Origin of the sequence: Xanthomonas sp. NCPPB 2866 (assembly GCF_041475745.2) — a bacterium.
GTDB classification, from domain to species: domain Bacteria; phylum Pseudomonadota; class Gammaproteobacteria; order Xanthomonadales; family Xanthomonadaceae; genus Xanthomonas; species Xanthomonas arboricola.
On sequence record NZ_CM192975.1, the window covers coordinates 4,691,007 to 4,748,677 of the forward strand.

At 66.7% G+C, this 57,671-nt stretch carries 43 protein-coding genes and 1 other RNA gene (2 of these 44 cut by a window edge); 18 read left to right on the forward strand and 26 right to left on the reverse strand.

Annotated elements, in window-relative coordinates; all coding sequences use genetic code 11:
- The 6 genes from ACCQ04_RS19905 to ACCQ04_RS19930 form a co-directional block, all read right to left on the reverse strand.
- Positions 1–366: the beginning of an SMP-30/gluconolactonase/LRE family protein gene (locus ACCQ04_RS19905; protein WP_226428040.1), read on the reverse strand. It extends 672 nt beyond the left edge of the window; 366 of the gene's 1,038 nt are visible here — the first part of the coding sequence; its start codon is at positions 364–366; the stop codon falls past the left edge of the window.
- 76 nt (positions 367–442) lie between these two features.
- A complete protein-coding gene (locus ACCQ04_RS19910; RefSeq protein ID WP_226428039.1) occupies positions 443–1,627 on the reverse strand; it encodes an endo-1,4-beta-xylanase in 1,185 nt (394 codons plus the stop codon).
- 50 nt (positions 1,628–1,677) lie between these two features.
- Positions 1,678–4,377 carry a beta-galactosidase GalB gene (gene galB, locus ACCQ04_RS19915; protein ID WP_226428038.1) on the reverse strand — a complete coding sequence of 900 codons (2,700 nt, stop codon included), beginning with the start codon at positions 4,375–4,377 and terminating at the stop codon, positions 1,678–1,680.
- A 163-nt stretch (positions 4,378–4,540) separates the two neighbouring features.
- On the reverse strand, positions 4,541–5,962 hold the full coding sequence (gene uxaC, locus ACCQ04_RS19920) for a glucuronate isomerase (protein ID WP_226428037.1): 1,422 nt from the start codon (positions 5,960–5,962) through the stop codon (positions 4,541–4,543).
- A 43-nt stretch (positions 5,963–6,005) separates the two neighbouring features.
- Positions 6,006–6,992 (reverse strand): endo-1,4-beta-xylanase, encoded by a 987-nt coding sequence (locus ACCQ04_RS19925; RefSeq protein WP_226428036.1) that lies wholly within the window; start codon positions 6,990–6,992, stop codon positions 6,006–6,008.
- Between the two features lie 10 nt (positions 6,993–7,002).
- Positions 7,003–8,511 carry an MFS transporter gene (locus ACCQ04_RS19930; protein ID WP_372358616.1) on the reverse strand — a complete coding sequence of 503 codons (1,509 nt, stop codon included), beginning with the start codon at positions 8,509–8,511 and terminating at the stop codon, positions 7,003–7,005.
- A 282-nt stretch (positions 8,512–8,793) separates the two neighbouring features.
- Here ACCQ04_RS19930 and ACCQ04_RS19935 point away from each other — a divergent pair, with 282 nt between their 5' ends.
- The 4 genes from ACCQ04_RS19935 to ACCQ04_RS19950 all read left to right on the forward strand — a co-directional run bounded on the left by ACCQ04_RS19935 (position 8,794) and on the right by ACCQ04_RS19950 (position 15,272).
- Positions 8,794–11,736 carry a TonB-dependent receptor gene (locus ACCQ04_RS19935; RefSeq protein ID WP_372358617.1) on the forward strand — a complete coding sequence of 981 codons (2,943 nt, stop codon included), beginning with the start codon at positions 8,794–8,796 and terminating at the stop codon, positions 11,734–11,736.
- Between the two features lie 99 nt (positions 11,737–11,835).
- Complete coding sequence (locus ACCQ04_RS19940) at positions 11,836–13,323, forward strand: MFS transporter (protein ID WP_184435117.1); 1,488 nt, start codon at positions 11,836–11,838, stop codon at positions 13,321–13,323.
- A gap of 36 nt (positions 13,324–13,359) precedes the next feature.
- Positions 13,360–14,394: a glycoside hydrolase family 43 protein gene (locus tag ACCQ04_RS19945; protein ID WP_226428034.1), complete on the forward strand. Its 1,035-nt coding sequence runs from the start codon at positions 13,360–13,362 to the stop codon at positions 14,392–14,394.
- A 344-nt stretch (positions 14,395–14,738) separates the two neighbouring features.
- A complete protein-coding gene (locus tag ACCQ04_RS19950; RefSeq protein WP_226428033.1) occupies positions 14,739–15,272 on the forward strand; it encodes a lipocalin family protein in 534 nt (177 codons plus the stop codon).
- A gap of 107 nt (positions 15,273–15,379) precedes the next feature.
- On the opposite strand, the gene ACCQ04_RS19955 is transcribed toward ACCQ04_RS19950, so the two are convergent.
- On the reverse strand, positions 15,380–15,733 hold the full coding sequence (locus tag ACCQ04_RS19955) for a ribonuclease E inhibitor RraB (RefSeq protein WP_039520877.1): 354 nt from the start codon (positions 15,731–15,733) through the stop codon (positions 15,380–15,382).
- Between the two features lie 189 nt (positions 15,734–15,922).
- Positions 15,923–16,495: a hypothetical protein gene (locus ACCQ04_RS19960; protein WP_039527696.1), complete on the reverse strand. Its 573-nt coding sequence runs from the start codon at positions 16,493–16,495 to the stop codon at positions 15,923–15,925.
- Between the two features lie 156 nt (positions 16,496–16,651).
- Between ACCQ04_RS19960 and ACCQ04_RS19965 the strand changes: the two genes are divergently transcribed.
- On the forward strand, positions 16,652–16,855 hold the full coding sequence (locus tag ACCQ04_RS19965; protein ID WP_023905744.1) for a YdcH family protein: 204 nt from the start codon (positions 16,652–16,654) through the stop codon (positions 16,853–16,855).
- A 416-nt stretch (positions 16,856–17,271) separates the two neighbouring features.
- Here the strand turns inward: ACCQ04_RS19965 and ACCQ04_RS19970 are convergent, their stop codons facing one another.
- The 3 genes from ACCQ04_RS19970 to ACCQ04_RS19980 form a co-directional block, all read right to left on the reverse strand.
- The gene (locus ACCQ04_RS19970) at positions 17,272–18,252 is read right to left on the reverse strand and encodes a zinc-binding dehydrogenase (RefSeq protein ID WP_226428032.1); all 981 of its coding nucleotides are present in this window, start codon (positions 18,250–18,252) and stop codon (positions 17,272–17,274) included.
- 325 nt (positions 18,253–18,577) lie between these two features.
- Positions 18,578–21,244: a glycerol-3-phosphate 1-O-acyltransferase PlsB gene (gene plsB, locus ACCQ04_RS19975; RefSeq protein WP_104647869.1), complete on the reverse strand. Its 2,667-nt coding sequence runs from the start codon at positions 21,242–21,244 to the stop codon at positions 18,578–18,580.
- A complete protein-coding gene (locus tag ACCQ04_RS19980; RefSeq protein WP_065033356.1) occupies positions 21,244–22,218 on the reverse strand; it encodes a hypothetical protein in 975 nt (324 codons plus the stop codon). The genes plsB and ACCQ04_RS19980 overlap by 1 nt, the downstream gene beginning before the upstream one ends.
- Positions 22,219–22,624: 406 nt before the next feature.
- On the opposite strand from ACCQ04_RS19980, the gene ACCQ04_RS19985 reads away from it, so the two are divergent.
- The 4 genes from ACCQ04_RS19985 (at position 22,625) to ACCQ04_RS20000 (ending at position 31,953) form a co-directional block, all read left to right on the forward strand.
- The gene (locus ACCQ04_RS19985) at positions 22,625–23,677 is read left to right on the forward strand and encodes a LacI family DNA-binding transcriptional regulator (protein ID WP_016904027.1); all 1,053 of its coding nucleotides are present in this window, start codon (positions 22,625–22,627) and stop codon (positions 23,675–23,677) included.
- Positions 23,678–23,812: 135 nt separating this feature from the next.
- Positions 23,813–26,842, forward strand: a complete 3,030-nt coding sequence (locus ACCQ04_RS19990) for a TonB-dependent receptor (RefSeq protein WP_102256377.1) — start codon at positions 23,813–23,815, stop codon at positions 26,840–26,842.
- 307 nt (positions 26,843–27,149) lie between these two features.
- A complete protein-coding gene (locus ACCQ04_RS19995; protein WP_039527680.1) occupies positions 27,150–30,182 on the forward strand; it encodes a TonB-dependent receptor domain-containing protein in 3,033 nt (1,010 codons plus the stop codon).
- 250 nt (positions 30,183–30,432) lie between these two features.
- On the forward strand, positions 30,433–31,953 hold the full coding sequence (locus ACCQ04_RS20000; RefSeq protein ID WP_104627652.1) for a tryptophan halogenase family protein: 1,521 nt from the start codon (positions 30,433–30,435) through the stop codon (positions 31,951–31,953).
- Between the two features lie 205 nt (positions 31,954–32,158).
- Here ACCQ04_RS20000 and ACCQ04_RS20005 read toward each other — a convergent pair whose 3' ends face one another.
- The 4 genes from ACCQ04_RS20005 to ACCQ04_RS20020 all read right to left on the reverse strand — a co-directional run bounded on the left by ACCQ04_RS20005 (position 32,159) and on the right by ACCQ04_RS20020 (position 35,427).
- Complete coding sequence (locus tag ACCQ04_RS20005) at positions 32,159–32,854, reverse strand: hypothetical protein (protein WP_184381416.1); 696 nt, start codon at positions 32,852–32,854, stop codon at positions 32,159–32,161.
- A gap of 5 nt (positions 32,855–32,859) precedes the next feature.
- Complete coding sequence (locus ACCQ04_RS20010; protein ID WP_226428031.1) at positions 32,860–33,456, reverse strand: hypothetical protein; 597 nt, start codon at positions 33,454–33,456, stop codon at positions 32,860–32,862.
- A gap of 277 nt (positions 33,457–33,733) precedes the next feature.
- On the reverse strand, positions 33,734–34,465 hold the full coding sequence (gene pyrF, locus ACCQ04_RS20015; protein ID WP_372358618.1) for an orotidine-5'-phosphate decarboxylase: 732 nt from the start codon (positions 34,463–34,465) through the stop codon (positions 33,734–33,736).
- Positions 34,462–35,427, reverse strand: a complete 966-nt coding sequence (locus ACCQ04_RS20020) for a 5'-nucleotidase, lipoprotein e(P4) family (RefSeq protein ID WP_167764294.1) — start codon at positions 35,425–35,427, stop codon at positions 34,462–34,464. Before ACCQ04_RS20020 ends, pyrF begins: the two co-directional genes overlap by 4 nt.
- A gap of 16 nt (positions 35,428–35,443) precedes the next feature.
- On the opposite strand from ACCQ04_RS20020, the gene ACCQ04_RS20025 reads away from it, so the two are divergent.
- Together ACCQ04_RS20025 and ACCQ04_RS20030 are read left to right on the forward strand one after the other, a co-directional pair.
- A complete protein-coding gene (locus tag ACCQ04_RS20025) occupies positions 35,444–35,650 on the forward strand; it encodes a hypothetical protein (RefSeq protein ID WP_226428029.1) in 207 nt (68 codons plus the stop codon).
- Between the two features lie 58 nt (positions 35,651–35,708).
- Positions 35,709–36,365, forward strand: coding sequence for a YceH family protein (locus tag ACCQ04_RS20030; RefSeq protein WP_226428028.1), 657 nt, complete (start codon positions 35,709–35,711; stop codon positions 36,363–36,365).
- 159 nt (positions 36,366–36,524) lie between these two features.
- Here the strand turns inward: ACCQ04_RS20030 and ACCQ04_RS20035 are convergent, their stop codons facing one another.
- From ACCQ04_RS20035 to ACCQ04_RS20055, 5 genes are read right to left on the reverse strand one after another with little or no spacing between them, the layout of a single operon-like run.
- The gene (locus ACCQ04_RS20035) at positions 36,525–37,376 is read right to left on the reverse strand and encodes an STM4011 family radical SAM protein (protein ID WP_024937646.1); all 852 of its coding nucleotides are present in this window, start codon (positions 37,374–37,376) and stop codon (positions 36,525–36,527) included.
- Between the two features lie 7 nt (positions 37,377–37,383).
- On the reverse strand, positions 37,384–38,745 hold the full coding sequence (locus ACCQ04_RS20040) for an STM4012 family radical SAM protein (protein ID WP_024937647.1): 1,362 nt from the start codon (positions 38,743–38,745) through the stop codon (positions 37,384–37,386).
- The gene (locus tag ACCQ04_RS20045; RefSeq protein ID WP_226428027.1) at positions 38,742–39,560 is read right to left on the reverse strand and encodes an STM4013/SEN3800 family hydrolase; all 819 of its coding nucleotides are present in this window, start codon (positions 39,558–39,560) and stop codon (positions 38,742–38,744) included. Before ACCQ04_RS20045 ends, ACCQ04_RS20040 begins: the two co-directional genes overlap by 4 nt.
- On the reverse strand, positions 39,553–40,674 hold the full coding sequence (locus ACCQ04_RS20050; RefSeq protein ID WP_154833456.1) for an STM4014 family protein: 1,122 nt from the start codon (positions 40,672–40,674) through the stop codon (positions 39,553–39,555). The genes ACCQ04_RS20045 and ACCQ04_RS20050 overlap by 8 nt, the downstream gene beginning before the upstream one ends.
- A gap of 19 nt (positions 40,675–40,693) precedes the next feature.
- Positions 40,694–41,605: an STM4015 family protein gene (locus ACCQ04_RS20055; protein WP_102256370.1), complete on the reverse strand. Its 912-nt coding sequence runs from the start codon at positions 41,603–41,605 to the stop codon at positions 40,694–40,696.
- A gap of 151 nt (positions 41,606–41,756) precedes the next feature.
- Here ACCQ04_RS20055 and ACCQ04_RS20060 point away from each other — a divergent pair, with 151 nt between their 5' ends.
- From ACCQ04_RS20060 to ACCQ04_RS20075, 4 genes are read left to right on the forward strand one after another with little or no spacing between them, the layout of a single operon-like run.
- A complete protein-coding gene (locus ACCQ04_RS20060; RefSeq protein ID WP_226428026.1) occupies positions 41,757–42,875 on the forward strand; it encodes an AAA family ATPase in 1,119 nt (372 codons plus the stop codon).
- The gene (locus ACCQ04_RS20065; RefSeq protein ID WP_046345136.1) at positions 42,872–43,285 is read left to right on the forward strand and encodes a bpX5 domain-containing protein; all 414 of its coding nucleotides are present in this window, start codon (positions 42,872–42,874) and stop codon (positions 43,283–43,285) included. Before ACCQ04_RS20060 ends, ACCQ04_RS20065 begins: the two co-directional genes overlap by 4 nt.
- Positions 43,282–45,132 carry a hypothetical protein gene (locus ACCQ04_RS20070; RefSeq protein ID WP_024937653.1) on the forward strand — a complete coding sequence of 617 codons (1,851 nt, stop codon included), beginning with the start codon at positions 43,282–43,284 and terminating at the stop codon, positions 45,130–45,132. The genes ACCQ04_RS20065 and ACCQ04_RS20070 overlap by 4 nt, the downstream gene beginning before the upstream one ends.
- The gene (locus ACCQ04_RS20075; protein WP_226428025.1) at positions 45,125–47,824 is read left to right on the forward strand and encodes a bpX6 domain-containing protein; all 2,700 of its coding nucleotides are present in this window, start codon (positions 45,125–45,127) and stop codon (positions 47,822–47,824) included. The genes ACCQ04_RS20070 and ACCQ04_RS20075 overlap by 8 nt, the downstream gene beginning before the upstream one ends.
- Positions 47,825–47,914: 90 nt before the next feature.
- Here the strand turns inward: ACCQ04_RS20075 and ACCQ04_RS20080 are convergent, their stop codons facing one another.
- Positions 47,915–48,949, reverse strand: a complete 1,035-nt coding sequence (locus tag ACCQ04_RS20080; RefSeq protein WP_226428024.1) for a DUF4272 domain-containing protein — start codon at positions 48,947–48,949, stop codon at positions 47,915–47,917.
- A 70-nt stretch (positions 48,950–49,019) separates the two neighbouring features.
- Between ACCQ04_RS20080 and ACCQ04_RS20085 the strand changes: the two genes are divergently transcribed.
- A non-coding RNA gene (locus ACCQ04_RS20085) (sX9 sRNA) lies at positions 49,020–49,095 on the forward strand.
- Between the two features lie 4 nt (positions 49,096–49,099).
- Here ACCQ04_RS20085 and ACCQ04_RS20090 read toward each other — a convergent pair.
- Together ACCQ04_RS20090 and rep are read right to left on the reverse strand one after the other, a co-directional pair.
- Positions 49,100–49,690 carry a GNAT family N-acetyltransferase gene (locus ACCQ04_RS20090; protein WP_039527662.1) on the reverse strand — a complete coding sequence of 197 codons (591 nt, stop codon included), beginning with the start codon at positions 49,688–49,690 and terminating at the stop codon, positions 49,100–49,102.
- 63 nt (positions 49,691–49,753) lie between these two features.
- A complete protein-coding gene (gene rep, locus ACCQ04_RS20095) occupies positions 49,754–51,730 on the reverse strand; it encodes a DNA helicase Rep (protein ID WP_104601520.1) in 1,977 nt (658 codons plus the stop codon).
- A 113-nt stretch (positions 51,731–51,843) separates the two neighbouring features.
- Between rep and ACCQ04_RS20100 the strand changes: the two genes are divergently transcribed.
- A complete protein-coding gene (locus tag ACCQ04_RS20100) occupies positions 51,844–52,509 on the forward strand; it encodes a thymidine kinase (RefSeq protein ID WP_226428023.1) in 666 nt (221 codons plus the stop codon).
- A gap of 206 nt (positions 52,510–52,715) precedes the next feature.
- Positions 52,716–53,960: a GAF domain-containing sensor histidine kinase gene (locus ACCQ04_RS20105; RefSeq protein WP_226428022.1), complete on the forward strand. Its 1,245-nt coding sequence runs from the start codon at positions 52,716–52,718 to the stop codon at positions 53,958–53,960.
- Between the two features lie 148 nt (positions 53,961–54,108).
- Here the strand turns inward: ACCQ04_RS20105 and ACCQ04_RS20110 are convergent, their stop codons facing one another.
- The 3 genes from ACCQ04_RS20110 to mutM all read right to left on the reverse strand — a co-directional run.
- The gene (locus ACCQ04_RS20110; protein ID WP_226428021.1) at positions 54,109–55,710 is read right to left on the reverse strand and encodes an OpgD/OpgG family glucan biosynthesis protein; all 1,602 of its coding nucleotides are present in this window, start codon (positions 55,708–55,710) and stop codon (positions 54,109–54,111) included.
- 68 nt (positions 55,711–55,778) lie between these two features.
- Positions 55,779–56,882 (reverse strand): DUF4380 domain-containing protein, encoded by a 1,104-nt coding sequence (locus ACCQ04_RS20115; protein ID WP_226428020.1) that lies wholly within the window; start codon positions 56,880–56,882, stop codon positions 55,779–55,781.
- Positions 56,883–57,065: 183 nt separating this feature from the next.
- Positions 57,066–57,671, reverse strand: partial view of a bifunctional DNA-formamidopyrimidine glycosylase/DNA-(apurinic or apyrimidinic site) lyase gene (gene mutM / locus ACCQ04_RS20120; protein WP_226428019.1) — the 3' portion only. Its footprint extends 210 nt past the window's final position; only the last 606 of its 816 coding nucleotides appear in the window; the start codon falls outside the window, past its right edge — the gene reads right to left on this strand; it ends in the stop codon at positions 57,066–57,068.

Here is a 57,671-nt window from a genome sequence, read left to right on the forward strand (position 1 = left end):
TTCGGCATACAGCCCATTGGCGCCGGCTTCGCGCAGCGTGGCCTGCTCCGGGCCGCTGTAACCGGATGGCGACAGCAGGACCGACAGGCCTGCGTCCTCGGACCAGCGATAGAGCTTGTTTTCCGGCACATCGGTGAACAGCAGATAGTCACCGTTGCGGACCCAGGCCGGGCCCTCGGACCAGGTGAAGCCTTCGCTGAGCTTCTCGATGCGCGCATCGCCAGCGACCACGTCGCTGAAGCTGCGATCGAAGCTCTGCAGATGCCCGATCGCGGCAAAGCGCGGTGGCGGCACCTCCTTCCTGGTGCAGGCGGCGAGGATTGCCAGCAGCGGAACGGCCAACAGCAGATAGGGCGGCAAGCGCATCGGTCAGTCCAGTAACGAAGTCGGGCCATGATGCCACCATGCGCGTGCAGGCCTGCTGCGCACGCCGGCGGCCGTGCTAGCGCTCGCCAGCGTGCGCGGGTACCGCCAGCACCGCATCCAGTGCCGGTTTGGGCTGGTAGTTTCGATCGAACAGCAGCGGATAGTTGGTACGGCCGGGCACGGGGTAATCGTTCTTCCAGGACATGCCATCGCTGACGCCCCACACGCTGACGCGTGCGAGCTTGTCGCGCTTGCGCCAGAACAGCGCGAACAACTCGGCGTAGCGATCGCGCAGCTGCGCCTGCACCTGCGGTGGCAAGCCCTCGCGATACGGGTCGAGAAAGCGCTTGAATTCCGGCAGCTGGAACTGCTTGTGCGCAAGCCCGGTCCCGATGACCTGGCCTTCCCTGGTCAGTGGCAACACGTCGATGTCCAGCTCGGTGATCATGACCTTGATGCCGAGCGCGGCGTAGGCATCGATGGCGTCTTCGATATCGCGCAGGCTGGGATAGTTGAGCCCCCAGTGTCCCTGCATGCCGACGCCATCGATGCGGATGCCCGATTGCTGCAGCATCCTGACCATGCGCACGATGCCATCGCGCTTGCTCGGCCGCCATGCGTTGAAATCGTTGTAGTAGAGCTCCGCATCCGGCGCATACCGTTGGGCAAAGGTGAAGGCGTTGCGCACCACGGTGTCGCCATCGCCGACGCGCTGCACCCAGTTGGTATCGCGGTAACGTCCGTCTTCATCGATGATCTCATTGACCACGTCCCAGGCCTGCACCTTGCCGACGTAGCGCCCCGCCACGCGCTCGATGTGCGCGCGCATGCGCTCCAGCTGCGCGTCGGCGCTGTTGGGCTTGCCTTGTGCATCGACGAAGAACCACTCCGGCGTCTGGTTGTGCCAGACCAGGGTATGGCCGACCACGAACATGGCGTGATCGCGCCCATAGGCGACGAAGGCGTCGGCCGCGCCGAAGTCGAACACGCCCGGGCGCGGGGCGACCACTTCGGCCTTCATCACGTTCTCGGCAGTGATGGCATTGAAGTGGCAGGCGACCAGCGCGGCAGAGGCAGCGTCCTTGCCGGAGACGATGTCGGCATTGACGGCGGTGCCGATCAGAAAGCCGTCGGCGTAGGCGTGCTCGAGCGAGGTGCTGCGGGTGTCGCAGTCAGCCAAGGCCGGCACTGCCATCACAGCGCCGATCAGGGCCAGAACAAAACGCAAGCATGCTGCTGGGCGCTCGTGGGTCTGCTGCATCGCCGGATTCCTGTGCAGGTACCGCAGGTAGTGCGTCATCGGGAACTCCATCACTCCACCACCACCTGCGCACTGGCGGCCTGCAAACTGTCGGAGTCCACATGCAGCGTGATGGTGCCACGCGCGCCGGGCTTGGCACGCACGATCGCCAGGCACAGCCCGTTGAACGCATTGCGCTGCGGCGCGGCGAAGGATTCCAGGTTGGTGGGATCGCCGTTGTCGGTGGCGACCAGCTCGCCCGGGCCTTCGATGCGGAAACGCAGGCGGTCGCCGGCGGTCGGCGCAGGGCGTCCATCGCGATCGAGCAGGCGCACGGTGACGAAACTCAGATCCTGCCCGTCGCCACGGATGCTGCCGCGGTCGGGCGTCACCTGCATGCGCGCGGCGCCGCCGGCGGTTTGCACGCGGTCGTCGGCCCAGGGTTTGCCTTCCTTGTACGCCTGCACGCGCAGCTCGCCGGGTTGGTAGACCACCGCGTCCCAGCGCAGCCGGTACTGCAGCGGGCCCTTGCGCTTGCGCCCCTGCGAGACGCCATTGACGAACAGCTCGGCCTCGTCGCCGGAGGTGAACACATGCACCGGCGTGACCTGACCCTCGCGGCCGGGCCAGGTCCAGTGCGGCATCAGATGCGCCATCGGCACATCGGAGCGCCAACGCGATTGATAGAGCCAGTAGCGATCCTTGGGAAAACCGGCCAGATCGAAGATGCCGGAGTACGAACTGCGCGAGCTGTAGTACGGCGTGGGCTCACCCAGATAATCGAAGCCGGTCCAGACGAATTCGCCGGCGACATACCGATGCTGGTCCTGTGCCGCGAACACCTTGTCGGCGCTGGAGCCGAAGTCCACCGCATGCAGCTCGTAGGCGCTGACCTGGTGCGCGACCGAATCCCCGCCGCGCCCATCGCGCACCGGCGCGCTAATGTCTGGCGTCACCGGAAACAGATACACACCGCGGCTGCTCAACGCCGAGGCGGTCTCGCTGCTGAGAATGGGCTTGTGCGGGAACCTGCCATGGAACGCGGGATATTGCGGTTGTTTGCGGATGCGCTCGGTGCCTGCGAATTCCGGTGCGTCGCGGATGCCTTCGCCCTGGTAGTTAAGGCTGATGACATCCAGCGCAGCGGGCAACGGCATCTCGGGCGAGGCGTAGTTCATCGCCACCGTGGCAGGGCGCGTGGGGTCTTCCTCATGCACGATGGCGTGCAGTGTGCGTGCGATCGCCGCGCCCTGCTCGCCGGTGTACTGCTCACCGACTTCGTTACCGACGCTCCACAAGATCACCGAGGGATGATTGCGGTCGCGCCGCAGCATCGCGCGCAGGTCCGGCTCGTGCCACTGCGGGAACACCAGGTGGAAATCCAGCGGAGTCTTCTTCATCTCCCAGCTGTCGAACACCTCGTCCACCACCAGCAGGCCCATGCGATCGGTCAGCTCCAGCAGCTCCGGTGCGGGCGGATTGTGACTCATGCGGATGGCATTGGCGCCCATCTGCTGCAGCAACTGCAGTTGCCGCTCGGCGGCGCGCAGGTTGAATGCCGCACCCAGCGCACCGAGGTCGTGATGATTGTTCACGCCGCGAATCGGCACATGTTCGCCATTGACCAGCAAGCCCTTGTCGGCATCGAACACGATACTGCGGATGCCGAACGGTGTTTCGTAGCGATCCACCACGTGCCCGTCATGACTGACCTCGGTCACTGCGACATAGCGGTGCGGGCGCTGGGTCGGCGGCGGGCCCCACAGACGCGGGTGGTCGATCTGCGTACTGCCCTGCACACGGGCGCTGCCACCGGCGGCAACCGCAACCTGCACGGCGGCAATACGCGCGACCGGCTCGCCGCTGCGTGTGCCGCGTGCATCGTCGAGCACATAGATCGCGGTGCTGACCTGCGCCTGCACCGCGCTGCGCGCGGCGTTGTCCAGCGTGATCGCCAGCTGCACCTGCGCGGTGTCGGCCGAGACCTGCGGCGTGGTCAGCTGCGTGCCCCAGTGCGCCACATGCAGCGGCGCAGCTTTGGTTAGCCACACATTGCGATACAGCCCGCCGCCCGGATACCAGCGCGCCGACTCCGGCGGGTTATCCAGACGAATCGCCAGCTGGTTGCGCGCACCAAACACCACATAGGGGCTCAGGTCCACGCGCCAGGAGCTGTAGCCATACGGCCAGCCGCCGACCAACTTGCCGTTGAGCCAGACCGTGGCATAGGCCATGGCGCCATCGAGATCCAGAAACAGCGCGCGGCCGCGATCGCTGGCGGGGATGTCCAGGCGCTTGCGATACCAACCCACGCCCCAGCTCGGCAGGCGCCCCATGCCACCGTAGGGACCATCGGCCAGGAACGGCCCGGCGATGGCCCAGTCGTGCGGCAGATCCACGCGCTCCCAGCCGCTGTCGTCGAACTGCGGCTGCACGAAAGCGACACTGCTGCCGGGGTGGCCGGGCGGGCGTTTGTGCCGCTTCGCGGGATCTGCAATCAAGGCATTGGCCGTGGGCAGGATCCATGGCTTGAGCACGCGGGTTGCGGTGGCATCGAGGCGCTGCGCCTGCTCGGGCTGCGCGTCGGCCACCTTACCGTCTTCGCTACGTAGCACGTGCGGGCGGATGTCGTAGTCCAGGATCTGCCGATTGCCTGGAGGATCGCCGCGATGGAAGCGCCATTGCGCGTTGAGCGAGACACGCTCGCGCGGCAACTGGGTCGATGCCGGTGGTGCTGCCAGCGCGGGCACTACCACGCAGATGCAAAGCATCGCGACGCGCGCAAGGCGTGCGCAATCCCTGAGCGCGCGCATCACCCTCGCCTGCATGCCCGTGTGCGTCATATCGCGCCTCGCATCGACCATGCATGCATGCATGGCCGATCCGCACCGCCTGCACGCGTGCAGGCATCGCCACGTGCTGCCTCGCTCAGCCTCACAGCTTGTAGGCTTGCTTGGGCAGGCGATACGCCAGATCGATCGCAACCTCGACCGCCTCGTCCTCGTCCAGCCTGTGCTCGGCGACCAGTTTGGCGAGAAAGGCACTATCCACGCGCCGCGCCACATCGTGCCGCGCCGGAATCGACAGGAACGCGCGGGTATCGTCGTTGAAGCCCACGGTGTTGTAGAAGCCGGCGCTGGCCAGGGTCTGCTCGCGGAAGCGCCACATGCCTTCCGGCGCGTCATGGAACCACCAGGCCGGCCCCAGCAACAACGACGGGTAATGGCCGGCCAGTGGCGCCAGCTCGCGGCTGTAGCTGGTTTCGTCCAATGTAAACACGATCAGGCGCAGGCGCGGGTCGTTGCCGAACCGGTCCAGCAAGGGTTTGAGCGCGTGCACGTAGTCGGTGCGCATCGGAATATCGGCGCCCTTGTCGCGCCCGAAGGTCTGGAACAACTGCCGGTTGTGATTGCGGAAGCAGCCCGGGTGCAGCTGCATCACCAGGCCATCGTCCAGGCTCATCGCCGCCATCTCGGTCAGCACCTGCGCGCGGAACAGCTCGGCCTGCGCCGGTGTGGCGGCACCACGCACCACGGTGTCGAACAGACGTTGCGCCTCGGCCGGCGACAGATCGGCGGTGGCCGCGCTGGGGTGGCCATGGTCGGTCGAGGTGGCGCCATGCGCGGCAAAGAACGCGCGGCGCTGCCGGTGCGCGCGCAGATAGCCTTGCCAGCTCAGCACATCCTCGCCGGTGAGCGCGCCGAACTGCTGCAGCGCACCGGCAAACTGCTCGTGTTCGGGGTCGACCACGGGGTCCGGGCGGTACGCGGTGAGCACGCGCCCCTTCCAGCCGCTGGCGCGAATGGCCGCGTGGTGCTGCAGCGTGTCCAGCGGCGACTCGGTGGTGGCAATCACCTCGATGTTGAAGCGCTCGAACAGGGCACGCGGGCGGAATGCCGGCGTCTGCAGCGCCGCGGTGATGTGGTCGTAGTAATGATCGGCAGTGCCGGCATCCAGCCGGATGCGCAGATCGAACACCTCATGGAAGACATGATTGAGCCACAACGCAGAGGGCGTGCCGCGCAGCAACGTGTAGTGCGCGGCGAACACGCGCCACGCTGCGCGCGGGTCCACCGCCGCGCGCGACCCATCCGCACGCGGAATGCCCAAGGCATCCAGTGCGATGCCCTGGCTGTAGAGCATGCGGAACACATAGTGGTCCGGCACCAGCAACAACGCGGTGGCATTGGCGAATGGCGCGTCGGTAGCGAACCACGCCGGATCGGTATGGCCGTGCGGGCTGATGATCGGCAGTGCGGCGATCTGCGCGTACAGGCGGCGCGCGATCGCACGCGTGCCGGGGTCGGCGGGCAACAGGCGGTCGGCGTGCAGGGTCAGTGGAATGGAGGTAGGCATCAGTCGGTCGCCGAACGGGCAGGAAAAAGGCAGGGCACCGGGATCACCGCGCCGCACCGTGGCTGGCAACGTAATCGCGCAGCCAGGTCAGCGCCGGCCGCTCGGTGCCATCGGCGCGAATCAAATAGGCCGCTTCCTTGTCGCGCCACAGCCCGGGGCGAAAGCCCCACAGCGTGATGCCGCGTACGCCCGGATGCTCCCAGAACACCGGGAATACACGTTGGTAGGCGGCCAATTGCTGCGCATCGGTGGGCCCGTCCAGGTCGAACTCGGTGATGTAGATCGGCAAGCCGGTCGCGGCCAGTGCATCGAGATTGTCGCGATGCACCGACATCGCCACATTTGGGGTGGTTTCGAAGGCATGCTCCTGCACGCCGATCGCATCGACCAGTTGCTCGCGCTGCAGCAACTGCACGATCTGCAGGTACTTCTGCGTGGCCTGGGGACTGTTGGTGATGCTGTAGTCGTTGATCATCAGCCGCGCACGCGGAAAGTGCTGGCGTGCCAGCCGGAACGACTGCAACACCCATTCCCAGCCGCTGGCGCCGTTGCCGCCGAGCGCCTGCAGATAGTTGCCGCCACCGGTGTCGTTTTTACTCGGCGGGTCGTTGAGCGGCTCGTTGACCACTTCCAGCAGGTCGATCTCCGGATAGCGCTGCGCCACCGCAGCAAACCACTGCTCGATCTCGCGGCGCTGCTCGGCCGGCCGCAACGACTTGATCCACTCCGGCTGCTGATTGCCCCACACCATCACATGCATCTGGAACGGCATGCCGTTGGCCTTGGCCAGCCGGTAAGCAGTATCCAGCCCGCTCCAGTCCATCTGGTCGCGCACCGCCTCCACGCTGCCCCACTTGCCGCTGTTTTCCGGCGTGAGCTTGTTCCAGTACTGCGCAAATCCCGGCGCCTGTTGCGGACTGTAGGCGCTGCCCAGGAACTTGGGCGCGCCGGAAGCCAGCGGTGCGGCCTGCGCAAGCGTTGCGACGTTCACCGCCAACAACAACCCGATTGCCAGTGTGCGTAATTGCATGATGATCCCCTCAGGAAGATGCGTTGGCTGTCGGTGCGGCATCTGCCGGCAGCTGCGCCGGCGCCAAGCGTGGCACCAGCATGTGTACCACCGCTAGCGCCAGCAGATACGCCGAGCCTGCCATCAGGAACACCGGCACATAACTGCCGGTGGCCTGCAGCAGGAACCCGATGAAGGTGGCGATCAGCATGCCACCGACCGCGCCGGCAAAGCCGCCGATGCCGACCACGGTGGCGACCGCGTGGCGTGGAAACATGTCCGATGGCAGCGTGAACAGATTGGCCGACCACCCCTGGTGCGCAGCGGTGGCCAGGCCGATCAGGCCCACGGCCAGCCACAGGTTATCGGCGCGTGCAGCGAACACGATCGGCACCACCGAGATCGCGCAGATCAGCATTGCGCTCTTGCGCGCACGGTTGACGCTCCAGCCGCGCGCGATGAAGCGCCCGGCGACCCAGCCGCCGGCAATGCTGCCGATGTCGGCCAGCACGAAGATCACGATCAACGGCGCGCCCAGTTGCAACAGACTCAATCCGTATTCGGCATGCAGGAACTTGGGCAGCCAGAACAGGAAGAACCACCAGATCGGGTCGGTGATGAACTTGCCCAGCACGAACGCCCAGGCCTGCCGGTGCCGCAGCACCTGCAACCACGACAGCCGCCGTTGCACTGGCTCGTGCGCATCGCTGCGGATATGCGCCAGCTCTGCCGCCGACAGGCCGGGTTGCTGCTCGGGCGGGTGATAGCTGAGCCACCACACCAGCAGCCAGGTGGCGCTGAGCACGCCGGTGAACAGGAATGCCGCCTGCCAGCCCCAGGCGGTGGCGATCAGCGGCACCAGCAACGGCGCGACGATCGCACCGATGTTGGAGCCGGAATTGAAGATGCCGGTGGCCAGTGCGCGCTCGCGACGCGGGAACCACTCGGCCACCGTCTTCAGCGCAGCGGGGAAGTTGCCGGACTCGCCCAGCCCCAGGAAGAAGCGCGCAATCGCAAAGCCCACCACGCTGGTGGCCAGCGCATGCCCCATCGCCGCCAGGCTCCAGATGCCGATCGCCAGCGCGTAACCTACGCGCGTGCCGAAGCGGTCGATCACCGCACCGCTGCACAACAGGCCCAGCGCGTAGGCGGCCTGGAACGCGGTGACGATATAGCCATACTGGATCTCGTTCCAGCCGATCTGCGTCTGCAGAAACGGCGCCAGCACGCCGAGCACCTGGCGGTCGACATAGTTGATGGTGGTGGCGGCAAGCAGCAGTGCGCAGACGCGCCAACGCATGCGGCCCAGGCGCGCCAGCGTGCCGGCAGGTGCAGCCGCTTGCGGCAACTCGCTCATGCGCGCGGGCGCCATAGCGCTGCTGGACCCAGCCTGCGATAGGCAGTCGCGCAACGGCCACTGCAATGCGCTGCCACATGTCGCGTGTGGCCCGGCCTCTGGTTGCCGCGTTCTTCGGTTCGATTCATCGAGCACTGCACCTGCACGAAGGTGGCCTTGCGCCACGGGTGATAGCGCTACCATTACCACGCTGCCGGGCAAAAACCATCGCGCAGTGCAACACGCCAGTGCGCCATATGCAGCCGGCACCAATCCGATCAGCGCCACTGTCGCAGCCGCCACGATGCCTTCCGTCGCCTATGCTGCCCTGCAGCGTGATGTTCTGAATTTGGTAGCGCTAACATCGGCCACCGCTGATCGCCCGTCTCCCCCATCGCACCATCGCCGCGCCGCTACCGGCAGCGGCACTCCCTGCGCAGGGGCGATGCGTGGGACATCTGCTCACCTGTTAGGGAAGGGATTACGGTGAAGAAGAGCTACGCACAAACCGCGTTGTCCTGCGCGTTGGGGTCCATCCTGCTGGGCATGACCAGTACCACCGCCTGGGCGCAGTCCAGCGACGCCGACAGCGCTGCCGCCACCGCACAACCGCCCACGGCCGCCGCTGCCAGCGGCGATGCGGTGACCCAGCTCGACACCGTCACCGTCTCCGGCTACCGGCGCAGCATCCAGTTTTCCACCGATGCAAAGCGCGACTCGGTGGGCTTTGCCGACACCGTGTTTGCCGAGGACATCGGCAAGTTCCCGGACATGAACATCGCCGAGTCGCTCAACCGCATCCCCGGCGTGCAGCTCTCGCGCGACGTCAATGGCGAGGGCCTCAACATCGCCATCCGCGGCCTGGGCACCAGCTTCACCAAGACCACGCTCAACGGCGCCAGCATCGCCACCGCCTCGATCGGCCTGAACGCGCAGAACCAGAACCGCGAAGTCGATCTGAACCTGTTTCCCACCGAGTTCTTCACCCAGCTCACCGTCAGCAAGACGCCCACCGCCAGCATGCTCGAAGGCGGCGTCTCCGGCGTGGTGGACATGCGCAGCGCGCGTCCGTTCGATCGCCCCGGCGTGCACTTCACCTATCAGGCCCAGGCGGACTGGAACAGCACCAGCGAAAAGACCACCCCGCGCGGCGCCTTCATGGGCAGCTGGACCAACGAGCAAGGCACCTTCGGCGCGTTGCTGGGCGTGGCCTCGGTCCGCGGCAAGCTGGGCGTGCGCGGCTTCGAAAGCGTGGGCTGGACCAACCCCGGCCTCACCTACACCCAGTGCGGCCTCACCCCGCCTGCCGGCACCCCGGCCACCAATCAACCGGCCGCGTGCAACGTCAACGGCGGCGGCAACTGGCGCATCCCCGACCGCGTGCCGGCCACCGCCGGCAGCGGCCTGACCACCGGCGAGACCATCGATGCGGCCTGGCTGCTGGCGCGCAACCCGGGCCTGAGCATCGACCAGATCAGCGACGCGCTGATTCCGCGGTTGGGCCGCAGCGTCTACATGAATGGCGATCGCGACCGCGATGCCTCGGTGATGTCACTGGAATGGCGCCCGTCCGACAGCATGCATTTCTACCTGGACACGCTGTATTCGGAAGCCAAGCGCACCACCGAGCGGATCAGTATGAATCTGATCGGCCGCAACGGCAACATGATCCCGCTGGGCATGCAGCTGGACCAGAACAACGTGGTCACCAGCGCCACGTTTGCCAATGCGCAGTACTTCCTGGAAGCGCGCCCGTACCGGGAAGAGGTCAAGTTCTGGAGCGTCAATCCGGGTGCCGAGCTGTTGTTCGGCGAGAACCAGGACATCAAGCTCAACGTGCAGGCCAACGCCACGCGCAGCTGGCTGGAGCGCGAGTCGCCCAGCATCCTGGTCACCTCGCCGTTCACCACCGTCGATTACCGCAACGAAGGCGGCGACCGCCCCTCGATCAGCAGCCCGCTCGATCTCAACGACCCCAATCTGGGCTGGGGCTGGAACGGTGGCCGGGTCAATATCCAGAACGAAAAACGCGTGACCGAAACCCGGGGCGCACGCGCCGACCTGCAGTTCGGCGAAGACAAGCGCAACATCAAGATCGGCGCCGCCTACGACCAGGCCGAGCGCACCATCCGCGGCTTCGACAACAGCATCGCCTGGGAGCAGGTGGTCTGCCGCGGTGGCGGCGGCAATGTCTGCAATGGCGGCCCCGGCTCGGCAATCCCGAATGCGGCGCTGGCCGGCTATCTGCGCCCCGGCCCGGATGGCTTCATCACCGCCGATTTCAACCGCTTCCTGGGCGACACCAATTACTACGCGCTGCGCGATTCCGCGCCGGAGACCAACTCCGCCAATACCGGCGCCTCGGCCGGCGGCATCCGCGAAAAGAACCTGGGCTTCTACATCGAAACCAACGCGGGAACCGAAGTGTGGAACCGCACGCTGCGCTTCAATGCCGGCGTGCGCTACGTGACCACCGACCAGACCATCACCGGCCCGGTCACCATCAACGGCATCCGCCGCGTCCAGGTGCTGGATTCGGACTACAAGGAGACCCTGCCCTCGTTCAACGCCGCCTGGGACGTGGCCGACAACGTGGTGCTGCGCCTGTCCAGCTCGCGCACGCTCACCCGCCCCGACCCCAGCGCGATGCTGCCCAACACCAACTTCAGCGACCCCTCCGCGCAGACCGCAACCCAGGGCAATCCGAACCTGGCGCCGTACCTGTCCACCAACGTGGATTTCGGTGGCGAGTGGTACACCGGCGGCGAAGGCTATGTGGGCCTGACGTTGTTCAACAAGCGCATCAGCGGCTTCACCGTCAACGGCGTGCGGCGCATTCCCTTCAACGACCTGGGCGTGCCCTACGACAGCCTGCTGCCGATTCAGCAGGCCGGCCTGGACCAGCGCGGCGGCCCGAATGCGGCCACCGTGGATGTCCAGACCCAGGTCAACGCCGACGGCGTGCTCAACATCCGCGGCACCGAGGCGATCTGGGTGCAGCCGCTGGACCGGCTGGTCGACGGCCTGGGCTTCAGCGTGAACTACACCCATGTCACCCAATCCTCCGAAGGCGAAGGCATTCCGGCAGTGGCGGTCGGCGTGGCGCCCAACCTGTGGAACGGCACCGTGTACTGGGAAAAGGACGCCGCCTCGGTGCGCCTGTCCTACACCTGGAACGACGACATGGTGATCTCCGGCGCCAACCAGAACGGCATTCCCTACGCGCGCCTCAACGCCGATGCGCGCGGGCAGCTGGATCTGTCTGCCAGCTACACGCTGGAATCGCTGCCGTCCAAGCCGCAGATCACCCTCAACGTCACCAACCTCACCGACGAGCCGCTGCGCACCACCTACGCCTGGCCCAACGCCACCTACGATCTGTACGAGCCCGGGCGCACGGTCATGCTCGGCATCCGCGGTACCTTTTGAGTGCTGTGTTTGCCGGTCGCGATCACCTCCCATCGCGACCGGCAGCCTGGCGCGCGCCGCGGCGTTTTCCGCAGCACTCCCTGAGCCCCGCCCCACCTCATGAACGATCGCTCACAACAGCTCTCCTTGCGCGAAAAGATCGGCTACAGCCTGGGCGACCTGGCGGCCAACCTGATCTTCCAGACGCTGGTCACCTTCCTGGCGTTCTTCTATACCGATGTGTTCCGCATCCCGGCGAGTGTGGCCGCCACCCTGATCTTCGTGGTGGGCATGCTCGGCGCGTTCGTGTTCACGCCCATCATCGGCATCCTGGCCGACCGCACCCGCACGCGCTGGGGCAAGTTCCGCCCGTGGATCCTGTGGACGGCATTGCCGTTCGGTGCCTTGTCGCTGGCCGCGTTCAACACACCCGCACTCGGCGAGCAGGGCAAGATCGCCTACGCCTTCGCCACCTACACGCTGCTGATGCTGGTGTACGTGGCCAACAACCTGCCGTACTCGGCATTGAGCGGCGTGCTCACCGGCAGCATGGAGCAGCGCAATAGTTTGTCGGCGTACCGCTTCCTGGCGGTGACGTTTGCACAGTTCATCATCCAGGTGTTGTTGCTGCCGCTGGTCTTGATCCTGGGCAATGGCGACAAGGCGCAGGGCTTTCGCAACACCATGGCGCTGTTCGCCGCCGTCGGCACGCTGTGCTTTCTGATCACCTTCTTCACCACCCGCGAGCGCGTGCTGCCGATCAGCGAACAACGCAGCAGCGTGCGCCAGGACCTCACCGATCTGGTCCGCAACAAACCCTGGCTGGTAATGCTGTCGCTGACCATCCTGGTCTTCATCAATCTCGCCATGAAGGGCGGGATGTACATCTACTACTTCAAGTACACCCTCGACGCGAACGCATTGACGCTGTTCCTCGACAACGCCGGCTTCAACCGCTTCATCGCTGCAATCAACAGCATGCTTACCGGCGCCGGCCTGAGCGCGCTGCAATGGCCGCAGGACGCACCCACCTCGGCCTTCAGCGTGTTCAGCGCCGGTGGCATCCTGGCGATGATCGTGGGCATCGGCTTTTCCAAGCGGCTGGCCGATCGCTACGGCAAGCGCAACGTGTTCGGCGGCGCGCTGCTGATCTCCACGCTGTTCCTGCTGGCGTTCTACGTGTATCCACCGACTGCGATCGCCTGGGTGTTCGCCTCCTACGTGCTGCACGGCTTCTTCTACGGCATCACCATCCCGCTGCTGTGGGCGATGATCGCCGACGTGGCCGACTACTCGGAATGGAAGAACCACCGCCGCGCCACCGCGATCATCTTCTCAGCGATGCTGTGCGGCCTGAAGATCGGCCTGAGCGTCGGCGGCGCGCTGGTCGCCGGCATCCTGGCGTTCTATGGCTACGATGCCGCCCTGCCGCTGCAAAGCGATGCGGTGACAAACGGCATTCGCCTGGCCATCAGCGTGTATGCGTCCATCCCGTTCCTGCTCGGCACCGCGTTGCTGGCGCTGTACGAGATCGACAAGCCGCTGGAAACCCGCATCGAACACGAGCTGGGCCTGCGCCGACGCAGCGCCGCGCTCGCCACCAGTTGACACCCTCTCCCTCCCACCTCATGCACAGGTACGCGCATGTCCGATGAACTGCACACCGCTGCACTGCAGGCGCTGGCGCGCACCGCCATTTCCGCACCGCTGGTCACCCACATCTATACCGCCGACCCTTCCGCACACGTGTTCGACGGCGCCTTGTACATCTACCCCTCGCACGACATCGATGCTGGCGTTGCCTTCAGCGACGATGGCTCGCACTTCGACATGGCCGACTACCACGTCTTCCGCATGGCCCATCCCGGTGCACCGGTGGAAGACCTCGGGCAAGTGCTGCACGTGCGCGACGTGCCGTGGGCACAGCGCCAGATGTGGGCACCGGATGCCGCGCAGCGCGACGGCAAGACCTATCTGTATTTTCCCGCCAAGCGGGCCGACGGCATCTTCCAGATCGGCGTGGCGGTCGGCGATCACCCGCAAGGCCCATTCGTCGCAGAACCTGAGCCCATCGCCGGCACCTACTCGATCGACCCGGCGGTATTTGCCGACCACAACGGCGCGCATTACCTGTACTTCGGCGGGATCTGGGGCGGCCAGCTGCAGCAGTACCGCGACAACGTCTATGCGCCGGACCATCAGGAACCGGGCGACGACGCGCCCGCACTCGGCCCGCGCGTCGCCCGCCTGCGCGAGGACATGACGCAACTGGCCGAACCCACCCGCGAGATCATCATCCTCGACGAACACGGCACACCATTACGTGCCGGCGACCATGCCCGCCGCTTCTTCGAAGGCCCCTGGGTCCACCACCATGCCGGCCGCTATTACTTGTCCTACTCCACCGGCGACACCCACCGCATCTGCTACGCCACCAGCGATACCCCGTACGGGCCATTCGCCTACCAGGGCGTGCTGCTCGCACCGGTGGTCGGCTGGACCACGCATCACTCCATCTGCCTGTTCGATGGACAGTGGTATCTGTTCTATCACGATGCTGTCTTGTCGGGCGGGCAGACGCATCTGCGCAGCATCAAGATGGCACCGCTGGAGCACGACGCGGATGGAAGGATCGCGACGATTCATCCATATGGGGAAGACGCGGTATCGCCCTGGTGAATGCCGTCGGGCTACCGCCTGCCGGGACTATCAGCGCGTCATGGCTCGACCGCCGGCGCTGAACGACACGTCCTGCCACCGCTGCGCTTTCAAAGCGCGTCTTTATCCTCGTTGTGGCTGATCGTCGACCCGGCGCTCACCACTCCGTGATCGCGCGTTTCCTGGCATGCGCAAGGCGTCTGCCTGGCGCTTCAACACCGCCATGACATGTCGAGCGTTACGGTCGTGCCGCTGGCACACCACGCCAGCGTGCACTCAGTCCGGAACTGCATCGCATGGGCTTGCATCCGGACGCACAGTAACGCTGTAGGCCTATCTACGGGTTTTTTCTGGTGGAGGTTGCCATGCGAGGTGGTTCAATGCTGTTGTTGCTGACGCTAGCGGTCTACGGGAGTGCCAGTGGGAGCGAGTCGCGTGCCGCCCTGCCCCGCGCAGACAGCGTCGACGTGCCACGCTTCATGGGCGACTGGTACGTCATCGCGCACATTCCCACCCGGCCCGAGCGCAAGGCCTACGATGCCGTGGAGCGCTATGCGCTGCGGCCGGACGGCCGCATCCAGACCACCTTCACCTATCGCAAGGGCAGCTTCCAGGCACCGCTCAAGTCCATGCATCCGATCGGCCAGGTGGCGAAGGAAGGCAATGGTGCGTTGTGGAGCATGCAATTCTTCTGGCCGTTCAAGGCCGAGTACGTAATCGCCTGGCGGGATGCGGAGTATGCGCAGACCATCGTGGCGCGCAGCAAGCGCGATTACGTCTGGTACATGGCGCGCACCCCGCAGGTGTCTGAGGCCGACTATCAGCAGGCCGTCCAACGCATCGCCGCCATGGGCTATGACGTGTCAAAGCTGCGCCGCGTACCGCAGTCGCAGCGGTAACGCGGTAACGCGGTAACGCGGTAACGCGGTAACGCGGTAACGCGGTGATGATGCAACCAGCTTAGCGATGCAGTGACTGCATCGACGGCTCTCGCACACGGGCTGCGTCAGGCGTCCTTGTCATCCACGGAAAACTCCCAGCCGTCATTCAGGCCACCCAGGGGCTTGGCCTCCACGGCCAGCTCCTCCTCGAATGCCGAAATCGCCTTGTGCGACGGCACCATGGTCGGATACACCGTCACGTCCATCGGAAACGCGGTGTTTTCCGGATAGTGGCAGCAACGCACCTTTTGCTCGAAGCGCAGCAGCATCACCGAGAACTCCAAGGCCGACTCCTTCGTGGGGAAGACCACGGAGAACGCAATCTCGCGCGGCTTCGACAGGTCCACGCCTTGCTGGGCAATGTGCCAGAGGGTGTCGCCATTATCGTCGTTGGGATACAGGTCCGGATGTCGTTGCATGTGAGCTTCGGTCTTTGACGGCCGGTGGCCAGGGAAGAGCGCTGGCACTGATTGTGCGCTCTGATCGCGTGTCGCCAGGATCCAGACCTCGGCTGCTGGAGCCTACCGTCTCCCGGTGTTCGAGGTGCCTGCTCAGGCAATGAACCTGCTACGCAGATGGCCGCACGATGTGCGACCACCTCGGGCAATTCACGGCAGCCAAACCAGATTCATCAGCTGTGGATCCGCGGTGACCTTGACCAGCTTGCCGCTGGGGCCGAACTGCACCTGGTACTCGGAGAAGCTGTCGCGCCAGTAGCGCCACAGCGAGGCGTCCAGATTCGGGTTTTCGCTGCTGATCGGGTAGCCGACGGCCATCAGCACCTGTTCGCGGGTCATGCCGCCGGTGAGCTTGCCGTCATTGATGGCCTGGCGGATCTTGGGCGGGAAGGTGGCCAGCTTGAGCTTGGGGTCGGCGGTGACGACATAGCGGGCGGCGAAGGCGGTGTTGTCCAGGTCGCGGCTGTAATCGTTGCCGATGGACTGCTTTTCGCCGGCGATCTTGAGGTTGACGCGGTTGCGACCGAAGCCGGTGACGCTGACCGGGGTGCCTACGGGAAGCATGCGCTTGCCGTCTTCGGCGTAGTTGCTGTCGCTGATCCAGCTGCCGTCGGTGCGCAGGTTGCAGCACAAAAAGCCGTCGTACTTGGCGACGTCGGCGGCGCTGGCCAGGTTGGCGGCGGTGAGCAGGCTCAGGGCCAGCAGGGAAGAACGCAAACGCATCGTAAAGACTCCTTTCTCGACGGCCATGGCCGCGCGGCAATGATGGGATCAGGCGCGCCGCCGTTTCCCCAACGGCGCGCAGGCATTGTCGCAGCCCCGGGCGGCTTGGCAAGCACGGGTGACGCGGCCGGCCCGTGGTTGTGTATGCTCGGAGCCGTGGAAACTCTCTCACCCGCCGAGATCGCCGAGCAGATCGCCGAGTTGCGACGCGCCCACCGCGCGTTGGACGAGGAGATCCAGCGCGTGCCCGCCAACATGGACGACGAGCTGCAGATGAAGCGCCTGAAGAAGCGCAAGCTGCATCTCAAGGACTGCATCACGCGGCTGGAAATGGAGCTGGTGCCTGACGAGCCGGCGTGAGGTTGGTGCGTGCGGCCGCCTGGGTCTGCTTTGCGGCAGTGGATATCAAGGTCGCGGTGACAGGAAGTTGAGTCAGTTGATGACGCAGGCAGGGTTTTGTCGGCATGGCGCCGGCTTGAGCTGAGGCGTGTCGCGTTTGTCGCTTGGGCCACACCCTCACCCCAACCCCGCTGCGCGCCCCAGCCCACGTCTTGCGACGCGGGCGCTCAAAGGCACGCGCGCCAGTGGCGCGCAAGCGGTGCGGCTTCGCCCCGAGGGGAGAGGGGCTTGATATGCCGGTCTTGGAGAATTGTCGATCTCTTCGGCCGATCTGGGCAACGGATCCGGGCGCTTATTCGCGTCAGCGGACGTGCAAGCGCCTCACCGCTTTTGCGCGTCAGGCGCCGACTGTCGTAAGACGACCCGAGCCGCCATCCTCAGCCTGCGCGCAGCAGGATCTTGCCACGGCGGCCCGGTTCGGCGCTTGCCGCGGCCGCCGTGGCTGCATCTTCCAGATCGAATACCGCTTCCACCGGCAGAGCCAGGCTGCCATCGACGGCGGCCTTGAGCAGTTCGCCGATCATGCGGCGCTTGTCCTCGGGCTTGGTGGCGGCCATGACCTTGCTGCCCCAGAAGCCGCGCACGCTGGCCTGCTTGAAGATCACATCGCCGCTGGAGATCTGCAGCGGCTCGCCGGTCATCGAGCCGAATGAGATCAGCTCGCCGCCTTCGGCAAGCAGCCCCATCAGGTCGCCGGCCGCGCTGCCGGCGACAGAATCGATTGCGCGCACGATCGGCGCCTCGCCGACCAGCGCGCGCACGCTGTCCTGCCAGCCCTCCCGGGCGGTGGAGACCGCGTTGCCAATGCCCAGGGCCTGCAGCTCGTCCACGCCGGCGTCGCGGCGCACCAGATTGACCACGTTGATGCCGCGCGCGGCGGCGAGCATGGCGACGGTCTTGCCGACCGCACCATTGGCGGTGTTCTGCACAATCCAGTCACCCTTTTCGACATGCAGGAACTCGATCAGCATCAGCGCGCTCAGCGGCATGGCGATCAACTGGCAACCGCGGTCGTCGTCCAGCGCGTCGGGCAGCGGCACCACGCCGGACGCGTCGGCCAGGAAAAACTCCGCCCAGCTCTCGTGCACGCCGGCGGCGACCACGCGCTGGCCGGTCTGCAGGCCCTGTACGCCTTCGCCGAGGGCGTCGATCACGCCGGCCGCCTCGCTGCCGCCGATTGCGGGAAGCTCCGGCTTGTAGCCGTAATTGCCACGCACCGTCCACAGGTCGTGGTTGTGGATGGGCGAGCGACGCATGGCGATGCGCACCTGGCCCTTGCCGGGCTGCGGGGTGGGCCGTTGCCCGAGTTCGAGCACCTTGGCCGGGTCGCCGAATTGGGTGTGGATGGCTGCGCGCATGGAAGTCTCCTGCCGGGCACGCCAGTGATCCAACGCACCCGATCGTGATGAAAGGTGGCGCGATGCTATCGGCATTGCTGCAAGAGGCGGATGAAACGAACGGAACTGTTGTGTGAAGTTGCGCGCGTTGGTGGAGCACGCCTGGTGTGACTCTGGCCTACTACAGCGCCGGGGGTCGCGTGCTGACCGACCCGCATCCGCCCTTCGGGCACCTTCTCCCGGTGGGAGAAGGGGAGGCGTCGTGCGCATCTGCTCTTCCTTGTGGGTGCGCTGCCATTGCCCGCATCACCTGCCGCAAGGAGACGCTGGCGTTTGTACTGACGCCTTACTCGGCCGGCGGCAGCACCACGTCCGGCTTGACCGCCTCGGGGCTGACCCGCTCGATGGTATGGCGCAATTCGCGGCCAAGGATGAACTTGGCGTCCTTGGCCCAGGCATCCAGGCGCTCGTCGAACAGCAGCTTGCTGTTCTCGTCCGGCCACACCAGGCGCAGCTCGCGCAGTTTCTGGATGAAGCTGCGGAACAGGGTCTTGTCGAAGAACTCCGGGGCGGCCGGGGCGTACAACAGGCTCAGGCGCTGCGCGGCCTGCTGGCACAGGCTTTCCAGTTCGCCGGCACCGAGCACGCCGGGGCCGTTCTTCACCAGCACCGAGATGGCGATGTAATAGCGCTCGAAGGCCTGCTGCAGCGAATGGCCGATCGCACGCAGGCGGAACACCTCGTCGGTCTGCCCGGTATTGCGGGTGAGGATGCCGCCATCGTCGTCGGTGACGTTGAGCAGCAGGCCTTCGCGCACGAACATGTCGATGGTCTGCTCGATGCGTTCGGCAAATCGGTCCTCGCTCCACGGCAGGAACAACTCCGCCTGCAGGAACGGGTACACGGTGCGCCCCAGGCGCAACAGACCGGCACGGCTCATGCGGCGGTTGTTCTGGAAACAGCACGCCACCCACGACGAGGCGGTGAACAGGTGCAGCACGTTGTTGCGGAAGTAGCTCAGCAACACCGCAGTGTCGCCGCTGACGCTCAGCACATCGCCCAGCGGATGCGACACGCGCGTGAGCACGTTGATCTCTTCGGCGTGGGTGATGATGCGCGCCGGGGTGTGCGGGGTGACGGTGACACGGTCCGAATACGGCATCTCCGCCAGCAGCTTCTTGCACAGCTCGATCTGCGCGATCAGGTCGGCCTCGCCCATCGCGTGCTTGGGCGTGGACAGCAGCGCCAGCGCCAGCAGGTTGATCGGATTGACGTCGGCGGCGCAGTTGATGCGGGTCTGGATCTGGGTGGACAGCGTGTCCACCGCCGGTGCCAGCCAGGTGGGCTTTTCGTCGTCGGGCAGCGGTTGGCCGTCCCAGTCGGGCGCGTGTTTGGCCAGCACGTCGTTGAGCGCGATCGGCTCGCCGAAGTTCACCACCACCTGGCCGTAGTTTTGCTTGAGCACCTTGGGGATGGACCACAGCAGGCCCCAGATGGATTCCTTCTCCTTGGGCCGACCGGTGAGCTCGTCCAGGTAGCTGTTGCCTTCCATCAGCTTCTCGTAGCCGATGTAGACCGGCTGGAACAGCACCGGCTTGCGCGGCTGGCGCAGGTAGGCGCGCAGCGTCATCGCGATCATGCCGCCCTTGGGCTGCAGCAGACGCCCGGTGCGCGAGCGCCCGCCTTCGACGAAGTATTCGATCGAATAACCGCCGGCCACCAGCTGGGCGACGTACTCGCTAAGCACCGCCGAATACAGCGCATTGCCCTTGATCGAGCGGCGGATGAAGAACGCGCCGCCCTTGCGCAGCAGCGTGCCGACCACCGGCAGGTTGAGGTTGATGCCGGCCACGATGTGCGGCGGCACGATGCCGCGTTCGTACAGCAGGTAGCTCAGCAGCAGGTAATCCATGTGGCTGCGGTGGCTGGGCACGTAGACCACCTCGTGCCCGGGCGCGGCCTGCTTGAGCTTGTCCAGGTGATGCACCAGCACGCCGGCGTAGATGCGGTTCCACACGTGGGTCAGCAGGAAGCTGGCCGAGCGCACCACCGGGCTGGAATAGTCGGCGGCGATCTCCCAGGCGTAGGCATGCGCCTTGCGCCAGGCATCGACCGGCTTGGAGTTGTCGCGCTTGGCCTGGGTGGCGATGGCTTCGCGTACCGAATCGGCGGCCAGCACCTGGTCCACCAGCAGGCGGCGGGTGGACAGGTCCGGCCCGATCACCGCCTCGCGGATGCGCCGGAAGTGGGTGCGCAGCACGCGCTGCAGCTTGCGCAGGGTGCGCTCGGGCGGCAGGCCCTCGGCCATGGTCTGGCGCAGCGAGATCGGCGGAGCGAAGCGCACGATGGTGGTGCGGCCGTTGAGCAGCACCGCCAGCAGGCGCCGGAAGCGGCCGACCAGCGCCCAGTTTTCCGAGAACAGCACCGCAAACCAGCCGCTCTGCTTGTCCGGCGCGCGGCCGACGAAGATCGACACCGGCACCAGATGCACGTCCAGGTCGGCGCGCACGCGATGCGCCTGCAGCAGCTTGGCCAGCGAATCCGAATGGGTCTTGCCGCCGCGCTGCTCGGGGATCAGCGAATTGCTGCTGCTGCGCCGCGACAGCGCCAGGTAGGCGCGCTTGCGCTGCAGCGGGTCGCCCGGCAGCGGCACCAGTGGCGAGGGCAGCCCGGCCTCGCGGCAGGCCTTGTCCAGGATCAGCGCGCTGGACAGGCCGTAGTCCTCCAGCACGTAGACCACCGGCGTGCCGTCGTCGTAGCGGCTCGGCTGATCCGGTTCGATGGTCAGGCTCAGCCAGGGGTCGGCCAGGCGGCCGAGCAGGCGCGCCCACCACGGGCGCTTGGCGCTGCGGGCAGCGGCGACGGCGGGCGCGATCGACGGCGCAGCGTCCGGCGGAACCGGAACGGCGGTCGGCAAGGCGGCGGCCGTGGCACCGAGATCGGCAGCAGCGCTGGGCGGGGCGGGCTGGCCGTCCGGGAACGGCAGGGGATTCTGTTCTGGCATCACGGTCATTATCGCCCAGCCGGGCGTTGCCCGGTGGCGGCGGGCGTGGCGGGCGCGGCCGCCGGGGTGTCAGGCGTTGCAGCGGCGTCGGGTGCGGGCGCCGCCGGCGCAGCGCCGAGCAGCGCCTGCACCTCGTCCTGGGTCTGCTGCTGGTACCAGTGGCCGTCGCGCTTGATCAGGCCGATGCTCAGGTCGATGTCGTGCGCGGCCAGCGGATAGCGCAGCCGCACCTGGGCGCGGTCGCCGTCCTGCCTGATCAAGCCGGTGCGCAGCGCATCCAGGCTGCTGTCCAGCGACAGGCCGTAACGCTCCAGCACCTGCTTGGCCGCGGCCCAGAACGGCCCGAGCCGGCGCAGGCTCTCTTCCATCCCCAAGCGCTGCAGATCGGCGTCCGAGCCGATGCCGGTGGCGCGGGCGGCGGTCACCAGGTCGGCGATGCTGGCCTTGGCGCGCGCGCGATCGGCCAGCGGCGCGGTGGCCGCCCAGGCGCTCAGGGCATCGACCAGCTGCACGTAATGGGCGCGCTGCTCGGGCTGGTAGTCGCTGCGGCTGCGCAGGTATTGCACGCCGAACTGGCCCAGCGACTGCGCGGCCTGGCGGATGCCCTGCGACTGGCCGGCCAGCTGTGCATCGAAGGCCTGCTGCAGCTGGCGCTCGGCGCCGGGCGCCGACAAAGTGCCGAGCAGGCTGCCGACCTCGTTGGGCAGCGGCAGCTCGGTCAGCGGCCAACGGCTGGCACCGCTGCGCCAGGCCGCCTCCAGCTGGGTGTATTGCGCAGGTGTGACCCGGATCCGCGCATAGGCGACCAGGTCGTTGCGCCGCAAGGGCAGGGTCATCGACTGCATCGCTGCGGCTGGCTCGGCGCTGGCGCCCGGCAAGGCGGCGGTCTTGTCGGCGCGCTGGCAGCTGCCCAGGCACAGCGCTGCCAGCAGCACCCACGCGATGGACTGGAACCGGCCGGCGCGGACGGTAGATGGCGACATGCGCACGCTGTTCCCCTGATCGATCGGCGCATCTTGCTGTCTGAACGCACTGGCGGCAAGGCGCGCGACAACCGTGCGCCCGGGTACGGTACGGAAACGTTAGATTTTCGTAGTTCCATGCATGTTGTCGCCTAGTGTCCGACATTGACTGCCGTTGTCCTTCCCGGACAAACTTGTCCAGGGGATGCCGCCAAGCCCTTGTGCCACCTGCGTTTGGCTCAATGGTGCAGCGCATCATGTAAGCGCTTGCAGTTCCTGCTAGCGTGCGCGCCATCTCGCTCTGAGGTCGCCATCGGTTGGGGCCGATGTCATTCATGTGCATGTGTGACACGAACGTTCTGCGCCAGCGGACCGTGCGACCCTTCCCGGCGTGCGGTGGCAACCGCGTTGTCCTGGAGGTTTTGCCATGAGTCGGCCACGCTCCGAAGGCGGTAGCGTCACCATCAAGGACGTCGCGCGCGAAGCGCAGGTGTCGGTGGCAACGGTCTCGCGCACCATGAATGGGCACCAGCATGTGGCCGAGTCGGTGCGCGAGCGCGTGCTGCAGGTGGCCCGCGCGCTGCATTACATCCCGCACCACGCCGCGCGCAGCCTCAGCAGCCGGCGCACCCACACCATCGGGGTGGTGTTGCCGGACCTGCATGGCGAGTTCTTTTCCGAACTGATCCGCGGCATCGACCAGGTGGCGCGCGAGCAGGGCTACCACCTGCTGGTGTCCAGCTCGCACGGCGACCCGCAGGCGCAGCGCAAGGCGCTGGAACGCCTGCCCGGGCGCGTGGACGGGGTGGTGGTGATGTCGCCCTCGCTGGGCGACTCCGGCGTGCACGAGGACGCCCTGCCCGGCGGCCTGCCGGCAGTGCTGCTCAACTGCGCCGGCACGGCCAGCCAGCGCCCGGTGCTCAACGTGGACAACTACGGCGGCGCGCGGACGATGACCCGGCACCTGCGCGACAGCGGCCACCGCCGCATCGCCTTCATCGCCGGGCCGGCCGACAACTTCGATGCGCATGAGCGTCTGCGCGGCTACCGCGACGAGCTGGCGCTGGATGCCGACGTGCAGCCGTGGGTGCTGCCGGGCAACTTCGACGAAGAGTCCGGCTACCGCGCCGGCCAGACGCTGGCACAGGGCGCGCGCCCGGATGCGGTGTTCGCGGCCAACGACATGATGGCGCTGGGCTGCCTGTTCGCGCTCGGCCATGCCGGGCTGAAGGTGCCGCAGGACATCGCGCTGGCCGGCTTCGACGACGTGCCGATGGCGCGCTACGTGCTGCCGGCGCTGACCACCATGCGGGTGGATATCGCCGGGCTGGGCGCGCGGGCATTGCAGTTGCTGCTGGGCCAGCAACTGGTCGATGCGCCCGCCCCGCCCGCCGATGCCGCCCCCCCGGCGTTTTCCGAGATGGTTCCCGAACTGATCGTGCGCGCGTCCAGCGCGCCGCGGGCGGCGCCTCCCACCTGAAACGCGCCACCACGCTTTGCCGAACGTGTGTTGCTTGCAGTCCTTTGCCGTTGTTGCCAGCTGTCCCGCTTGACGCAGTACCGACGCGCCAGCCACTCCGCTGGTTCGCGCTTTACCCCTGGGAGGGGGAAAGTCATGAAGAATTACCGCACCGTCTCCACCCTGCCAGCGCGCAGCCTGTTGTGCTGCGCCCTTGCCGCCTCGTTGCTGGCCAGCACCCCGGCCATGGCCCAGTCCAGCAATGCGACCTTGCGCGGCCAGGTTGCGGCAGCACAGGCCGGCACCACCGTGACCGCGACCAATGTCGCCAGCGGTGCCGTCCGACGCGTGCCCACCGGCGCCGACGGCAGCTACGCGCTGGTCGGCCTGCCCCCGGGCACCTACAAGGTGGATGCCGGCCCCGGCAGCGAGCAGACCGTGACCCTGTCGGTGGCCTCGTCGGTCACCTTGAACCTGGGCGGCAGCGCAGCCGCGGCGCCTGCCGGCGATGCCACCACGCTGGATGCGGTGCAGGTCACCGCCACCACGCTGCAGGAGGTCAAGACCTCCGAAGTGGGCACCAACGTGTCGCTGAAGCAGATCAGCACCGTGCCGCAGCTGACGCGCAACTTCCTGGAGTTCGCCGACACCGTGCCGGGCATGCAGTTCGAGACCAACTCCAACGGCAACAGCCAGATCCGCGGCGGCGCGCAGGGCAGCTCGGCGGTGAACGTCTACATCGACGGCGTCGGCCAGAAGAGCTACCTGTTCGGTGGCGTGTCCGGGCAGGAGCAGAGCGCGGGCAACCCGTTCCCGCAGCTGGCCATCGGCGAGTACAAGGTCATCACCTCCAACTACAAGGCCGAGTTCGACCAGGTCGGTTCGGCGGCGATCGTGGCCTCGACCAAGTCCGGCGGCAATGAGTTCCACGGCGAGATCTTCGGGCGCACCAGCAATACCGATTTCCGCGCGCGTCAGCCCGACGAACGCGCCGGCGCGCCCAACTCCGATGGCAGCAAGCGCAAGACCCACCAGGACGAATACGGCTTTGCGCTGAGCGGGCCGATCGTGCAGGACAAGGCGCATTTCTTCTTCAGCTACGAAGGCAAGGGCTTCGAGGTCTCGGCCGATCCGGTGGCCGTGCCCGATCGCTTCAGCGCGCTCAGCGACGACCTGCCCGCCGGCGTGCAGAGCCGGCTCGGCTCGGTCACCCGCCCGTTCAACGAAGACCTGTACTTCGGCAAGGTCGACTGGGACATCGGCGAGAACGACCGCCTCGAGCTCACCGGCAAGTACCGCGACGAGGAAAGCCGCGACAGCGTCGGCGGCCAGACCACCGCGATCGCCTCCAAGATCAACCTCAACACCGAAAAGCGCTTCGACCTGCGCTGGCAGCATTACGGCGAGCGCTACGTCAACGAAGCGCGCGTGTCCTATGAGGACGTGCTGTTCAATCCCACCGCCTATACCGTGGGCAGCCAGAGCGTGTACACGCGCGGCATCGCCGAAGACGACGTGCTGCTCAACGACGGCGCCACCAGCGGCCTGGCGATCCAGCGCAAGGGCCAGAAAGGCCCCAGCTTCCAGAACGACCTGACCTTCAACAACCTGGAGTGGCACGGCAACCACGTCATCAAGATGGGCGTGAAGTACAAGGAAGTGGAGCTGACCCAGAGCGAGAACTCTGCGGCCAACCCGTCGTTCTACTACGCGGTGGGCGATGGCGCGGGCACCTCGGCCATTCCCTACCAGGTGCGCTTCAACCTGCCGTTCGCCGGTGCCGCACCGTCGGTGACCACCACCAGCAAGCAGCTGGGCCTGTACATCCAGGACGATTGGGACGTCAACGACAAGCTGCAGTTGAATATCGGCGTGCGCTGGGATGGCGAAAAGATTCCCTCGTACCTGGACAACGTGACCCCGCCGGAAGTGGTGGCGGCCTTGAACGGCCCCGGCACCGATCCTGCCGTGAGCGCCACCTATGCCGAGCAGCTGGCCAAGGGCGGGGTGGACATCAACGACTACATCAGCAACGGCCGCAATCGCAAACAGGACAACAACAATTTCGCACCGCGCCTGGGCTTTTCCTACGACTTCCGTGGCGACGAGTCGCTGGTGCTGTTCGGCGGTGCCGGCCGCAGCTACGACCGCAACCTGTTCGACGTGATGGGCCTGGAGCAGATCAAATCCGCGCTGGCGCAGTACACGATCCGCTTTGCCGGGCCCACCAACTGCGTCCCGGCGCCGGGTACCTGCACCGCCTTCGATCCGACCTATGTGAGCAATCCCGACAGCCTGGCCAACCTGGTCGATGCGCGCGTGCGCAACGGCGAAATCGACCTGCTCAACAACGATCTGAAGACGCCGTATGCCGACCAGTATTCGCTGGGCCTGCGCACCCAGTTGGGCGACTGGAACACCTCGGCCACGCTGTCGTACATCCACAGCAAGGACGGTTTCATCTTCACCCTGGGCAACCGCTATGCCAACGGCGATTTCTTCCAGAACGGCAACCAGGCGTTCGGCCAGACACCCCGTGGCTTCGGCAACCTGATCATCGGCAACAACGGCGTGGAGACCAAGACCGGCCAGTTGCTGCTGTCGGCAGACAAGCCCTATACGCAGGAGAGCGGCTGGGGCCTGACCGCGGCCTACACCTTCTCGCGTGCGCGCGGCAATCGCGGCAACGACGATCGCTACGGATTCGATGCGGCCACCATTGCCGACTATCCGTTCCTGGATCTCAATGCAGTGCCGCGCCACCGCCTGGTGCTTACCGGCATCTACGACCTGTTCTGGGGCATCAGCGGCTCGGCCAAGCTGACCCTGGCCACGGTGCCGCCGCGCAACGAGGCGATCTCCTACGACCAGTACGGCGGCCCGAGTTCGGACAATATCCGCGTGGTCTCGGTGGATGCGCCCGGCGGCAAGTTCATCGCCGGCGGCGACATCTTCGGCACCCGCCAGCTGGACCTGTCGTTGTCCAAGGACATGCACATCACCGATGCGGTGACGGTGCAGGTGCGCGGTGATCTGATCAATGCGCTGAACTTCCGCAACTACGATCAGTACAGCATCGACTGGGGCAGTGCCGGCGTGTACGACCCGCGCGTGAGCATCAACCAGTACGGCGCGATGTCCACTCCGCCACGGACCTTGTTCATGAGCGCACGCATCATCTGGTAACGGCTGCGTTGGCGGCTCCGGCGTCACGGCGCCGGTACCGCACCCGCTGCCTAAGCTGCATCGGCCCCACGGCAATGGGGAGGGGCCGGCCGCAGGCTTGTTGCATCGTCCCGATTGAGGTGTGTTGCTGCGGCGCGACGCGCGATGCCGCAGACGGCACGCTCCGGTTGGCGACCGTTTTTGCTGTGTTTGCCGTCCCTGCTGTTTGTTTGTTGCCCGCTGTACCCGTTCCATCCACACCAAGCACCAACCTCGACGCGCCAGTCACTTCACTGGTTCGCGCTTTACCCCTGGGAGGGGGAAAGTCATGAAGACTCACCGCACCGTCTCCACCCTGCCGGCACGTAGCCTGTTGTGCTGCGCCCTGGCTGCCTCGTTGTTCGCCACCACCCCGGCCATGGCCCAGTCCAGCAACGCCACGTTGCGCGGACAGGTCGCTTCCGCACAGAGCGGCAGCGAGGTCGTCGTCACCAACCTCGCCACCGGCTCGGTGCGACGCGCACCGGTCAATGCCAACGGCAACTACACCATCGTCGGTCTGCAGCCGGGCACATACAAGGTCGAATCCAACGGCGCCAGCCGCACGGTGACCCTGTCGGTGGCCTCCAGCGCCACCGTCGATCTCGGCACGGAGGCGGCCGCGGCGCCCGCCGGCGACGCGACCACACTGGACACGGTGACGGTCAGCGCGCCGATGATTCGCGACGTCAAGACCTCCGAGGTGGGTAACACGGTGTCGCTGCGCCAGATCCAGCAGCTGCCGCAGGCCACGCGCAACTTCCTGGAATTCGCCGACACCGTGCCGGGCATGGTGTTCACCATCGACCAGGACGGCAACACCAAGCTGCGCGGCGGTGCGTCTAACGCCAGCTCCAGCAATCTCTACATCGACGGCGTGAGCCAGAAGAGCTACGTTTCCGGCGGCGGCATCGCCGGCCAGGACGAGACCCAGGGCAACCCGTTCCCGCAGCTGGCGATCGGCGAATACAAGGTCATCACCTCCAACTACAAGGCCGAATACGGCCAGATCAGCGGCGCGGCGATCACTGCGGCGACCAAGTCCGGCACCAACGAGTTCCATGGCGAAGCGTTCTACCGCTTCACCAATCAGGACCTGCGTAAGCAACGCCCGGACGAAGCCGATGGCAAGGTCGATTCGCAGACCAAGGAATATGGTTTTGCGATCGGCGGCCCGCTGATCCAGGACCGCATGCACTTCTTCTTCGCCTACGAAGGCAAGGACAACGTCGCGCCCAAGAGCGTGCAGCCCAGTGCCGAAGCGGCGCCATTCATCGGCCTGCTGCCGTCGAACCTGCGCGACCAGTACGGCGCGTCCAACATGCCGTTCACCGAAGATCTGTATTTCGGCAAGATCGACTTCGAACCGACCGACAACGATCGCATCGAACTGGCCACGCAGTATCGCGACGAAACCCAGGTCAGCAACGTGGGCGGCCAGAACGCGCCCGACCGCGCGGTGGACAAGATCAACAAGGACAAGCGCACCAGCCTGCGTTGGCAGCACAGTGCCGACAGCTGGTTCAACGAAGCCATCCTCACCACCGAAGATTCGCGCAATGTGCCGACGCCGCGCGGTGTGGGCAACGGTTCCATCTACACCTACATCGATCGCACCCAGGCCGATCCGCGCCAGTGGGTGTTCCTCAACACCGGCGCCGCCAGTGGCGAAGACTTCAAGTTGCGTAGCCAGAAGGGTTGGTCGTTCCAGAACGACCTGACCTTCAACGCACTGCAGTGGCATGGCGAGCACACCATCAAGACCGGTGTGACCTACCGCGACATCAAGCTGACCTCGCGCGAATCGAGCTCGCTCAATCCGCAGTTCAGCTATGAAGTCGGCCAGAACGGCGTGGCGCCAGTGCCCTTCCAGGTGCGCTACATCCGTGCGTTCGACAACCCCGGCCAGCTGCCGGTGGTCGAGTCGCCGTCCAAGCAGTACGGCATCTATCTGCAGGACGACTGGGCCGCCACCGACAAGCTGATGATCAACATCGGCGTGCGCTACGACTACGAAGACACCCCGGCCTACACCGACTTCGTAACCTCGCAGCCGTTCGTGGATGCGCTGTATTCCGACGACCCGGAAAACCCCGGTCAGCCGTGGGCCAACCGCCTGCTGCCCAGCGGCGTCAACGTGGCCGATTACATCAGCACCGGCAACAACCGCAAGAACTTCAAGGACGCTTGGGCACCGCGTCTGGGCTTCTCCTACGACCTGTTCGGCGATGAGGCGGCAGTGATCCACGGCGGCGCGGGCCGTTCCTACGACCGCAACCTGTTCGAACAGCTCGCACTGGAATCGGTCAAGGCCGCGCTGTCGCCGGTGGTGGTGTACTTCAGCGATGCCGCCAGCGGCCAGGGCTGCTTCCGCGACGACCGCGCCTGTGCGCCTTGGAATCCGGCGTTTCTCACCGGCATCGATCAGCTCAACACGATCCCCGGCACCAGCGACAGCTCCGAGCTTTTCATGTTCAAGAACAAGCTCAAGACCCCGTACAGCGACCAGTACAGCATCGGCATCAGCAACCAGGTCGGCGATTGGCTGACCGATGTCACCTTCCAGCGGATCCTGTCCTACGACGGGCTGGTGATGAGCCTGGTCAACCGCTATCCGAACGGCGCGTACTTCGATGCCAATGGCGGCGTGCCGTGGGGCGAGCCGGTGCCGGGCTATCGCAACACCATCATCGGCAACAACGGTCTGGAGCAGCGCAGCAGCCAGGTGTTGCTGTCGGCCGAAAAGCCCTACACCAAGGAATCGGGTTGGGGCTTGAACCTGGCGTACACGCATACCAGCGCGCGCCAGAACCGCAACATCGACGAGCCGTTTGCATTCGACAAGGCCACCATCCGCGACTATCCGTTCGTGAAGTCCGATGCGGTCTCGGCGCACCGCTTCGTGGCCTCCGGCTCGCTGGATGGTCCGTGGGGTGTCACCTTCGGTGCCAAGCTGGTGCTGGCCACGCCTGAGCCGATCAACACGATTGCCTGCTACGGCTTCACCGATCCCGATGGCGGCACCTGCCAGCAGATCGGCGTCACTCCGCCGGGCAACGGCAAGTTCCTGCTGGGCGGCAAGATCTGGGGCTACCGCACCGTGGATCTGCAGGCCACCAAGGACTTCACCGTGGCTGGCGACTTCAAGCTGACCGCACGGGTGAACGTGCTCAACGTGTTCGATTTCAAGAACTTCACCCAGTACCAGTACAACAGCTTCGGCAGCAATGGTCGGCTGGAGCCGGACATCACCGTGGTCAATGACGGCGAGATCAGCTACGTGCCACGCAGCGTGATTTTCGAAGTGGGTGCAAAGTTCTGATCCACTGCAACGTGCACGCGCATGCGCCTGCATGCGCGTGAGTCGAACGGGGCCGCGTGGCCCCGTTCGCCTGTCAGCTTTCAGAGTGGCGAACAAAACATAGCGGGCAGTCGTCTGTTGGATGCATCACACACTTGCGACGTAACGGTGTGCACGTGGTGCATGCTGCCCCGTGTATCGATTGCAACCGCCTGGCAATGATCACAGACTTTTTGTTGGCGGCTTCTATTCTTCTCAGGACCGGACTTTCATGATCCCCGCTCCCCTCCGCAACATCGTCATCGTCGGCGGTGGCACCGCTGGCTGGATGGCCGCCGCGGCATTCGCGCGCGTGCTTGGCCCCGGCTTCAAGGTGCAGCTGATCGAGTCCGAACAGCTCGGCACCGTCGGCGTCGGCGAGGCCACCGTGCCGCACATCAAGGCCTTCAATAACCTGCTCGGCATCGACGAAGCCGAGTTCGTCCGCCAGACCCAGGGCAGCTTCAAGCTTGGCATCGAGTTCGTCGACTGGCAGCGGCCCGGCACGTCGTACATCCATGGCTTCGGCACCCAGATTGGGCACCCGCTCGGGCTGCTGCCGTTCCACCAGTACTGGATCAAGCAGCACGCGCGCGGCAAGGCGCAGCCGCTGGGTGCCTACACGCTCAACACCGTGGCCGCGGTGCGCGGCAAGTTCATGACCTCGGCCGGCGATGTGCCGGCCAATTCGCCGCTGGCCAATATCGCCTACGCGTATCACTTCGATGCCACGCAGTACGCGCGCTTCTTGCGCACTTACGCCGAACAGCGCGGCGTCACCCGTATCGAAGGCCTGGTCGAGCAGGTGCAGCTGCATGCGGACAGCGGCCACGTGCAATCGCTGCAGCTGGCCTCCGGGCAGGTCGTCAGCGGCGACCTGTTCATCGACTGCTCCGGCTTCCGTGGGCTGTTGATCGAAGAAGCGCTGCACACCGGCTACCACGACTTCACCCATTGGCTGCCCTGCGACCGCGCCCTGGCGGTGCCGAGCGAAAACGTCGGCCCGCCCACGCCGTATACGCGCTCCACCGCGCGCGCGGCCGGCTGGCAGTGGCGCATCCCGCTGCAGCACCGCACCGGCAACGGCTATGTGTACTCCAGCGCGCACATCAGCGACGACGAAGCCGCCGCGACGCTGCTCGCCAACCTGGAGGGCAAGCCGCTGGCCGACCCGCGCCCGCTGCGCTTCACCACCGGGCGGCGCAAGCAGTTCTGGAACCGCAATGTGGTGGCGCTGGGCCTGGCCAGCGGCTTCCTGGAACCGCTGGAATCGACCAGCATCCATCTGATCCAGGCCGGCATTTCCCGGCTGCTGGAGCTGTTTCCACGCGAGGGCATCAGCCCGGTGCTGGTGCAGCGCTACAACGACCGGCTGGCGTTCGAGTTCGACCGCATCCGCGATTTCCTGGTGCTGCATTACCACGCCACCGAGCGCGACGACAGCGCGTTCTGGCGCCACTGCCGCACCATGCCGATCACCCCGGAGCTGCAGACCACGCTGGACCTGTTCCGCGACAGCGGGCGCTTCTACCGCAATGCCGAGGAGATGTTCGCCGAGATCAGCTGGGTGCAGGTGATGGTCGGCCAGGGCATCCTGCCGCGGGGCTACCACCCGCTGGTGGACCAGGTGCCCGATCACGACGCCGAACGCTTCCTGGCCAGCGTGGCGCAGACCATCGGCCACTGCGTGGACGTCATGCCGACCCACCAGCAGTTCATCGATCGCTACTGCAAGGCAGCGGCGCCGCGTTGAGCGACGGCACCGCCGACGCAGTCGCTGCAAGCACCGATCGGCAGGCAAAAAAAAGGACCGGGCACAAGGCCCGATCCCTTCGAAAACCGGGACAAGCCCGGTGGACAATGAGTGGCACAGCTTCCGACTGACATCGGACGAGGGGCATCGTACGCAGGCTTTAACGTTAAAGCAACACTTTAATAATATCTACGTAACTCATTGATTAGTCAGAAGCAGCGACCGCTGCGGTCTCGTGAAACAAGGTCGGGAAGTTGCGTGCGAACTCTTCGCTGCACTGAGCAACGTAGTCAGCACCCACCTGCTTCACCTTGGCGTAGTCTGCCGCTTGCCAGTCGGCCAGTGACAACTCAATGGGTGCCGGATTGCAGCGTTGTGTGACCGTTGCCTGGCGCTGGCCGTCGCGGTCCGGAGCACGCGCTTCCATATCCAATGAAAGGTGCAATTGGTAGGGCGTCTGCGAATCCGACAACGAAGTGTAGATCAATGCCCATGTGGCGGGACGGATCACAAACTGCGCGGGCGGCGTGGCCGCAGGATGCGCCAGCGCATAACTGCGCAGTTGTTCTTCCAGCGCGTGCGGGAGTTCCTTGATTGAAGGATCTACCAGATCCTCATTCGGGTCACCGAGCAGATCCTCCTTCTTAAATGCCGTAATGTTTCCGCCGGTGCTCATCGCCCCGAAGATTCCCTGCATGACTTTCAGGCTGGTTGCCTTTGCGGTGTGCGAGCGATGCACGACACGCAACCCGGTGGTCTTGCGATAGGTATCTTTCGACGCGACCACGGTCAATGGTGGCTGGATCGGCTCGGCGACGATCGCCTTGGGTTTTGGAGCCGTTGCGCAGGCGCTGAGCAGTGCGGCGCCCAGGCCAATGGAGATTAAACGGACATGTGCCATGGCAATCATTCCTTTGAGGTGGCGGGGCAGCTGGGTAACGCGGCGGCAATGGCGCGGCGTTCGGTCGTACCGTCGTTACGCTTTGTCAGGGCATACACATCGAGCCGGCAGCGGCCCGCACCGAAATCCACGTGCGCCTCGTAATCGATACCCGATTCCGGCACGAAACTCCGCGTGGTTGCGCAAGTCGGCCCGTGACCGATCGGGGCATTGCAGACCATTCGATAGCCTGGCGGCGCTTTGGGACACGTCTGACTGGCTACAGCACCGGCACTGAAACCCACCACCATGGGTTCACCTGCCCGCACAGCCAATTCCAAGGGATGTTTGGGTGTATCGCTCAAGCGCGGCATGCCCAGATCCTGCCCACCGAACACCAGCGAGCGAGCAGCTCTGCCAAATCCCGGCACGTTGGCACGGTCGCACGTGGTCCCAGGGTAGATGACGGTATTACCGTCATCGCCGACGATGCGCAGACGCGTTCGTTGACCGTCGGTGGGTTCGTTGTAGCGGAACAACTCAGGCACGTTGGCGACGAGAGAACAGGCGCCAAGGCCAATACAAAGCACCACCGCAGTTAGCGGCCGAAAAAGATCACGCATGACACTGCTATCCGAAACCGGTGTCCCATATCGGCAGCGACCGGCAGCGCGAGACGCTGCGGTAGTACCGTCCTTGGGCGATATGGCGCAAACATCGCGCACATGCGCATCCTTGCAGACGATGGTCACCGTCTAGGTCGCCTGCCGATAAAGAATTACGTTTTCACGTAATCCTCACCAGCAGGCAATACCCCACCCCAGGTGGGTGATTTCCCTACCTGAGTTGACTGGCTATCGCATTTCGCATCTTGCGAGGTCGCAAGAAACCGCAGCCGCCTTACTCGTGACGTTGCCCCAATGCAGTACGAATCTCGGCCTGGATCGCATTCGCCGCAGCGGCCGGATCGGCAGCCAGGCGGATCGGCCGGCCAACCACGATGGCATCGGCGCCGTCGTGGAAGGCCTGCGCCACACCCACGGTGCGTCGCTGGTCGTCGCCGACCGGGCCGCCGGGGCGGATGCCGGGGCAGACGATCGAAAACCCTGCGCCGGTGGCGCTGCGGATCCGGCCGGCCTCCTGGCCGGAGGCGATCACCCCGTCGATGCCGGCGGCCTGCGCGGCCAGCGCGCGCTCCACCACCACCTCCACCGGTTCGCGGTCGATGCCCATCGCCGCCAGGTCCGGCCGGCCCATCGAGGTCAGCACGGTCACCGCCAGCAGGCGCATGTCGCCGTGGTTGGCCTCGGCGGCGGCCTGCAGCATGCCGGCGTGCCAGCCGTGCACGGTGCAATAGCTCACCGGCCACTGCGCCAGGCGGCGGATGGTGCCGGCCACGGTGGCCGGGATGTCGAAGAACTTCAGGTCCACGAACACGCGCTTGTCGCGCCTGGCCAGGGCGTCGAGCACCTGGAAGTACTCGCCAGAGGCCAGCAGCTCCATGCCGATCTTGTAGAAGCACACCGACTCGCCCAGGCGGTCGACCCAGGCGATCGCCTCGTCGTGGCCGGGCACATCCAGCGCAAAGATCAACCGCTCATGCGCGGCCAGCGGCAACGGGGCGCGGCTCATCGGGCCACCTCCAGCGCGGCGCGCTTGGCATCGTGGCGCTGCTGCCAGGGCTGGGCGTAATCGTTGTTGAACTGCGCCGGCTCCCAGCCGCCGTAGCTGGGGTTGGGCAGCATCCACCAGCGCTCGCCGAACCAGTCGTGGTACTGCTGCAGCAGCGCCCCACGCGCCTGGCCGGTGTTGGCGGTGACCTGCACGAAGTCGCCCAACTGGTCGCCGAACTGCATCAGCACGCGGTACTTCTGGCCGGCCAACTGGCGCCGGCAGTTCTTCTCGCTGCCGTTCTGCTCGCAGCCCTGGACCACCGTGCCAAGGCCCAGAAACACGCTGTCATCGGCCACCGGCAGCCCGACGCTGCGCAGGTTGGCAAGCGTGGCGTCCTTCAGGTGCACGGCGCGGTTGGAGATGTAGACCAGGGTGATGCCGCGAGCGTTGGCGGCCTTGGCGAAATCCACCACGCCCGGGATCGGCTTGGCCTTCTTCTCGGCCACCCACTGGTCCCAACTCAGCTCGTCATATTCCTTGCCGTCGCGCAGCAGGCGCGCCTGGTACGGCGAGTTGTCCAGCACCGTCTCGTCCACGTCCAGCACCACCGCCGGCTTCAGCCCGGTGGCGGCATTGCCGCGTTCCTCGGGCACCAGCGCATCCCAGTTGGGCTGCTTCAGCGCAGCGTCCAACTTGTCGGCAGCGGCGCGGTAGGTCTGCTCGGCCACGGCGCGGTATTCCTCCGAGCGCTGCATCCACAACACTGCGTTGAGGTTGTCGTCGCCGGCCGGCGCGGTGGCGGCTGCGGGCGGCGTGGCGGTCTTGGCTGCGGCGGCGCCGGCGGCCGCATTGGCGGACACGGCCGCGTCCTGCGCGCGCTGCGCGAGCTCCTTATCGCCGGGTTTGCAGGCGCTCAGGGCCAGCGCGGTGCAGGCGAGCAGGGACAACGGGGCGTAAAGCGAGGGGCGCATGGCATCCACCAGGACAGGAGCGGCAATGAAGACCGCGATTTTAGCGGGTTCGCGCCGCCCCGCCCGCTCCGGCCGACAGCAGTGCTGCGGGCAGCGGCACGTGCGCACGCACGGCGACGTGGTCACCGTGGGATTTGCTGGCGTTGCACGCGTGCCTCATGCGCCTGCGACGACTGACGGCCGCTTCGATCCCGTTGCCGCTCTGGCTGCCCTGCACGGGATCGCGGTCTGAAGAACGCCGATGCAGGATCGGCATATGCTTGTGAGCTGATTGCCCCGGAGTCGCCCCCATGACAGATGCATCTTCCCCGCCCGTCCTCGATACCGCCCAGGCCCGCGTGCTTGGCTGCCTGATCGAAAAAGAGGCGACCACGCCGGATGCGTATCCGCTCACGGTCAATGCCGCGCAGGTGGCCGCCAACCAGAAGACCGCACGCGAGCCGGTGCTGAACCTGCAGACCGGCGTGGTGCATCACGCCCTGCGTCAACTCGAAACCCTGGGGCTGGTCCGCCAGCAGTTCTCCTCGCGCGCCGAGCGTTACGAACACCGGCTGGGCAGCGTGCTGGACCTGACCCGCCAGCAGGTGGCCCTGATCGGCCTGTTGCTGCTGCGCGGCCCGCAAACCCTGGGCGAACTGTTCGCGCGCAGCGAGCGGTTGGCGCGCTTCAACGATGCCGACGACGTGCGCCATCACCTGGACCGTCTCATCCAGCGCAGCCTGGCGGTGCAACTGCCGCGCGCAAGCGGCCAGCGCGAGGACCGCTACATGCATCTGCTCAGCGGCGAGCTGGATCTGGACGCACTGCAGGCCGCAGCTGCCACGCGCGAGAGCACGCCGCGCGGCGCCGACAGCGCTGCCCTGGAAGCGCGCGTGCAGAGCCTGGAAGAGCAGCTGCAGGAACTGCGCGAGCAGGTGACCGCGCTGCTTACCCGCCTGGGCGAGTAAGCGCAGGAAGCGAAGCGCTCGCCCCGCCGCCAGTCGCACGCGGCCAATGCCTGGTGCGGCACGGCCCGCGCGTGCACTGCGGTAACTGCGCGCCGTCCCTGCCAACTGCCCGCCACGGTGCGAGCCGCTCCGGGCAGGTCACCGCTCGGCACTGACGGATCACACCGTCGCCGGCACCCGTTCCAGCACGCCGCCCGCATAGTCGGCCTGGAACGGCAGGTCCGGCCGATGCACATAGCCGATGAAGCAATCGCACCGCGTATTGGGGCAGCTGCGGGCACGCAGCTGCGCGGCGAAACTGCCGTCGTAGAGATTGCCCAGCGGCGTAGCGACGAAGTGGCAGCGCCGCACGGTGCCATCGCCATCCACCGACAGCACCGACTCGCCGGTCAGGCAGGGCGCGCCGAAGCTGGGCGGCGGGGCGAGGTTATAGCCGAAATGCGGATCGATCCGGCTCAAACGCTGCACTTGCTCGGGCGTGTAGTAGTTCGGCGGGCGCGGATCGAAGGCGTTGAGCCACATCGGCGTGGCGGCAGGCAGTGCAGCACGTAGCGCCTCGATCTCGTCCATGTGCGCGTGCGAGGCGACCATGCCCACGCTGTGGCGCACGCCGCGTTCGCGCAATGCCTGGCAGCGCCGCAGGAAGGCCGCGCGCGTCACCTGGCTGGGATGGTAGGTGCACCACAGCGCCAGGCGGTCGAGATTGGCCGCGTCCAGCCAGCGCATGCCCGTGCACAGGTTGGTCTGGATCGCCACGCGGCGCAGCTGCGGCAACTGGCTCAGCTGCACCATCGCGTCGCGGTAATGCCGCCGCACCAGACCCTCGCCCCAGGGCGTGAACAGGATCGACAACGGCCGCGTCTGTGCCTGCGCCCAGCCGACGAACCGCGCCAGATCCTGCGCATCGCGGCGCAGCGCGGCGGGGCTGTCGTAGGTCTTGGCGAACGGGCAGTAATCGCAGGCGTAATTGCAGCTGCTCAGCCGTCCCCGATAGAGCAATGACAGATGCATCGGCCGCTTACCCGACCTGGTACTGCTGCATGCGCTCGACAATCGGCGCAGAGGTCAGCCACGGGCCGATGGTGTCGGCCCGCTCCATGCCTGCGGCGGTGAGCGACAACAGTGCTCCGTGCTGCTGCGCCAGCCCCAGCGCCAGCAACTCCTGCAGCTGCGGCAAGGCCTGCAGGCAATCCAGGCCGAAGCGCTGACGGAAGTCGTCGCGGTCCAGCCCCGGGAACACCAGCAACGACTGGATCGCATGCCGCCGCATGGCATCGTCGGCATCCAGCGCGATGCCGTAGTCGGCGCAGGCGAAGCTGGCCGGATCGCGCGCCAGGTAGTGATCGAGAATCTCCGCCACCGAGCGCCGGCTGACACCGTATTCGCTGGAGTAATGCAGGCCGGCGGTATACGAGCGCGCGCCGCAGCCGATGCCCACCATGCCATCGCTCTGGCAGCAGTACACCGGCGCGTCGCCATCGCGCGCATGCGGGGCGCGGAACATGCGCATAGAGACCTGCGTGTAGCCGGCCGCCAGCAGATGATCGCGTCCGGCCCGGTACAGCACCAGGCGCTCGTCCAGCGGCTCTGGGTGCAGCATGAAGCTGCGTCGCCCGCCGCTCTTGGCCTCGATCCGGCCCAGGCCGGTCATCGGCCGCACGTACAGCGGATACAGATACAGCTCTTCGGGCGCATGCCGCAGTGCGCTGTCGATGGAGGCCAGGAAGCTGTCCACGGTCTGCCCGGCGATGCCGTAGATCAGATCCAGATTCAGCGTCGGGATGTCCTGGGCGCGAATGGTGGCGATCGCCCGCTCCACCGTGTCGCGCTGCTGCGGCCGCACCAGTGCGCTCACTTCGGCGGCGCTGAAACTCTGGATGCCCATGCTGACCCGATCGATGCCGGCCTGCCGGCAGACCCGCAGCCGCTCGGCATCCACGGTTTCCGGCGAGACCTCGATGCCGGCCGGAATGGTGTCCAGCGCAATCGTCGCGTGCTGCGCCACCATGTCGAACACGCGCTGCAATTGCGGAGGAGTCAGATAACTCGGCGTGCCGCCGCCCATCGCAAAGCGCACGAAGCGGTGCGTGCCCAAGGCCTGCACGGTGGCGCGCAATTGCTGCTCCATCTGCAGCAGATAGGCCTCCACCTGCGCCGCTGCCGGGCGTGCCAGCGCGAACAGGTTGCAGAACCCGCAGCGGTACGAGCAGAACGGGATATGCAGGTACAGAAACAGCGCCTGCCGGGGTTCGTCGGCCCAGACCTGCGACAACGGCACGGCCGGCTGCAGCGGCCGGTAACTGGTCTTGTGCGGATACGAGTACGAATAGGCCTGATAGGGCGGCTGGCGCAGCAACTCGGCCAACGAAGGCAGGCTCATGGGGTCACCAGGAAATGGGCATAAGGCACGGTCATCACCACCTCGTGGGCCAGGCGATGGCCATGGTAGCCATCCTCGCCGTAGGCCGTGCCGTGATCGGAACAGACGATGGCAAACGCACCACCACGCGCACGCAGTGCGGCAAACAACGGCGCCAGCGCCGCATCCACATAGCGCAGCGCGGCGCAGTGGCTGTCGAAGTCGTCGCGTACCGCGCCGGGGAGATAATGGCAATTGGGTTGATGCAGGGCCGAGACGTTGATGAAAAGAAAACAGCGGGTATCGCGCAGGGCGGGATCGCCCAGGCGTGCGCAGGCCAGGGCGACCTGGCGCTCGGTCGAATCGGCGGCAGCGACGCCAAACGCCGGCGACCAGTGGCTCTCGTCGAACAGGCCGGGCAACTGCGCACCGAGCGCGTTGGCCTTGTTGAAGAAGCCGGTGCCACCGATGCACAGCGTGTGATACCCGCAGCGCGACAGCCCATCGACGATATCGCCGCTGTCGGCGAACACCTGGGTCTGCGCGACGATGGTCTCGCTGCCGTCGAAGGCCAGCGCGAACAGGCGCGGGTGCGGCCCCTGGCGCGCAGGGGTCGGTAAAAACCCGGCGAAAAAGGCCATGTGGGCCGCGTAGGTAAAGCTGCCCGGCGTGTGCCGCCGCTCCCAGCCATCGGCCGGCAGGTACGGCGCCAGCACCGGCAGCTCGCCCTGTGCAAAACAGCGCTGCGCAGCGTCGTAGCGCAGCGTATCCAAGGTGATCAGCACGATGTCGTACGCACCGACGATGGCGTGCATGTCCGGCAGCGTCTCAACCATGCAGGCGGTTCTCGCAATCGGTGTCGGCGACGCTGCCGACAGTGGCGCCAAGTGCTGCCTGATCCTCGTAAGTCGTGCGTCCCTGCCAGCGCAGCTGCGGCAGCAGGTCGCCAAAGCCGTTGGCTTCCAGCACATGGCAGCGCCCGGCGCGCTGGATCAGGTCGAAACCGATCATGCGACAGTCGGCAAACGCGCTGGCCGCCTGCGCCACGGTGCTGGCGACCGCCGCATCCACGTCGGCACGCCGCCAGGCCTGCGCCGGCAGGCGCCGGTTGCCCAGGTGCAGATTGGTCAGCGGGCCGCGGCTGGCACGCGCCACACGCTGCCGCGCCGCACCGTCGAACGCGATCACGCGCAGGTCGTAGTGATAGCCGGGCAGGCCGGGCGCGCGCGGCTTGGGAATCCACCGCTCCAGGTAAGCGCCCTGCGCGGCGATCGCATCCACCAGCGGCGCGATCTCCTCGGTGCGGGTATAGCGGCGCTGGCGCAATGCGTTGAACACCCGCACCTGGCCGCCCTGCACCACCAGCTCGGCCGAGCCGCTGGCGATCTGGCGCCCATCGCGGTGCCAGCGATACGCCAGCACCCCCGCGCCGGACGATCCGTAGCGCGGCTTGAGAAATGCCTGGTTGCAGCCGCTCGCCTGCAGGCGTTCGCGCAGGCCGGCGTAGCTGTCGACCGTGCCCAGCAGGGCAGGCACGGTGACACCTGCCGCAGCCAGGCGCTGCTGGCAGCCAAGCTTGTCGGTCATTGCCAGCAGATCCGCCGGTGGATTCAGATAGCGTGCCGCCGGCAAGGTCGCAAACAGGTCCGCAAACCCCGCATGCCACAGATGCTGATGCGCGAGTTCGCCATGCGCCAATGGCGCAGGTGCCGGCCCAGGCCGGCCCAGACACTGCCAACCGCGCACGATCAGCGCCTGATGCAACCCCGGCGCCTCGCCCGGCGATTCCAGCTTGACCAGCGCGGCCGGATGCCGCGCCAGCCAGTCCTGCAACGGCGCTGTGGTGTCCAGCAGCTGCAGATAATCGAACACCTTGGCCGCAGGCTGGCCCTGCGCCTGCAATGCCTGCTGCAGGGCGGCAACCCTGCGGCTGTCCCGTGGCCCCACCAAGACCCAATGCGCGCTCACGTCATTCGGAGACAGCGACGTAGCGCTCGTCTTCTTCTTCCTCTTCGGGGTCTTCCAGGATCACCGTGACCGGCAACGTCGTCAGACGCGCCTGCCAGTCGGCAGAAATGTAGTGATGGCTCAGATCGATCCGCTGCAGCTGGCCCAGTTGCGTGCTTTCGACCAGGGCCCGCGCGCCGACATCGCCGATGGTGCCCAGCGACAAGTCCAGCGTGTCCAGGCTGCCCAGCCACGGCTGGGTGGCCAGCCAGCTCGCCAGTTCGTCGGTGTTGGCTGCATTGCGCAGGCCCAGATAGCGCAGACGCTCCGGGCCGATGGCTGCCAGCAGCCGCTGATAGGTGCCCAGATCGCCGTCGTAACCGTAATCCTCCACGCCCAGCCAGAGCTCCAGGTGCTGCAGCGCCGGCAGCGTGGAGTCGGCGATCGCCTGCACGATGGCTGACGGCAGCCCACCGCATTCGATCGCCAGTTCCTGCAGCTGTGTATGCGTGAACGGGGTCAGCACCAATTTGGACGAACCGCGCACGCGCAGCGATTGCAGCGCCGGAAATGCGGCCAGCAGCGGGGTGTAGTCGGTCTGGATGATCCACGACACCTCGCAGTCCTCGCAGACCATGTCGCCGACGAACAGCGCGCGCAACGCGGTCAGTTCGTCGCGGCGTTCGATCAGCCGCTGCAGATAGCCGCTGGGGCCTTCCTCGTAGGATTCACGCCAGGGGCCGATGATCAATGCCTGGATGCTGGCCGGGTCGACCTGCGCCAGCAGGCTGTCGAGCAACTCCGCCTGGCTGCCTTCGCCTTCGTAGTCCTGGCGCAGCCGGTACACAACGTCGCCGCCGCTGGCGGGCTGGTCCACACTGAAGTCCACCACGCGCTTGCCGCGATAGAATTCCGAATACTCGCCGATCGTCATTGCATTGCCTCCCTGGCTCGGTGAGCGCACAGGATACCCGCACGCTCGTGGCAGCCTCGTTAATGCCATGCGCCACCGCTTCATCACCCGTTCCACAGGCGGTCGCCGGTGCCTGCACCGCGCCGCACGTTTTGCTCGAAGGACCGATCGCATGCACGCCCATCCCGCCGCCGCGCGCATTCGCGCCACCGTCCAGGCCGCCACGACCGGATTGATCGAGCGCGATCAGCTGGCCGAATTGATCGTGCTCGCAGCGGTGGCGCAGGAACATCTGCTGATCATCGGCCCGCCGGGCACCGCCAAGAGCGCGGTCGTGCGGCGCGTCGCCGCCGCACTGGGCGGTCGCTATTTCGAATATCTGCTGGGCCGCTTCACCGAACCGGCAGAGTTGTTCGGCCCGGTGGACCTGCGCAAATTGCGCGAGGGTAGCGTGCAGATCGACGTGACCGGGATGTTGCCCGAGGCGGACATCGCCTTCCTCGACGAAGTCTTCCTGGGTTCCACCGCCATCCTCAACACCTTGCTCGGGCTGCTCAACGAACGCCGCTTCCGGCGTGGCCAGACCGATCTGCACTGCCCGTTGCGCCTGTGCGTGGGCGCGGCCAACGCGCTGCCGGACGACGATGCGCTGGCGGCCTTCAGCGACCGCTTCCTGCTGCATCTGTTCGTCGACCCGGTGGCGGACCATCAGCTCGAAGCGCTGCTGTCCGGCGGATGGCAGGCCGAGCGTGCGCCGCTGCAGCCGGTCGCCGGGCTGGCCGACCTGGACCTGTTGTGCGAACAGGCACGTGCGGTGGACATGGATGGCGCACGCACGGCGCTCGCCGCAGCGATCCGGACATTGCGCGGCGCAGGCGTGCAGCTGTCGGATCGTCGCCTGGTCAAGACCCAGCGGCTGATCGCCGCCGCCTGCGTGCTGGCCGGACGCACCCAGGCCAGCGAGGCCGATCTGTGGCCGCTGTTCTATGTGCTGCCGACCCGCGAGCAGCAAGCCAGCGCACGCGACCTGCTGCGCGGCACCCTGGCCGCCGCCACCAATCCCACCTTGCGCGCGGCCGTCGAACAGGCCGCCCTGCAACCGCTCTCGCGCACTGCCCGGCTGGTGGAGGCCGCCCAGTGCTGCCTGCAGGATCAGCACAATCCCGCCGTGCGCACCATGGCCGAAGCCTTGCTGCGCGAGATCGATGCCAACTTCACCGCAGCCTCGCTGCCGGCCGAGCTGGCCCACGAACGCACGCGCCTGATCGAGCAGATCGGCAGCGGCACGTGAACTGGTCGTGGCAGGACGAGCCGGTGCCGGTCGCCCCGCAGGGGGTGATCGGCGTGGGCGATGCCGCACGCGGGTTGCTGGCGGCATGGGCGCGCCTGTCCGACGGCGCGGGCTTGCTGGTCACCGCCACCGCGCAGGCCTTGCTGCTGACCGGCCCTGCGCCGCAGCTCCCCTGGGCCGACGGCGTGCAGTACGTGGCGCCGCGCGCGGACGCCCCCGGCCTGTGGTTGCCCACCGCCGAACGTCCCGACCTGCCGCTGGAACTGCTGGAGCGTGCGCTGCGCCGCCAGCACGGGGCGCAGCCGCTGTTGCTGCTGCGCTCACCGGCACTGGTGCTGCCGCTGCATCGGTTGCTGCCGGCGCGTGCCGAGGTCGTGGCGCAGATCCGTCAGCGCTGGGAGGCCGCGTGAGCGCCGTGCTGCAGATGCCTGCACCGCTACAGCCCTGGCGACTGTGGCTGGACTGGTTCGACCCGCAGATCGCCGCCCAGCTCGGTCCCTGGTTGGTGCGCCTGGACCCCTTGCTCGGCCGCGCCAGTCGCCTGCGCCGCCAAGACGGCGACAGCGAGCCGGACGGCATCGACGATCTGCGTCGGCGTGGCAGCTACGAGCACCTGCTGCTGAGCGAGTGGGCCCTGGCAGACGCACTGCCGGAGGAATTCCTGCGCCGCGCAGCACACGCCGAGCACCTGTTCCTGGTGCCCCGGATGCAGACCCGCACGCGCGATGCGCGCCTGGTGGCGATCTTCGATGCCGGCCCGGCGCAATGGGGCGCACCGCGCCTGGCACAGATCGCGTTGTGGATCCTGCTGGCACGCCGTGCGCAGGCGGCCAATGCGCGCCTGGTCTGGGGCCTGGCACATCTGCCCGGCGAGCTGCACGACGCCGACAGCCCCGCCCGGCTGCAGCAGCTGTTGCAGGGCCGCACCTTCGAGGCGACCGGCACGCAGCACGCGCACGCCTGGGCCACGCAGTTGGCAACCGCCACGCCGACCACCAGCGAGTGCTGGTGGATCGGTGCGCAACCGGTGCGCGCAGCACCGTTCCACCACCAGGCCAGCATCGCGCCTGCAGCCGATGCGCATCTGCAGGTGGGACTGCAGACGCGCCACGGCACCCGCAGCAGCCTGTTGCCGGTGCCTGCCAGCATGGCCGCCACGCAGCTGCTGCGCGGGCACTTCATCGACACCCAACGCCCCGCCGAGGCCGACGCCGCAAAACACGTGGTCAAGGGCAAGTTCTCGCTGCGCCACGCACCGCTGTTCAGCCCGGACGGCAGCCATGTCGCGTTGCTGCTGGCAGACGGCTACCGCAGCGCGATGGTGAAGGTGCAGCCCGCCGACAGCGTCAAACGGGCGGCGCCGCGCTATCACCAATGGACGCAGGGCGGACAGCTGCTGTGCCTTGCGGCGCAGAACAAGCACGTGGGCGGCATCGTCGCGATCGGTCAGCAGGCCGAGTGCTGGAATCTCGATGGCATGCCCCGCTCCATCGAGGCTGGCGGTCAGAGCATCTGTCCCGTACCTGGCCAGGTGCGGCTGCGTCCGTGCGTGTGGCTCAACAGCGGCGGCCAGCCGCAGCGGTTCCTGCTGTGGGACCAGCACGGCCGGCTGATGTCGTGGACGCGCGATAGCGCCCAGCGGCAGCGGGTTGCGCACGGCAGCGAGATCGCCGGGCAGGTGGTGGCGCTGGCGCAAGGCGATGCCGAGCACGCGGTCTACGCCACCCATGTCGCGGGCGAACTGCGGCTGCTGCGCCTGCATCGCACCGGCAAGCAGGACCTCGTCCTGCAGCTGGCGCTGGGGTCGCGTCCGCCGGTCGTGTTGCTGCGCAACCTGGTCCAGGAGGGCCAATGGCGTGGCGCCATCGCCCTGGAACTGGCAAGCCGCCAGGCCGGCGGCGACCGCTCGCTGGCCTACCGGGTACTGCACGGGGGGCCGGCCGATGGCTTCCAGGAATTCGAGGCGATCGTGGCGTCCGGCGACAGGGCGATCGGCCTGATCGGCGACCCCGACGCGCCGCAACACAGCCTGCTGCTGGTGCTGCGCGCCGATCGTCGCGCACTGCTCGCCATCGGCGCCACCGGGCGCCGGACACTGCATCGCGCCGCCAGCGAGATCAGCGCTGCGGCGGTGTCCAGCGATGGCGCGCGGGTCGCCCTGGTCACCCTGCAGGGGCAGGCCTGGATCCTGGGCGATGGCGGGCTGACCCCGTTGATGGTGGTGCAAGGCCAGGCAGAGCAACCCGGCCATGACTAGCCCCGCGCGCACGGACAACGCTGGCGGCAGCGTGCGGTACCCGCTATGGCACGGCAGCCAGATGGTGTCGGCGTTGTGGTTCTCGGCGGCGTGGCTCGGCCCGGAGCAACGCCTGGCCAGGCTCGTACGCGCCTGGCAACCGGGCAGCCGGGCGCTGCGCTTCGCCGACGGCGATGTGCTGTGCTTCGCCGCGCCGCGTGCGCTGGTCTGCGAGCAGGCGCCCGGCCTGGCGCTGTGCCAGGCGCATGGCGGCCTGTTTTCCGGCGCGTTGACCGCCGCCGAGGCGGCGCAGTTGCCCCCCGCCGATATCGGTCTGGTACATGGCGCCCAGGTGATCGCGCTGCAGTGGCACCAGGCGCTACCGCTGGATCCTGCCGAGGCGATCGACATGACCGGCTACCCGCTGCACACGCCCTACGACTGCAGCCCGAGCGCGCCACCGCTGGAGGTGGACCGGCTGCGCGGCAAACCGCTGCGGCAACTGCTGGGCGATGCCGTCCCGCCAGCCAGCGCAGAGCGCGATGCGTTCCTCCGCGCGCTGAAGACGCAGCGCCCCGAGGTGCAGAACAGCACGCTGTGGCAACGCCTGCTGGCGCGCGCTCAGCGCACGCTGGGCAGCGCGCATGCGCCGGCATCGAACCGATCCGCAGCCACCGGGCAGCGCACGCACGTGCCGGCACGCCGGGACGCAGCAGCGGTCTCGGCCTGGCGCACGCGGCTTGCCCGCGCACTGGTTGCCTCGCGGCTGGCCGGCCTGGTCGGACATCGCCAGGGTGCCTACATGCGCCGGATGCTGCGCCAGTTCGAGAACGGCGATCTGGACGAAGCCTTGCGCAATGCGCTGCCGCTCGATGGCGTGGGCGAGTCCTTGGGGCAGGCGTTCGGGGTGCCACAGCGGCGCAGCGACCTGAGCTTGTCGCGCACGCGCGGCGCCGGCACCCGCATCGGTCTGGGCGAAGACCTGCAGGCGCATCTGCGCGCGACCTATCGCAGCGCCTTCGCGCGCCTGGACCGCGAGGGGCAGATCGATCGTGCGGTGTTCGTCCTGGCCGAATTGCTCAATGCGCGCCACGAGGCGCTCGACTATCTGGTCAAGCACGCCCGTTACACACAGGCCGCAGAGCTGGCGCTGGGCTGGGACATGCCGGCGGCGATGACCATCCGGCTGCTGATGCTGGCCGGCGATCATGCACGTGCCGTGCAGGTCGCGCGCCGCGATGGCGCCTTCGCCGCGGCAATCCAGCTGCTGCACGGCACCGACCGCGCACTGGCCGACGCGCTGCGGCTGGAATGGGGCCAGGCACTGGTGCAGGCCGGCGACTTGCTGGCCGCCGTGGACGCGGTGTGGCCATTGCACGCGGCGCGCAACCAGGCCGCGCAGTGGCTGCTGGCCGCCGAACAGGCCGGCAGCACGCTGCGCGCACGCGCCCTGGTCAAGCGCGCGCAGCTGTTGCCGGACACGCTGGAACACTATGCCGAGCGCATCGCCGCGCTTGCAGACCCCACCGCCGACGCCGCACCGCGCAGTGAAATGGCAGCGGCGCTGCTGGTGGATGCTTCCCCCAACCGCTCGCTGCAACAGCTGGCGCGGCAGCTGCTGCCGGCGATCGCCGCCGATCATGCGTTCGCACGCAACAGCCTGTCCGTCGGCGATCTGACCACGCTGCTGAAGCTGGCCAAGGACCCCCTGCTCAGCGCCGATATCCCAGCCTTCAAACCACGCGCCGCGACCAGCCAATCCAGGCTATGGGAGGGCGCCACCACCGTGCACCTGCAGGCACCGCAGGCCGGCCTGGCGGCCATCCACGACGTGGCCGCACTCCCGGATCGCCGCTATCTGCTGGCCCTGGGCGAAGCCGGTGCGGCGGTGGTGGACGCGCACGGGCGCCTGCTGCGGCGCTACCCGGCGCCTGCATTCGGAGTCGTCATCGCCGATAGCGGACAGGTCGCCCTGGCAATCGCCCCCCGCGAGCGCGTGTCCACCGTCCATCGGCTGGATCTGATCACCCACGCGATGCGCGACCTTGGCCAGATCGCGCTGCAATACGCCGCGCCCAGCTACAGCGGAATCGGCTGGAGCATCGTGGTCGACAACCGGCTGCTGGTCGTCGATACCGACAAGGATCTGCACAGCGTGCTGTGGCATGTCGGCGACCTGCCTGGCCCGGTGATTGCGGCGGGATTCTTCAGCGATTGCGAGGTGTATCTGGTGCAGGCCTGCGAGCAGCTGGAGGACTGGACCTACAGCCTGCCCGAGAGACGCCTCAAGGCGCGCGATCCCCTGCGCGTGGACCCGCAAACGCCAGTGCTGGCGCATCGGCTCGGCAGCGTGCAGCAAGCGGATGTGCGCACCGATCCCGATGGCGACATCTGCCTGCACTACCAGCACCTCGGCAACGCCCGTCAGTGCCGGTTGCATCACCGCAGCGACGCATCCGGCGCGCCGGATGGATCGAGCGTGGTGGCGCTTGAACTGGGATTCCTGGTTGGCCTGCATTGGCCGCACGGCGCGCGCTATTTCCTGGTGCGCCACCATGACGGCGGCATCGTGGCGTCGCTGGACTGGCCTGCGGGCATCGCGGTCAAGGTGCGCGAGCAGCCCGGCCACCTGCTGTTGCATGACGCACACGGCCGCTTGCTGGATCTGCAGACCGACCGCTCGCTGACCCACGCCCTGTCCTTCCTCGGCTAGCGCGCAAGATCCCGCCGCGCCACGACGCCATGCGGATGCACGCCGCTGAGGGGCTTGGCAGCACCAACGTCGCAGCGGTGCCCGCTCCGCTCAGGTCGGCGTATCGACCTCATCCCAGTCGGCGTCTTCGAAGTGCAGCAGCCAGTTGAGGGTGTAGTGACGCTCGTAGACCACGCCCGGCACGATGCCGGCCGGTGGCGGTTGCTCGCTCTGGCCGGCCTGGCGCACCGCCCAATGCAGGCGCAAGTGCCGGTCCAGCGCATCCAGCAGTTCGGGCACCGGCCGTAGCGTCAGCAACGGCCGCGTCGCGGCCTCAGCATGCTCCAGCGCGCGCTGGGCAGCCAGGGGCACATCGCACAGGCTGGTCGGCTCCGGCAGCGCCTCGGCCAGCCCCAGGGCCCACTGCAGCACGGCCAGGCTCTCGTAGCGCCATCCGAAGTTGGCGAGCTGCTGCGGCTCCGGCGCAGGCTGGGCAAAAAAGGCGCGCTCCTGCGGCGACAGTGCCACCGCCACGCCGGGCAGGCGGGCGTCCATCTCTTCCAACCCGGGTGGCGTATCGCCGGCGGCCAGCATCTCCGCGCGCAAGGCCACCGCAAACAATGCCAGCATGCGCTGCGTCACCGCCGCCGCATCGCGCACCCGCGCTTCGGCCTCGCCAGGCACCGGCGGCAGGCTGGGGGGCACGCGGATGCCTTGCGCGGTCAGCTGCGCGAGTTGCTGCGCACGCCGCTGCAAGGCATCCGGCGGATACGGCACCTGCGCCTGGTCATCGAGCGCGGGCTCGCCCTGGCTGATCAGCACCCGCCCGTGCGGGTCGCGCACGCTGCCATCGGCCAGGAAACACACCGCGTTGGCCTGCTCGGCCCACTGCGCCAATTCCCCGAAAGCCGCATCGTCGACCTCGAAGGTGAAGTGCTGGCGCACCCGCTGCACATGCCGCATCAGGTGATAGCGCGGCTGAGTCATCTGGCCGTCGCCGGCCTGACTCACGTAGCCGACGAAGCCATGCAGATGCGTGGCCAGTTCCGGATCGGCGTGGTCGCGGTGCTGCACGGCGGCACGCGGCAGGAAATCCGGCCACAACGGCTCGCGCAGCGTGGAGTAGGCGTTGACCAGCAATGGCATGCAAGTGTCCTTGTTGGGGCGACGGACACAACGACGGCGCTTATCGCCAGGCAGGTGCGGTGCGGAGGCGCTGCGCCGCTCGTCCACCGAAGTGCCTGCGCGCCGTCCCCGCCACGCTGACGACTGTTTGCTACGTTGTGTCGGCCGCGTTCAGCGGTGAGAGTCGCCGCCAGGGTGCCGCAGGCCTGCCCGGCTGTCCATGTCGGCCGGAGCGAGCGCGATCGTGTAATACAGCACCGGATGGTCCTCCTGGCTCAACACGCGCAGGCCTTGCCGCTGCAACCCAAGTTTTTCCAGCGCGCGAATCGAATCGGCATTGTCCGGCGACACGATCGCGCACAACTGCGGCAACCCCAGCACATCGCGCGCATGGTCCAGCACTGCGCGCCCGGCCTCGCTGACATAGCCCTTGCCGCGATGTTCGGGCAGCAGTGCAAAGCCGATATGCGGCACCGGCAAGGTATCGCGGCACAACAACCCCAATGTGCCGGCAAACGCCCCTTCCGCGCGCGTCTCCACCGCCCAGTGCGCAAAGCCGTATTTTTCCTGGTGCGCCTGCGCCCACTCACGCAGATGATCACGCGCCTGCTCGCGGGTGCGCACACCGCGGTCGTTGATGCCGGCGATGAAACCGGGGTCGTTGACCAGCGTCAGCACTGCGTCGGCATCGCGCTCGGGATCCAACGTACGCAGGCGCAAACGCGGGGTTTCGATCACGACAGTCACGGCGCACTCCGGCATCAGGGCAAACCAGACTGCCGTGCAGGCGTGTCGCTGGCAAGCCTGCGCGGTACGCAACAACCGCTAGTCGAACAACGCCTGGATCGCCGCCAAGCCCGCGCTGGCGCGCTCCTTCTTGCGCTCGGCATCGGCCACCGGGTCGGCGCCGTCGCGCTGCAATTCTTCGGCCGGGATCTCGTCGAAGAAGCGGCTGGGCTTGAGCCGCACATGCTCGCCGAACTTGCGCGTCAATTTGCTGTGGCTCATCCACAGCTGCTCCTTGGCACGGGTGATGCCCACATACAGCAGGCGGCGCTCTTCCTGCAGGTTGCCTTCTTCCAGGCTCACTTCATGCGGCAGCACGCCGTCCTCGCAGCCGACGATGAACACATAACGAAATTCCAGGCCCTTGGACGCGTGCATGGTCATCATGCGTACCTGGTTGCCGCCATCGTCCTTGTCGTTGCGCGACAACAGCGCCAGCTGCGCGGCCAGATCGCTGGCACTTGCACCACGCGGGCCGCCTTCGAACCACTCGGCCAACTCGTCCAGATTGCGCTTGCGCCGCTGGAAGCCGGTTTCGTCCTTGGACTGATTGCGCAGGTCGTTGAGCAGGCCGGATTTGTCGGCCAGCATGCGTACCAGCTCCCCCGCCGGCAGCCTGGCCGAATGCTCGCGCATATCGCGCAGGATATCGGTGAACGCACTCAGGCCATTGGCCGCACGCGCCGGCAGGTGCTGCAGCGCGCCCATCGACTCGGCCGCGCGCGACATCGGCACCGACTTCGCACTGGCAAGCTCGGCCAGCCGCGCCAGCGAGGTCGCACCGACCTCGCGCTTGGGCGACTGCACTGCGCGCAAAAACGCCGCGTCATCTTCGGGGTTGACGATCAGCCGCAACCACGACAGCACGTCCTTGACTTCCTGCCGCTCCAGAAACGCAGTGCCGCCGGTCAGGTGATACGGCACGCGCAGCAGCTGCAGCGCCTTTTCCAATGGCCGCGATTGGAAATTGCCGCGAAACAGGATGCAGAAATCGCTCCACGGCACCTGCTTGGCGGTACCCAGGAACGAGATCTCGGCGGCGACCTTTTCCGCTTCGTGCTCGCTGTCGCGGCATTCCCACACGCGGATGCGCTCGCCGTCGGCCTGGTCGCTCCACAAGGTCTTCAAATGCTCGTGCGGGTTGTGCGCGATCAAGGCATTGGCCGCACGCAGCACGCGGTTGGAGCAGCGGTAATTCTGTTCCAGCTTGATGATTTCCAGCGCCGGATAATCGCGGCCCATCTGCTGCAGGTTTTCCGGATTGGCACCGCGCCAGGCGTAGATGCTCTGATCGTCATCGCCCACGCAGGTGAAGTTGCCGCGCGGCCCGGCCAGCATTTTCAACAGCCGGTACTGCGCATCGTTGGTGTCCTGGCACTCGTCCACCAGCAGGTAGCCGATGCGCTCGCGCCAGCCCATCACGATCTCTTCGTTGGCCTCCAGGATCTGCACCGGCAGGCGGATCAGGTCGTCGAAGTCCACCGCGTTGAAGGTGGTCAGCCGCGCCTGGTAGCGCTCGTACAGGCTGGCGGCTTCCTTTTCGCGGTTGCTGCGTGCCGCCGCCATCGCCTGTTCGGGCGACAGGCCGGCGTTCTTGGCGCGCGAGATCAGATTCTTGGCATCTTCGATCGCATCGGGCTTGGCGCCGTGCATCAGATCCTTGATCTGGGCGGCGGCATCGTCGGAATCGAAGATCGAAAAGCCGCGCTTCAAGCCGGCAGCGGCGTGCTCGATCTGCAGGAACTTCAGCCCCAGCGCGTGGAAGGTACAGATGGTCAGGCCATCGGCGCCATCGCCACGGATGCGCTTGGCCACACGCTCGCGCATTTCCTTGGCCGACTTGTTGGTGAAGGTGATCGCGGCGATGCGCTTGGCCGGATAGCGGCCGGTGGCGATCAGGTGCGCGATCTTCTCCACGATCACGCGCGTCTTGCCGCTGCCGGCACCGGCCAGCACCAACAAGGGACCTTCGCAGTGCAGCACTGCGGCGCTTTGCGGGGGATTGAGACCGTGCATAGAGGCTTCCAACAGAGCAGGTCATTGTACCGGCGCCGCGCCGGGCAGGCCTGCGCCGCCGGTTCATGCAGATGGCTGTCACCGCCGACCGCCCGGCCCGGTAAAATCCACCGATGGCCAAGCTCTACTTCTACTATTCGGCAATGAATGCCGGCAAGACCACCACCTTGCTGCAGTCGGCGCACAACTACCGCGAACGCGGCATGCGCACCTTGATCCTCACGCCCAAGCTCGATCACCGCGCCGGCAGCGGCGTGGTGGCCTCGCGGATCGGCCTGCGCGCGGACGGGCGCACCTTCGATCGCGGCACCGAGTTGCAGCAACTGATCGAACGCGACATCCAGGCCGAAGGCGCGCTGCATTGCGTGCTGGTGGACGAGGCGCAGTTCCTCAACCGTGGCCAGGTCTGGCAGTTGAGCGAGGTGGTCGACCGCCTGCGCGTGCCGGTGCTGTGCTACGGCCTGCGGACCGACTTCCGCGGCGAGCTGTTCGAGGGCAGCCAGTTCCTGCTGGCCTGGGCCGACGAGCTGGAGGAGATCAAGACCATCTGCCATAGCGGCAGCAAGGCCACCATGACCGTGCGCGTGGATGCGCAAGGCCACGCGGTGCAGGACGGCCCGCAGGTGGAGATCGGCGGCAACGAGCGCTACGTGTCGGTCAGCCGCGCCGAGTTCAAGAAGATCATGCGTGGCGAAGGCCGCATCGACCCGCTGCAGATCGCGTTGCCGCTGCCGCCTGCGGGCTCGTCGGACAGGGAAACCGGCACGGGGACGGGCTGAAGAATTCAGCCGAAACGCTGTCGACGCATTGCCCCGGTATGCACGTGTGATGCGCCGCTAAACCCCTGCAGGCATTCGATCGCCGCTGTATTTCCGCTACACATCAACAGGCGTATCGTTGCCGTGCCGTTGCAGCGATCCACGCGCAACCAGGCGCAACCGCAGTCCTGTAAACTGGCGACCATCCACTTGTCGGGAGGCAATTCATGGGTCCGCTTCCTCCCGAGTTACGCGCAGATATCGCGCGTGTTGGCCGGCTATCGTCGGTCCCGGATGTCCTGACCATTCTCACCCGTCTGACCGGCATGGGGTTCGCGGCTGTTGCGCGCGTGACCGATACGCGCTGGATCACCTGCCAGGTCCGCGACGAGCTGTCGTTCGGCCTGGCGCCCGGCGACGAGCTGCCCCTGGTCACCACCTTCTGCGACAGCGTGCGTACCCAGGGCAACGCCTTGTGGTTCGGCCATGCCTCTGAGCACCCGGTCTTCCGCGACCACCCCACGCCGCGGCTGTATGGCTTCGAGAGCTATGTGTCGGTGCCGATCAGGTTCGACGACGGCAGCGTGTTCGGCACCTTGTGCGCGCTGGACCCGCTGCCGCGCGTCATGGATGCGCCGATGGTGGAAAAGGTCGAGCTGCTGGCGCAACTGCTGGCAGCGCAGATCCAGGCCGAACAACGCGCCGAAGAGAGCGCGCAGGAATCGCGGCGCGCACGCAGCGAACTGGGGCGTATCGGTGCCTCCGCGCGCCTGCGCGAAGAATTCATCGGCATCCTTGGCCACGATCTGCGCAACCCGCTGCAGTCCATGCATGCGGTGGTGGACATGCTGGCGATCGACCCGCTCAACCAGCGCCAGGGCGGCGCGATCCGGTCGATGCAGCGCAGCCTGCGGCGCATGGAAGAACTGATCGACTTCGCCAACGATTTCGCGCGCGGTATCGAACGCGACTGGCTGCAGCTGGACTACGGCAACGGCAGCGATCTGCTCGATGCCTTGTCGCAGGTCGTCGACGAAACCCGCGCCGCGTATCCGAACCAGGTGCTGTCCACGCATGTGGCCATCGACGAGCCGGTGCATGGCGATGCGGTGCGCCTGGCGCAGATGTTCGGCAGCCTGATGATCAACGCCGTGGTGCAGGGGCAACAGAGTTCGCTGATCAAGGCGGTCGCGGTCACCGAGCAGGGCCGCCTGCGCATCGAGGTTTGCAATCTGGACGGGATCGATCCACGCCGGCTCGACGTGCTGCAGGCCTCCACCCACGTACACACCGGCGGACGCGCCTTGCCCGAAGTGGATCTGGGCCTGCACATGGCCGCCCAGATCGCCCGGGCCCATCAAGGCGAACTGCGTATCCTCAGCGGCAAGGACGGCACCTGCTTCCGGGTGGACCTGGCCTGCGTGCGCCCGCGTGCGCGCATGCAGTTGGTCAACAGCTCGACGTCGGCGTGAGTCCGCGGCGCCTGGGGCGACGCATCGGCGGCTGTGCGGCTGCAACCCAGCCGCGGTCGACATCCTAGATCGGCGGCCTGTCGTCACTGCGCCATCCGCACCTGCGTGACAATCGCCCACCTTATCGGTCGCGCAACGTCCCTGTGCGCTAGTAGACCTTGCGCTCGCTCGCCGGCGGCGGCGTCCACTGGTACAGCCAGGTTTCGGTCAGCGGCTTGCCGTTGGCGCGCAGGAACAGGCGGATATCGATCTGCCGGGTGCTGTCATCCGGCGGCACCAGGTCGAACATCGCCCGATAACCCTTGAGCTCATGCAGCGGACGCGCCGACACGATCTCGGTGCTGCCACGCGACACCTGGAGGATGGCCTCGACCTTGGCTTTCGGGTCCTTGGTCAACGCAGCCAGTTCGCCACCGGCAAAATCCACCGCAAACCGCCACGAGAAATGGCTGCGCTTCTGCCCGACGATGCCGCCCAGGCCAGTGCGCGTGGCCACGCAGTGCGCCAGCGGCGAGCTGGCCGGCGGATGCGCGCCCCAATACAACCGGTACCCCATCAGCAACTCTTGCCCCGGCTGCGGCTTGTCCTGCGGATTCCAGAACGCCACGATGTTGTCGAAGGTCTCGTCCACGGTCGGAATTTCGACCAGTTGCACCGAGCCCTTGCCCCAGCCGTTCTTGGGTTCCACCCACAGGCAGGGGCGCTTCTCGTAGAACACGCCGTCGTCCTGGTAATGGTCGAAGTTGCGATCGCGCTGCAGCAGGCCGAATCCGCGCGGATTCTCATCGACGAACATGTTGAAGCGCAGTTGCGGCGGGTTGCACAACGGCCGCCAGATCCACTCGCCGCCGCCGGTCCACATCGCTAGGCCATCGGTGTCGTGGATTTCCGGCCGCCAGTCCCAGTCCATGCGGCGATCGTTTTCGCCGACCTGGTACATGCTGGTGCACGGGCCGATGCCCAGCCGTTCGATGGTCTTGCGCGGGTAGAGCGCGCTGTCGATCTCCATCACCAGCACTTCGCCATTGGTGATGGCAAAGCGATACGCACCGGCAACGCTGGGCGAGTCCAGCAGCCCGTACACCACCACGGTGTTCGAATCGTCGGCCGGCTGTTCCAGGTAATAGGCAATGAAGTCCGGAAACTCCTCCGGCCCACCGGTACCGGTGTCGATGGCCAGCCCGCGCGCCGACTGCCCGTACTGGCCTTCCTTGCCGACTGCGCGGAAATAGCTCGCGCCCAGGAAGGCCGAGAAATCGCGATCGGTGTCCTTGCGCGTGTTGAGACGGAACCCGGCAAAGCCCAGGTCCTTGGGCAACTGCTTGCCGCCCAGCCCGCTGCTGCCGTAATCGAACGCTGCCGGATCGTACGCAAGTTGCTGCGCCTGGCCGTCGACGATGTCGTAGATGTGCACGGGGGTATGGAAATACAGCCCCAGATGGAAGAACTTTGCCTGGAACTTGCCGTTGCCGTCGGCCCATAGCGCATGGTCCTGGCGGTAGCGGATCGACTGGTATTGATCCCAGTTCAACGCTTCCAACGACCCCGGCAGCAGCTGCTTATGGCTCTTGTAAGGCGCCGTGGCCAACGCACGCGCCTGCCCCTTGAGCCAGCCATAGTCGAATGGCTGCGGCTGCCCCAGGCGACGCAGTCCAACGGCCTTGGCCGCCAACGCCCACTGCGGCAGCGCCGGCAAACCGAGCGCGGCCAATGCGGCGGCGGCATTCTTCAGGAAGTGGCGTCGTTGCATGCGCATCGGTCTGCTCAGGGAATGGCCGCCATCATAGCCACAGCTCGGCGCGGAGGTGAATGCGGAGGTCAGGGCGCGGCAGACGAAGGCGCGCACGCATTGGTCAGCTGCAGCTCCTGCGCCTTGCTGCACAGGAACTGGTGTTGCGCCTGCTGCGCGTCGGGTCCGGTATAGCGCAGCAAGGTCCATTGCTCGTTCGCCTGCATGCGCTCGTCCGGCGCCAGCTGCCGGTACGGCGCGTGCACTTCCATTTCCAGCAGCCCGCGCTCGGGATGCTGCGGCGGCGCGTCCAGATACAGCTCCACCTGCCCTTGCTCCGGATGGATGGCTGACAGCGGCTGATGCGCAAAGCGGATCACCAGCACCTGGTCGCCCGCAAAGCCTGCCATCCAGCCTGCCGAAGGCTGCAACAACACCTTGCCACGCTGAATCAGCCCGTCCTGACGTGCATCGGCACGCAATGCAAACACGCCGCCGTGATGCCGGTAGGCCGGCGCAACCGTGCCGGCCTCGGTCGGCGGCTGGAGGCGAATGTCTGCCGCGTCGGCAACCGGTACGAACACGCGCGTGCTCGCCGCGACACGCGTGTTGAACCATAGATCCCAGGCGATGGACTCGCTGCGGATATTGCGGGCGGTGGCCTCCACCTCCACGGTATCGGCACGTGTCGATGAAAGAGCCACGCGCTTGCGTAGCTGCACGCCGGTGACCGGACTTGGCACGCCTTCCAGGATCAGTTGATCGCCACAACGTGTGACTGCACGTGTGGTTGCCAACGACAGATACGGATCCGGTGGCCAGACCGCGGTGGCCGCCTTGCGTGTCGGGTTGACCTGTTGATGCACCCACCACTGACTCTGCGGCCCTACCCAGACATCGTGGCCGAGGTACGGGATATCGCCTGCAGTCGCGGACACTTTTGGCGCGGGCTGCTGATCAACCGCCTCGCCGGTCTTCAACACGTTGGGGTATCCACGCAAATTGAAGGACAGCACGCGCCCACCGAACGCGGGCGTGGCACTGAGTTCAACAACTCGGTTGTGCAACTGGATGCGCTCAACTGCGGGTTTGGTGTTGGACATAAGCTCATCCGCGCATGCGCCTGTTGCCAGCGGCAACGCTGATGCAACCACAAGCATGATCGGCATAACGTAGCGCAGTGAGGCAGGCATGGACGACTCCAATCGCAGGACGTCACGATTGTGGCGCGATGCACGGCAACGCACCATCAAGCAATCGGCCACTGCGGCTCCAAGCGCGCCGTTTCTGTTATCCGAGAGCTACTGGCCAGCGGTCGTCACTAATCCAGAACTGGAGGCTGGTGTTTCGATCAGCGTGGGTCACCTGGCGGGCGTTCAACGTTGGCAACTGCTGCACCACACCGTCGCACGTTGCCCGATCGTGGCGTGTTTCAACACACGTCCACACTGCTTGCAGGTTTCACCCTCGCGCCCATACACCGTGAGTTCCTGCTCGAAGTAACCGGGTGCCCCGTCCGGGCTGATGAAATCGCGCAGCGTGGTACCGCCGCGCTGGATGGCGTAACCGAGGATGTCTTTCACTGCCGTGGCCAGACGCCGGTAACGGTCCAACGACACTTTGCCCGCTTCGCGTAATGGGCTGATTCCGGCGCGATGCAGGCTTTCTGCCGCATAGATATTCCCCACGCCGACGACGACCGCCTGATCCATCAGAAAGGTTTTCACTGCCGCGCGCCGGCCATGCGCCAATGCATGCAGATAATCGCCAGTAAATGCATCCGATAATGGTTCCGGGCCGAGTGCCGCCAGCAGATCGTGCACGTGTGCATCGCTCTGCCACAACAGGCAACCAAACCGACGCGGATCGTTGAAGCGCAGGACACGGCCATTTTCCAGGCTGATATCCACGTGATCGTGCGCCCGCGGCGGGGTATCGCCGGGTAAGACGCGCAGGCTTCCGGACATTCCAAGATGCATCAG

Excerpts from the sequence above, each read along its gene's own strand:
- ACCQ04_RS19940 (WP_184435117.1), top strand. The coding sequence starts at position 11,836 with ATGAACGATCGCTCACAACAGCTCTCCTTGCGCGAAAAGATCGGCTAC.
- ACCQ04_RS19985 (WP_016904027.1), top strand. The coding sequence starts at position 22,625 with ATGAGTCGGCCACGCTCCGAAGGCGGTAGCGTCACCATCAAGGACGTC.
- ACCQ04_RS19910 (WP_226428039.1), bottom strand. The coding sequence starts at position 1,627 with ATGCAGCAGACCCACGAGCGCCCAGCAGCATGCTTGCGTTTTGTTCTG.
- ACCQ04_RS19995 (WP_039527680.1), top strand. The coding sequence starts at position 27,150 with ATGAAGACTCACCGCACCGTCTCCACCCTGCCGGCACGTAGCCTGTTG.
- ACCQ04_RS19950 (WP_226428033.1), top strand. The coding sequence starts at position 14,739 with ATGCGAGGTGGTTCAATGCTGTTGTTGCTGACGCTAGCGGTCTACGGG.
- ACCQ04_RS20075 (WP_226428025.1), top strand. The coding sequence starts at position 45,125 with ATGACTAGCCCCGCGCGCACGGACAACGCTGGCGGCAGCGTGCGGTAC.
- plsB (WP_104647869.1), bottom strand. The coding sequence starts at position 21,244 with ATGACCGTGATGCCAGAACAGAATCCCCTGCCGTTCCCGGACGGCCAG.
- ACCQ04_RS19930 (WP_372358616.1), bottom strand. The coding sequence starts at position 8,511 with ATGGTAGCGCTATCACCCGTGGCGCAAGGCCACCTTCGTGCAGGTGCA.
- ACCQ04_RS20105 (WP_226428022.1), top strand. The coding sequence starts at position 52,716 with ATGGGTCCGCTTCCTCCCGAGTTACGCGCAGATATCGCGCGTGTTGGC.
- ACCQ04_RS19980 (WP_065033356.1), bottom strand. The coding sequence starts at position 22,218 with ATGTCGCCATCTACCGTCCGCGCCGGCCGGTTCCAGTCCATCGCGTGG.
- ACCQ04_RS19945 (WP_226428034.1), top strand. The coding sequence starts at position 13,360 with ATGTCCGATGAACTGCACACCGCTGCACTGCAGGCGCTGGCGCGCACC.
- ACCQ04_RS20040 (WP_024937647.1), bottom strand. The coding sequence starts at position 38,745 with ATGAGCCTGCCTTCGTTGGCCGAGTTGCTGCGCCAGCCGCCCTATCAG.
- ACCQ04_RS20055 (WP_102256370.1), bottom strand. The coding sequence starts at position 41,605 with ATGACGATCGGCGAGTATTCGGAATTCTATCGCGGCAAGCGCGTGGTG.
- ACCQ04_RS20000 (WP_104627652.1), top strand. The coding sequence starts at position 30,433 with ATGATCCCCGCTCCCCTCCGCAACATCGTCATCGTCGGCGGTGGCACC.
- ACCQ04_RS19970 (WP_226428032.1), bottom strand. The coding sequence starts at position 18,252 with ATGCGCGCAGCCATCCACACCCAATTCGGCGACCCGGCCAAGGTGCTC.
- ACCQ04_RS20100 (WP_226428023.1), top strand. The coding sequence starts at position 51,844 with ATGGCCAAGCTCTACTTCTACTATTCGGCAATGAATGCCGGCAAGACC.
- ACCQ04_RS19925 (WP_226428036.1), bottom strand. The coding sequence starts at position 6,992 with ATGCAATTACGCACACTGGCAATCGGGTTGTTGTTGGCGGTGAACGTC.
- ACCQ04_RS20030 (WP_226428028.1), top strand. The coding sequence starts at position 35,709 with ATGACAGATGCATCTTCCCCGCCCGTCCTCGATACCGCCCAGGCCCGC.
- ACCQ04_RS20010 (WP_226428031.1), bottom strand. The coding sequence starts at position 33,456 with ATGCGTGATCTTTTTCGGCCGCTAACTGCGGTGGTGCTTTGTATTGGC.
- ACCQ04_RS20115 (WP_226428020.1), bottom strand. The coding sequence starts at position 56,882 with ATGCCTGCCTCACTGCGCTACGTTATGCCGATCATGCTTGTGGTTGCA.
- ACCQ04_RS20005 (WP_184381416.1), bottom strand. The coding sequence starts at position 32,854 with ATGGCACATGTCCGTTTAATCTCCATTGGCCTGGGCGCCGCACTGCTC.
- ACCQ04_RS20025 (WP_226428029.1), top strand. The coding sequence starts at position 35,444 with ATGAAGACCGCGATTTTAGCGGGTTCGCGCCGCCCCGCCCGCTCCGGC.
- pyrF (WP_372358618.1), bottom strand. The coding sequence starts at position 34,465 with ATGAGCCGCGCCCCGTTGCCGCTGGCCGCGCATGAGCGGTTGATCTTT.
- ACCQ04_RS19990 (WP_102256377.1), top strand. The coding sequence starts at position 23,813 with ATGAAGAATTACCGCACCGTCTCCACCCTGCCAGCGCGCAGCCTGTTG.
- ACCQ04_RS19955 (WP_039520877.1), bottom strand. The coding sequence starts at position 15,733 with ATGCAACGACATCCGGACCTGTATCCCAACGACGATAATGGCGACACC.
- ACCQ04_RS19960 (WP_039527696.1), bottom strand. The coding sequence starts at position 16,495 with ATGCGTTTGCGTTCTTCCCTGCTGGCCCTGAGCCTGCTCACCGCCGCC.
- ACCQ04_RS20060 (WP_226428026.1), top strand. The coding sequence starts at position 41,757 with ATGCACGCCCATCCCGCCGCCGCGCGCATTCGCGCCACCGTCCAGGCC.
- galB (WP_226428038.1), bottom strand. The coding sequence starts at position 4,377 with ATGCTTTGCATCTGCGTGGTAGTGCCCGCGCTGGCAGCACCACCGGCA.
- ACCQ04_RS20035 (WP_024937646.1), bottom strand. The coding sequence starts at position 37,376 with ATGCATCTGTCATTGCTCTATCGGGGACGGCTGAGCAGCTGCAATTAC.
- ACCQ04_RS20045 (WP_226428027.1), bottom strand. The coding sequence starts at position 39,560 with ATGGTTGAGACGCTGCCGGACATGCACGCCATCGTCGGTGCGTACGAC.
- ACCQ04_RS20090 (WP_039527662.1), bottom strand. The coding sequence starts at position 49,690 with ATGCCGGAGTGCGCCGTGACTGTCGTGATCGAAACCCCGCGTTTGCGC.
- ACCQ04_RS20110 (WP_226428021.1), bottom strand. The coding sequence starts at position 55,710 with ATGCAACGACGCCACTTCCTGAAGAATGCCGCCGCCGCATTGGCCGCG.
- ACCQ04_RS20080 (WP_226428024.1), bottom strand. The coding sequence starts at position 48,949 with ATGCCATTGCTGGTCAACGCCTACTCCACGCTGCGCGAGCCGTTGTGG.
- rep (WP_104601520.1), bottom strand. The coding sequence starts at position 51,730 with ATGCACGGTCTCAATCCCCCGCAAAGCGCCGCAGTGCTGCACTGCGAA.
- uxaC (WP_226428037.1), bottom strand. The coding sequence starts at position 5,962 with ATGCCTACCTCCATTCCACTGACCCTGCACGCCGACCGCCTGTTGCCC.